General features: G+C 47.5%; 56 protein-coding genes (1 of these 56 running past the window's edge). 29 read left to right on the top strand and 27 right to left on the bottom strand.

From position 1 onward, the window contains the following. Together coaD and rsmD are read right to left on the bottom strand one after the other, a co-directional pair. Positions 1–143, bottom strand: partial view of a pantetheine-phosphate adenylyltransferase gene (coaD, locus tag AAKU64_RS12215; RefSeq protein ID WP_322121007.1) — the start only. Its footprint begins 403 nt before the window's first position; only the first 143 of its 546 coding nucleotides appear in the window; its start codon is at positions 141–143; its stop codon lies off the left edge, out of view. Between the two features lie 44 nt (positions 144–187). Beyond that, complete coding sequence (rsmD, locus tag AAKU64_RS12210; RefSeq protein ID WP_354328990.1) at positions 188–856, bottom strand: 16S rRNA (guanine(966)-N(2))-methyltransferase RsmD; 669 nt, start codon at positions 854–856, stop codon at positions 188–190. Positions 857–1341: 485 nt separating this feature from the next. Here rsmD and ftsY point away from each other — a divergent pair, with 485 nt between their 5' ends. The 4 genes from ftsY to rpoH all read left to right on the top strand — a co-directional run bounded on the left by ftsY (position 1342) and on the right by rpoH (position 5225). Beyond that, positions 1342–2394: a signal recognition particle-docking protein FtsY gene (ftsY, locus tag AAKU64_RS12205; RefSeq protein ID WP_354328988.1), complete on the top strand. Its 1053-nt coding sequence runs from the start codon at positions 1342–1344 to the stop codon at positions 2392–2394. A gap of 58 nt (positions 2395–2452) precedes the next feature. Beyond that, positions 2453–3130, top strand: a complete 678-nt coding sequence (locus tag AAKU64_RS12200; RefSeq protein ID WP_354362188.1) for a cell division ATP-binding protein FtsE — start codon at positions 2453–2455, stop codon at positions 3128–3130. Between the two features lie 53 nt (positions 3131–3183). Beyond that, complete coding sequence (locus AAKU64_RS12195; RefSeq protein ID WP_322121003.1) at positions 3184–4098, top strand: cell division protein FtsX; 915 nt, start codon at positions 3184–3186, stop codon at positions 4096–4098. Between the two features lie 230 nt (positions 4099–4328). After that, positions 4329–5225, top strand: a complete 897-nt coding sequence (gene rpoH, locus AAKU64_RS12190; RefSeq protein ID WP_322121002.1) for an RNA polymerase sigma factor RpoH — start codon at positions 4329–4331, stop codon at positions 5223–5225. 103 nt (positions 5226–5328) lie between these two features. Here rpoH and AAKU64_RS12185 read toward each other — a convergent pair whose 3' ends face one another. From AAKU64_RS12185 to AAKU64_RS12165, 5 genes are read right to left on the bottom strand one after another with little or no spacing between them, the layout of a single operon-like run. Beyond that, positions 5329–5910 (bottom strand): SCO family protein, encoded by a 582-nt coding sequence (locus AAKU64_RS12185; RefSeq protein ID WP_503012566.1) that lies wholly within the window; start codon positions 5908–5910, stop codon positions 5329–5331. Continuing rightward, entirely contained in the window at positions 5907–6791 is an 885-nt protein-coding gene (gene cyoE, locus AAKU64_RS12180) for a heme o synthase (protein WP_322121000.1), read from the bottom strand. The genes AAKU64_RS12185 and cyoE overlap by 4 nt, the downstream gene beginning before the upstream one ends. Positions 6792–6848: 57 nt before the next feature. Then, positions 6849–7940, bottom strand: a complete 1092-nt coding sequence (locus AAKU64_RS12175; protein WP_354328983.1) for a COX15/CtaA family protein — start codon at positions 7938–7940, stop codon at positions 6849–6851. 8 nt (positions 7941–7948) lie between these two features. Further along, positions 7949–8539, bottom strand: a complete 591-nt coding sequence (locus AAKU64_RS12170) for an SCO family protein (RefSeq protein WP_503012565.1) — start codon at positions 8537–8539, stop codon at positions 7949–7951. Further along, entirely contained in the window at positions 8523–9236 is a 714-nt protein-coding gene (locus tag AAKU64_RS12165) for an SURF1 family protein (protein ID WP_354328981.1), read from the bottom strand. Before AAKU64_RS12165 ends, AAKU64_RS12170 begins: the two co-directional genes overlap by 17 nt. Before the next feature lie 62 nt (positions 9237–9298). Here AAKU64_RS12165 and AAKU64_RS12160 point away from each other — a divergent pair, with 62 nt between their 5' ends. After that, entirely contained in the window at positions 9299–9499 is a 201-nt protein-coding gene (locus AAKU64_RS12160; protein WP_322120997.1) for a twin transmembrane helix small protein, read from the top strand. Between the two features lie 85 nt (positions 9500–9584). Here the strand turns inward: AAKU64_RS12160 and AAKU64_RS12155 are convergent, their stop codons facing one another. The 7 genes from AAKU64_RS12155 to AAKU64_RS12125 all read right to left on the bottom strand — a co-directional run bounded on the left by AAKU64_RS12155 (position 9585) and on the right by AAKU64_RS12125 (position 15461). After that, positions 9585–10445, bottom strand: a complete 861-nt coding sequence (locus tag AAKU64_RS12155) for a cytochrome c oxidase subunit 3 (RefSeq protein ID WP_322120996.1) — start codon at positions 10443–10445, stop codon at positions 9585–9587. Positions 10446–10485: 40 nt separating this feature from the next. Then, a complete protein-coding gene (locus AAKU64_RS12150) occupies positions 10486–10701 on the bottom strand; it encodes a DUF2970 domain-containing protein (RefSeq protein ID WP_354328979.1) in 216 nt (71 codons plus the stop codon). A 2-nt stretch (positions 10702–10703) separates the two neighbouring features. Next, complete coding sequence (locus AAKU64_RS12145) at positions 10704–11294, bottom strand: cytochrome c oxidase assembly protein (protein WP_354328977.1); 591 nt, start codon at positions 11292–11294, stop codon at positions 10704–10706. Between the two features lie 9 nt (positions 11295–11303). Beyond that, positions 11304–11411 carry a cytochrome oxidase small assembly protein gene (locus AAKU64_RS12140; protein WP_322121675.1) on the bottom strand — a complete coding sequence of 36 codons (108 nt, stop codon included), beginning with the start codon at positions 11409–11411 and terminating at the stop codon, positions 11304–11306. 37 nt (positions 11412–11448) lie between these two features. Continuing rightward, positions 11449–13047, bottom strand: a complete 1599-nt coding sequence (gene ctaD, locus AAKU64_RS12135) for a cytochrome c oxidase subunit I (RefSeq protein WP_354328975.1) — start codon at positions 13045–13047, stop codon at positions 11449–11451. A gap of 26 nt (positions 13048–13073) precedes the next feature. Continuing rightward, positions 13074–14249: a cytochrome c oxidase subunit II gene (gene coxB, locus AAKU64_RS12130; RefSeq protein WP_354328973.1), complete on the bottom strand. Its 1176-nt coding sequence runs from the start codon at positions 14247–14249 to the stop codon at positions 13074–13076. Between the two features lie 303 nt (positions 14250–14552). After that, complete coding sequence (locus tag AAKU64_RS12125) at positions 14553–15461, bottom strand: methyltransferase domain-containing protein (RefSeq protein ID WP_354328971.1); 909 nt, start codon at positions 15459–15461, stop codon at positions 14553–14555. A 73-nt stretch (positions 15462–15534) separates the two neighbouring features. Here AAKU64_RS12125 and AAKU64_RS12120 point away from each other — a divergent pair, with 73 nt between their 5' ends. From AAKU64_RS12120 to AAKU64_RS12105, 4 genes are all read left to right on the top strand, one after another. Beyond that, entirely contained in the window at positions 15535–16386 is an 852-nt protein-coding gene (locus AAKU64_RS12120; RefSeq protein ID WP_354362187.1) for a ComFC family protein, read from the top strand. A gap of 61 nt (positions 16387–16447) precedes the next feature. Further along, positions 16448–16918, top strand: a complete 471-nt coding sequence (gene trmL, locus AAKU64_RS12115; RefSeq protein WP_322120989.1) for a tRNA (uridine(34)/cytosine(34)/5-carboxymethylaminomethyluridine(34)-2'-O)-methyltransferase TrmL — start codon at positions 16448–16450, stop codon at positions 16916–16918. Positions 16919–17458: 540 nt separating this feature from the next. Beyond that, a complete protein-coding gene (locus AAKU64_RS12110) occupies positions 17459–18265 on the top strand; it encodes a PAS domain-containing protein (protein WP_354362186.1) in 807 nt (268 codons plus the stop codon). 18 nt (positions 18266–18283) lie between these two features. After that, entirely contained in the window at positions 18284–20275 is a 1992-nt protein-coding gene (locus AAKU64_RS12105) for a bifunctional diguanylate cyclase/phosphodiesterase (RefSeq protein ID WP_354362197.1), read from the top strand. A gap of 139 nt (positions 20276–20414) precedes the next feature. On the opposite strand, the gene rfaE2 is transcribed toward AAKU64_RS12105, so the two are convergent. Together rfaE2 and AAKU64_RS12095 are read right to left on the bottom strand one after the other, a co-directional pair. Next, positions 20415–20894, bottom strand: a complete 480-nt coding sequence (rfaE2, locus tag AAKU64_RS12100) for a D-glycero-beta-D-manno-heptose 1-phosphate adenylyltransferase (protein WP_322120987.1) — start codon at positions 20892–20894, stop codon at positions 20415–20417. A 295-nt stretch (positions 20895–21189) separates the two neighbouring features. Continuing rightward, the gene (locus AAKU64_RS12095; protein ID WP_322120986.1) at positions 21190–22071 is read right to left on the bottom strand and encodes a ferritin family protein; all 882 of its coding nucleotides are present in this window, start codon (positions 22069–22071) and stop codon (positions 21190–21192) included. Positions 22072–22335: 264 nt separating this feature from the next. On the opposite strand from AAKU64_RS12095, the gene AAKU64_RS12090 reads away from it, so the two are divergent. The 8 genes from AAKU64_RS12090 (at position 22336) to AAKU64_RS12055 (ending at position 29108) form a co-directional block, all read left to right on the top strand. Continuing rightward, positions 22336–22920: a glutathione peroxidase gene (locus AAKU64_RS12090; RefSeq protein WP_322120985.1), complete on the top strand. Its 585-nt coding sequence runs from the start codon at positions 22336–22338 to the stop codon at positions 22918–22920. 300 nt (positions 22921–23220) lie between these two features. Beyond that, entirely contained in the window at positions 23221–24531 is a 1311-nt protein-coding gene (locus AAKU64_RS12085) for an NAD(P)/FAD-dependent oxidoreductase (protein ID WP_354329115.1), read from the top strand. A 3-nt stretch (positions 24532–24534) separates the two neighbouring features. Then, on the top strand, positions 24535–25347 hold the full coding sequence (locus AAKU64_RS12080) for a DUF1365 domain-containing protein (protein WP_354328964.1): 813 nt from the start codon (positions 24535–24537) through the stop codon (positions 25345–25347). Next, a complete protein-coding gene (locus tag AAKU64_RS12075; protein ID WP_354328962.1) occupies positions 25344–26582 on the top strand; it encodes a class I SAM-dependent methyltransferase in 1239 nt (412 codons plus the stop codon). Before AAKU64_RS12080 ends, AAKU64_RS12075 begins: the two co-directional genes overlap by 4 nt. Then, entirely contained in the window at positions 26579–27163 is a 585-nt protein-coding gene (locus AAKU64_RS12070) for a chalcone isomerase family protein (protein ID WP_354328960.1), read from the top strand. The genes AAKU64_RS12075 and AAKU64_RS12070 overlap by 4 nt, the downstream gene beginning before the upstream one ends. Positions 27164–27262: 99 nt before the next feature. After that, on the top strand, positions 27263–27841 hold the full coding sequence (locus AAKU64_RS12065) for a DUF3833 domain-containing protein (RefSeq protein WP_503012564.1): 579 nt from the start codon (positions 27263–27265) through the stop codon (positions 27839–27841). Then, positions 27838–28605, top strand: coding sequence for an SDR family NAD(P)-dependent oxidoreductase (locus tag AAKU64_RS12060; RefSeq protein WP_322120979.1), 768 nt, complete (start codon positions 27838–27840; stop codon positions 28603–28605). The genes AAKU64_RS12065 and AAKU64_RS12060 overlap by 4 nt, the downstream gene beginning before the upstream one ends. Further along, positions 28602–29108 carry a nuclear transport factor 2 family protein gene (locus AAKU64_RS12055; RefSeq protein ID WP_354328958.1) on the top strand — a complete coding sequence of 169 codons (507 nt, stop codon included), beginning with the start codon at positions 28602–28604 and terminating at the stop codon, positions 29106–29108. The genes AAKU64_RS12060 and AAKU64_RS12055 overlap by 4 nt, the downstream gene beginning before the upstream one ends. 201 nt (positions 29109–29309) lie before the next feature. Here AAKU64_RS12055 and AAKU64_RS12050 read toward each other — a convergent pair whose 3' ends face one another. After that, entirely contained in the window at positions 29310–30230 is a 921-nt protein-coding gene (locus AAKU64_RS12050; protein ID WP_354328956.1) for a PhaM family polyhydroxyalkanoate granule multifunctional regulatory protein, read from the bottom strand. 137 nt (positions 30231–30367) lie between these two features. Further along, entirely contained in the window at positions 30368–31612 is a 1245-nt protein-coding gene (locus tag AAKU64_RS12045) for a branched-chain amino acid ABC transporter substrate-binding protein (RefSeq protein ID WP_354329112.1), read from the bottom strand. Between the two features lie 409 nt (positions 31613–32021). Between AAKU64_RS12045 and AAKU64_RS12040 the strand changes: the two genes are divergently transcribed. Both AAKU64_RS12040 and AAKU64_RS12035 read left to right on the top strand, forming a co-directional pair. Further along, positions 32022–33254 carry a DUF3108 domain-containing protein gene (locus AAKU64_RS12040; protein ID WP_354328954.1) on the top strand — a complete coding sequence of 411 codons (1233 nt, stop codon included), beginning with the start codon at positions 32022–32024 and terminating at the stop codon, positions 33252–33254. 21 nt (positions 33255–33275) lie between these two features. Next, positions 33276–34079 carry a DUF3108 domain-containing protein gene (locus AAKU64_RS12035; protein ID WP_354328952.1) on the top strand — a complete coding sequence of 268 codons (804 nt, stop codon included), beginning with the start codon at positions 33276–33278 and terminating at the stop codon, positions 34077–34079. A 24-nt stretch (positions 34080–34103) separates the two neighbouring features. Here AAKU64_RS12035 and AAKU64_RS12030 read toward each other — a convergent pair whose 3' ends face one another. The 3 genes from AAKU64_RS12030 to AAKU64_RS12020 all read right to left on the bottom strand — a co-directional run bounded on the left by AAKU64_RS12030 (position 34104) and on the right by AAKU64_RS12020 (position 37672). Next, the gene (locus AAKU64_RS12030; RefSeq protein ID WP_354328950.1) at positions 34104–34985 is read right to left on the bottom strand and encodes a substrate-binding periplasmic protein; all 882 of its coding nucleotides are present in this window, start codon (positions 34983–34985) and stop codon (positions 34104–34106) included. A gap of 246 nt (positions 34986–35231) precedes the next feature. Then, on the bottom strand, positions 35232–36800 hold the full coding sequence (locus AAKU64_RS12025) for a hypothetical protein (protein ID WP_354362185.1): 1569 nt from the start codon (positions 36798–36800) through the stop codon (positions 35232–35234). After that, entirely contained in the window at positions 36797–37672 is an 876-nt protein-coding gene (locus tag AAKU64_RS12020) for an ABC transporter ATP-binding protein (protein ID WP_354328946.1), read from the bottom strand. The genes AAKU64_RS12025 and AAKU64_RS12020 overlap by 4 nt, the downstream gene beginning before the upstream one ends. A gap of 430 nt (positions 37673–38102) precedes the next feature. On the opposite strand from AAKU64_RS12020, the gene AAKU64_RS12015 reads away from it, so the two are divergent. The 6 genes from AAKU64_RS12015 to AAKU64_RS11990 all read left to right on the top strand — a co-directional run bounded on the left by AAKU64_RS12015 (position 38103) and on the right by AAKU64_RS11990 (position 46312). Next, the gene (locus AAKU64_RS12015) at positions 38103–38342 is read left to right on the top strand and encodes an acyl carrier protein (protein WP_354328945.1); all 240 of its coding nucleotides are present in this window, start codon (positions 38103–38105) and stop codon (positions 38340–38342) included. A gap of 104 nt (positions 38343–38446) precedes the next feature. After that, positions 38447–39634, top strand: coding sequence for an acyl-CoA dehydrogenase family protein (locus AAKU64_RS12010; RefSeq protein ID WP_354328943.1), 1188 nt, complete (start codon positions 38447–38449; stop codon positions 39632–39634). Positions 39635–39688: 54 nt separating this feature from the next. Then, a complete protein-coding gene (locus AAKU64_RS12005) occupies positions 39689–40600 on the top strand; it encodes an amino acid--[acyl-carrier-protein] ligase (protein ID WP_322120968.1) in 912 nt (303 codons plus the stop codon). Further along, entirely contained in the window at positions 40597–41658 is a 1062-nt protein-coding gene (locus AAKU64_RS12000; RefSeq protein WP_354328941.1) for a DUF1839 family protein, read from the top strand. The genes AAKU64_RS12005 and AAKU64_RS12000 overlap by 4 nt, the downstream gene beginning before the upstream one ends. Further along, complete coding sequence (locus tag AAKU64_RS11995) at positions 41658–44333, top strand: glycoside hydrolase family 2 protein (protein ID WP_354328939.1); 2676 nt, start codon at positions 41658–41660, stop codon at positions 44331–44333. Before AAKU64_RS12000 ends, AAKU64_RS11995 begins: the two co-directional genes overlap by 1 nt. Then, positions 44330–46312, top strand: a complete 1983-nt coding sequence (locus tag AAKU64_RS11990; protein WP_354362184.1) for an alpha/beta fold hydrolase — start codon at positions 44330–44332, stop codon at positions 46310–46312. The genes AAKU64_RS11995 and AAKU64_RS11990 overlap by 4 nt, the downstream gene beginning before the upstream one ends. A 23-nt stretch (positions 46313–46335) precedes the next feature. On the opposite strand, the gene AAKU64_RS11985 is transcribed toward AAKU64_RS11990, so the two are convergent. Beyond that, entirely contained in the window at positions 46336–47676 is a 1341-nt protein-coding gene (locus tag AAKU64_RS11985; RefSeq protein ID WP_354328935.1) for a lipopolysaccharide biosynthesis protein, read from the bottom strand. 281 nt (positions 47677–47957) lie between these two features. On the opposite strand from AAKU64_RS11985, the gene queC reads away from it, so the two are divergent. From queC to AAKU64_RS11965, 4 genes are all read left to right on the top strand, one after another. Continuing rightward, positions 47958–48668 (top strand): 7-cyano-7-deazaguanine synthase QueC, encoded by a 711-nt coding sequence (queC, locus tag AAKU64_RS11980; protein ID WP_354328933.1) that lies wholly within the window; start codon positions 47958–47960, stop codon positions 48666–48668. Between the two features lie 443 nt (positions 48669–49111). Next, the gene (locus AAKU64_RS11975; RefSeq protein WP_354328931.1) at positions 49112–49855 is read left to right on the top strand and encodes a metallophosphoesterase family protein; all 744 of its coding nucleotides are present in this window, start codon (positions 49112–49114) and stop codon (positions 49853–49855) included. Positions 49856–49910: 55 nt separating this feature from the next. Next, the gene (locus tag AAKU64_RS11970; RefSeq protein WP_354362183.1) at positions 49911–51479 is read left to right on the top strand and encodes a protein kinase domain-containing protein; all 1569 of its coding nucleotides are present in this window, start codon (positions 49911–49913) and stop codon (positions 51477–51479) included. A 151-nt stretch (positions 51480–51630) separates the two neighbouring features. Next, a complete protein-coding gene (locus tag AAKU64_RS11965; protein WP_354328927.1) occupies positions 51631–52179 on the top strand; it encodes a DUF4399 domain-containing protein in 549 nt (182 codons plus the stop codon). Positions 52180–52272: 93 nt separating this feature from the next. On the opposite strand, the gene AAKU64_RS11960 is transcribed toward AAKU64_RS11965, so the two are convergent. The 5 genes from AAKU64_RS11960 to AAKU64_RS11940 all read right to left on the bottom strand — a co-directional run bounded on the left by AAKU64_RS11960 (position 52273) and on the right by AAKU64_RS11940 (position 57483). Beyond that, positions 52273–52491 carry a hypothetical protein gene (locus AAKU64_RS11960; RefSeq protein ID WP_354328926.1) on the bottom strand — a complete coding sequence of 73 codons (219 nt, stop codon included), beginning with the start codon at positions 52489–52491 and terminating at the stop codon, positions 52273–52275. 23 nt (positions 52492–52514) lie between these two features. Next, complete coding sequence (locus AAKU64_RS11955; protein ID WP_354362182.1) at positions 52515–52904, bottom strand: DUF423 domain-containing protein; 390 nt, start codon at positions 52902–52904, stop codon at positions 52515–52517. Between the two features lie 153 nt (positions 52905–53057). Beyond that, entirely contained in the window at positions 53058–54209 is a 1152-nt protein-coding gene (locus AAKU64_RS11950) for a tetratricopeptide repeat protein (protein WP_354362181.1), read from the bottom strand. A gap of 180 nt (positions 54210–54389) precedes the next feature. Then, positions 54390–55871, bottom strand: a complete 1482-nt coding sequence (locus AAKU64_RS11945; RefSeq protein WP_354362180.1) for a peptide MFS transporter — start codon at positions 55869–55871, stop codon at positions 54390–54392. A gap of 487 nt (positions 55872–56358) precedes the next feature. Beyond that, on the bottom strand, positions 56359–57483 hold the full coding sequence (locus tag AAKU64_RS11940) for an ABC transporter substrate-binding protein (protein ID WP_354362179.1): 1125 nt from the start codon (positions 57481–57483) through the stop codon (positions 56359–56361). Between the last annotated feature and the right edge of the window lie 188 nt (positions 57484–57671).

Here is a 57671-nt window from a genome sequence, read left to right as displayed (position 1 = left end):
TCCAGCGAGAAAAAAGGCTTTTTGTTTTTGCTGTCAGCAACGCCAACAACCAGCGTCTCAAACAAACCGGAGGCGCGACGCACCAGATCTTCGTGACCTCGCGTGAGCGGATCAAAGGTTCCTGGATATACGGCTGTGACCATCTTTACTCCCTGATTTTGTGTCTATGCACCAATTTGAGAAGGCATTATGCCTGAATTTCGGGCATGTCATGTGTCAAGATGTTGCGTTGCAGTATGTGGAAATACACACTCCCTGCCTGATCTGCACGAATCAGTTTCCAATCAATCAACCATTCTGGATACGCCGGATCGGCAGGATCTTCTGGCAAGGCCGCTTCTGCTTCGACATATAACAAGCCACCAGCCGCCAACAACTTGGCGCACAGCGGCACGATCTTGGTTAAAAATCCTTGCGCAAAAGGCGGGTCGAGAAAAATCAAATCAAATTGTTGCTGGCGCGCTACCAGCGACTGCACCACCGTCAAGGCATCGCCACGAACTAAGGCAATTTGCTGCGCGCCCAGTTTTTGCTGGACTTGCTCTAGCTGCTTAAAAGCGGGCGTGTGGTATTCCACCATTGTGACTGCAGCTGCACCGCGACTGGCGGCTTCAAAACCCAGCGCGCCGCTGCCAGCAAACAAATCAAGACAGCGCACGGTTGGCCATCTGCCGTCCAGCAAATGTCCCAGCCAATTGAAAATAGTTTCTCTGACACGATCAGGAGTCGGGCGCAAACCCTCGGCATCAATCACGGGCAACAAAGTCCGCTTCCACTGGCCGCCAATAATACGTACCTGATGCGGAACGCGCTTGGGACCAGCGGGCGTGGTCGGTTTTTTAGGTTTAGCTTTCATGCACGAGAGTCAGGTTGCGCAGTTTTAAGCTGCTTGAAAAAGAAATCAATTTTATTCATGAATTACAAAACCTACTTAAAAATACAAACTATAACAATAGAAGAGAAATCAATATACTCCCCATTTTTTTATGGGAAACAGCTCTATTGTCCAGCGATTGCTTGGACAACTCAAATATACTAGCTACGAGTATCTATCCTACTAATGAAATGCAACCCACATTACGCACCGAGAAGAGCGTTACTACACCAAAAAACTAAGCTTATTTAGCGCTAAGGCTTAACAGCATAAGATAAGGTAAGGTAAGGTAAGGTAAGGTAAGGTAAGGTAAGGTAAGGTAAGCAAAACTCCCTCAAGATCGCCCAAGACCAGCCAATCGACAACAAATTAGCTCTGCGCACCACAAGGCTCGTCAATCTGGCAATAGGGCTCTGTTAGAATGGCTGCATTCTAACCTGTTCGTCTTCTGTCCTATTAAAACCTCGATGTTTAGCTTTTTCAAGAAAAAACCCAAAGAAGAACCTGCTTCGCTGCCAACCACAGTAGCGCTACCCAGCGCAGAAGCAGCCTCATCAACCGCGTCATTAACTGTGCCAGAATCTTTGGCCAGCAGCGATCAAGCCACAGAAGCTGTCAGTGAAAAACGCTCCTGGATCAGTCGTTTAAAAGCAGGACTGTCTAAAACATCGTCCAACCTGACCACGCTATTTGTCGGCGCAAAAATCGACGATGACTTATATGAAGAGTTAGAAACCGCACTACTGACCTCCGACGCCGGCGTAGAAGCAACGCAATTTTTGTTGGATGGTTTGAAGAAAAAGGTCAAGGAAGAAAAATTAACCGAGGCCGAGCAAGTCAGACTCGCCCTCAAGACCTTGCTTTTAGATTTGCTGACACCGCTGCAAAAACCTTTGGAGCTGGGTCGTCATCAACCCTTGGTGATGATGATTAGCGGCGTCAACGGCGCGGGTAAAACGACTACGATCGGCAAACTAGCAAAACATCTGCAGAAAAATCAACAGTCCGTATTACTCGCAGCGGGTGACACTTTCCGTGCAGCGGCACGTGAGCAACTGACGATTTGGGGCGAACGCAACAACGTCACTGTGATTTCGCAAGAATCTGGCGACCCGGCGGCCGTCGCCTTCGATGCAGTCGCATCCGCCCGTGCCAAAGGGATAGACGTTGTGATGGTGGATACAGCAGGTCGTTTACCGACCCAGTTGCACTTGATGGAGGAGCTGAAAAAAATCAAGCGCGTCATCGGCAAAGGCATGGATGGCGCACCGCAAGAAGTCTTATTGATCATTGATGGCAATACCGGACAAAATGCCTTAACTCAGGTAAAAGCATTTGATGATGCACTCACACTGACAGGCTTAGTGATTACCAAGCTCGATGGTACTGCCAAAGGTGGCGTATTAGCAGCGATTGCCAAAACCCGTCCGGTACCGGTTTATTTCATCGGCGTGGGCGAGCAGATTGAAGACTTGCAACCGTTTAATGCTCAGGAATTTGTGGATGCTCTGCTCAATTAATTTCACCAATTTGCATTGATTTGCATTGATTTATTTAGCCAGATCAAGGATGTTGCCGATGATAGAGTTTCAGCAAGTTTCTAAAGAATATTCACGCGACGCCGTCGCTTTGCGCAATATTTCGCTCACCATCAAACCCGGTGAATTGATTTTTTTAGCTGGCCCCTCAGGCGCGGGCAAATCAACGCTGTTGAAGATGATCGCAGGCATTGAACGCCCTAGCAGCGGCACCGTCAGCGTGAACGGACAAGACATCGGCAAGCTAAAGTCAGGCAGCATTCCTTATCTACGCCGCAAACTGGGTCTGATTTTGCAGGACAAAGGCTTGCTGTTAGACCGTAGCGTGCTGGCAAATGTCATGTTGCCGCTGATTGTCGTCAGCGCTTCTGCCAGCGAGGCAGAAACCCGTGCCCGCACTGCCCTGGAAAAAGTAGGCTTAGCAGATAAAGCGGATGCTATGCCCCTGGCCTTGTCAGGCGGCGAGCAACAACGGGTTGCCACTGCCCGCGCAATTGTCAATCGCCCGCAAATCATTCTGGCAGATGAACCTACCGCTTTTCTGGACAGAGACAATGCAAACAAAGTCATCAGTGCGCTCAAAGCCTTCCAGAGTGCCGGCGTGACTTGTATTATCTCTAGTCATGATGAACAGTTTTTAGATCAGGCCAGCCGAGTGATTTATTTAAATCATGGGCAATTGTGTGACTCCTGGCAATCATCCTCTATGGCGGCATAAACTGATCCAATCTCAAGAAACACCTCAAGTCTGAAGCAACAGGAAAAAATTATATGACCGTCTGGTTTCGTCAGCATTTGTTTGGCTTAAAAAGTGCGTTGGCTCATCTACGCGCCAGCCCTGGCAATTTCTTATTTAACGTTCTAGTGGTCGCGATTGCTTTGGCTTTGCCGATTGCCGGATTAACGCTGATCGAAAATATTCGCCCGATTTCAACTCAGCTCTCGATTGAGCCAGAGATCAGTGTATTTTTGACACCAGACACACCACGCGCCGACGCGATAGCATTAGCTCTGCCAATCAAAAAACTACTGAAAGATGCCAATGTCAGTGCCAAACTCACTTTTGTGACCAAGGACAAAGCATTAGCGGCAATGGAAGAAACCTCCAGCCTGGCAGAGGTTTTATCGACTTTGGGCGGCAATCCTCTGCCAGACGCCTATGTGTTATCACTATCCAACTCAGATGCTAACCGGGTAGAGTTTCTGACAGTACAGTTAAAAAGTCTGCCAGGAGTTGATGTGGTTCAAGTTGATTCAGCTTGGGTAAAACGGCTGGCAGCTTTAGTGCAAGTTTTGCAATTATCCTTACTATTTTTGGCGGTTACATTGAGCGTGGTGGTGATCGTGGTGATTTTTAACGCTACGCGTCTGCAAGTGATCTCCCATCAGGCTGAAATTGCAATAGCCCGTCTGCTTGGCGCGACCAATAGCTTTATTCACCGGCCCTATTACTACACAGGCGCGCTACTGGGATTGCTCGCTGGCTGCGCCGCATTGGCATTGATTGCAGTGTCTCTGCGTCCGCTGAATCAGGCAATTGCAGAATTCGCCAAACTCTACGCATCGGAATTCCACTTGGTGCCGCTAGGATTGTTGGCTAGCCTCGCCTTGTTAGCAACTAGTGTGGTGCTCGGGCTGTTTGGTGCTTTTCTATCGGTACGCCGACAACTCGCACGCGCTAGCTAAACCTTAATTCAACAAGACTTAAGCAAAACCGCTGCAACTTTTCTAAGTTTCCCTGCTCTAAATCAATATAGCTATTTCGTATAAGCAATCAAAAATCAATAGCGATCAATTAGCTTAAGCATATAAATTTGGAGTATTAGCACTCAATTCAAGAGAGTGCTAATATAAGGGCTTGAAATGTCTGATTTAGCCCAAAAGTTACGCTAAATAGACGGCAATAAGGAGGAAGAATGAATCAATCATCGACATCTGTGATGCCAACTTCGGATAGCACAGCGCTTGCACTCGGTTTTACTGGCACGCTGGGCAATATCGACGCCTATATCTCGGCAGTCAACCGTCTGCCTATGCTGACGCATGAGCAAGAAATTGATCTTGCCAAACGTCTCACACAAAATAATGATCTGAGTGCCGCACAGCAACTGGTTATGTCGCACTTGCGTCTGGTAGTGTCTATCGCGCGCGGCTATTTAGGTTATGGTTTGCCGCATGCAGACTTGATCCAGGAAGGCAATATCGGCTTGATGAAAGCCGTTAAGCGCTTCGATCCAGATCAAGGTGTGCGCCTGGTGTCTTATGCGATGCATTGGATCAAGGCAGAAATGCATGAATACATCCTGAAAAACTGGCGCTTAGTCAAAGTAGCAACGACTAAAGCACAGCGCAAACTGTTTTTTAATCTGCGCAGCCATAAAGAGGGTTTGGATTCGATGTCGCCAAAACAGGTAGACGCTCTGGCAAAAATTCTGGACGTGAAGCGTGAAGAAGTCATCGAGATGGAAATGCGCTTGTCAGGCCGCGACATTGCTTTGGATGCACCAACCGATGACGAAGATGATAAATTTGCACCTATCGCGTACCTGAAAACGGAATCTGAAGAGCCGACTCGTGTACTAGAGTCACGTCAGCGGGATCGTTTGCAAAGCGAAGGCTTGGAAACAGCATTATCCAAACTAGATGCACGTTCACGTCACATCGTTGAATCTCGTTGGTTAAAAAACGATGACGGCTCAGGCGCAACTTTGCATGAATTAGCTAGCGAATACGGCGTATCAGCAGAACGTATTCGCCAGATTGAAAGTGCAGCATTGAAGAAAATGAAAGGCGCTTTAGCGAGCTTTGCTTAATTAGCTAACGGCACAGAAGGAACAGTAAAAAGGCGCTCAGTTCTGAACTGAGCGCCTTTTTTATTAACAGGACTTACGCAGCTGAGACAGTTTTGCGTAAGTCCTATTGAAGTAATATTTTCAAATCATGGACAATAGCATCGGTGCTTTGCCCATTGCGTACAAATAAACGAATCCGTCCTTCGGGGTCAAACACATACGTACCAGCAGTGTGATCCATGGTGTAAGAACTTGGCGTCGAACCCGGTGCTTTTTGATAAAACACTTTAAATTCTTTTGCTACTTTGGCAGTCGCAGCAGCATCGCCATACAAACCTAAAAACCGGGAATCAAAGTTAGGAACATAAGCAGCAAGCAAGGCTTGCGTGTCGCGTTCAGGGTCGATGGTAACAAACAAGACCTGCACCTTATCGGACGAACTTCCAAGCTGCTTCATGACCGTAGCCATCTCTGCCATCGTGGTAGGGCAAACATCGGGGCACTGGGTATAACCAAAAAATATTGCTACTGCTTTACCTTTAAAGTCAGCCAAAGTGCGGGCTTTGCCATTGTGATCTGTTAGCGCAAAATCTTTGGCGTAGTCTAATCCCGTCAAATCAGTGTTAATAAATTGAGGTGCAGGTTTATCGCAAGCAGACAAACACAACACCAATATAATTCCGATTAAACGCAGCATAGTAGTCATAATTTTATATAGTGATCGACCAATAAAGCCGCAAATAGCAACGATAAATATACGATCGAAAATGTAAAAGTTTTACGTGCTAACGCATCGTCATAGTGACGATAAATACGCCATGCGTACCATAAGAAAATGGCACCCAAAATCACTGCGCTGGCAAGATAGATAAGACCACTCATATGCACAGCGTAAGGCAACATCGTGGTAGCGAATAAAGCAATCGTATAAAGCCAGATATGGAAACGAGTAAATTCTAAACCATGCGTAATCGGCAACATCGGTAAACCTGATTTGGCGTAATCATCGCGACGGTACATCGCCAAAGCCCAGAAATGTGGTGGCGTCCAGACAAAGATAATCAATACCAGCAGCCATGCCTGCATAGGAACATCGTTAGCAATCGCAGCCCAGCCCAGCGCTGGCGGCATCGCACCGGATAATCCGCCAATCACGATATTTTGTGGCGTGGCTGGTTTCAGAATAATCGTATAAATCACGGCATAACCGACGAAGGTAATGAAGGTGAGCCACATCGTCAGCGGATTCACGAGTGCGTACAAAACCCACATACCGAGGCCGCCGATCACGCCAGAAAAAATCAAAATCTGCATCGGGCCGATTTCACCCTGTGCCGATGCGCGGCGAGCGGTACGCGCCATGCGAGAATCTATCTCACGTTCAACCAGACAATTAATGGCGAATGCAGCACCAGCCAACAACCAGATCCCGATCGTGGCCGCGACCACCAAGCGCCAGTCAGGCAAATCAGGCGTCGCCAGAAACATACCGATCACCGCACAAAACACGGCCAATTGCGTCACACGCGGCTTGGTCAAGGCCCAGTACTGGGCGTATCGGTTAGAGGGAATACTAAGTGACGTCATATTGAACTAAAGAGAGAGGACATACACGATGTCAGGCCGATTTCAGGCATATATTACTTAGACGTTTTTCAAATGCCTGGCGCGGTAGTTTAACATGGTCAGCAATAGCAACAGCAGCGCAGCGCCACCGTTATGCAAAACCGCAATAAAAAGCGGCCAGGAAAAATAGACTGTAGATACACCACTCAAAAATTGTATGGCGATCACCAGCAATATCTTTTTCCCCAAGGACGACAAGCCCTTAGTTTTACTGGCTTTATATCCAACCCAAGCAACGACCGCAATCACCAGCAGAGCAAAATTCCTATGCACCCAATGTACAGCAACCAGTGCCTGAAACGGTAAATAATCACCTGCCATGGTTTGGCCTAATTTGCGCCACAGAGAGAATCCGTGGTTAAAATCCATGTCAGGTATTAGCTGTCCATTACACAAAGGGTAATCTTGACAGGCTAGTGCAGCGTAGTTAGTACTAACCCACCCTCCCAAAGCAATTTGCATCACAACGAAAATCAATGCAACAGTTGCTAGCAATATGATTGGGCTCATACTTGCATTAATCACACTGGCATTGCTATCACTCGATACAGCTTGCAAGGCATGGCTTTGTTGTGCATTCAAGTATGCCAGCATAGCGAGCAAGCCCATTGCCAACAACAAATGTGTGGTCACGATAATGGGCTGCAATTTAAGTGTCACCGTCCAGGCGCCAAACGCACCTTGCACGCAAACCATCAAGAATAAAACCGTAGGCAAGAAGACCGAGTTTTTTGTACTTTTACGATGCCACCAGGCGATAATCATCTGAGCCAGAATCAATACACCCACACTCATCGCAAGGTAGCGATGGATCATCTCGATCCAGGCTTTAGTGACCGTTACAGGACCATGCGGCATTGCCGTTTGGGCAGCCTGAATTGCACTATGCGACTGAAATGGATTAGCCTCGCCATAACAACCCGGCCAATCAGGACAACCCAAGCCAGAATCAGTGAGTCTGGTAAACGCCCCAAACATAATCAGATCAAAAGTCAAAAATAAAGTAACAGCGATTAACTTGCGATATTTATTTTGATCGGCTGACACCCAAACCAGACTTAATGGCAAAACCGCTATGAGTAAGCCAGTGATGAGTAATTGTATCCACATAATCTGATCTAACCGATGGCAGAAGCGCGCAATAATTTACTGATGTCTTTTTTTATCTTATTGGGATCAGCATCTTTAGGAAAGCGCATCATCAGATTACCCAGAGGATCAATCATATAAATGTGATCGCTAATTTGTGTATTCGTATCGACAGGCAGCCATTTTTTTAACTTGTCTGCAGATACTTTCAGCATGTGCATTCCATCATATTCGCGGATCAACACCGTATCAATCGGTTGATCATCCGTAATCAACCAAACTCTTTCCATCCTATCCATTTCTTTGCCTTGCGCCAGGCGTAGCTGACGCATGTCGTACATCTTTTTTTGGCATGCAGTAGCACAAGAGCCACTATCAATTTGCAGCATTAACCACTTACCTTTGTAAGCACTCAATTCCTTGAATTCACCGCCCAGCAAGACGCTATCCAACTTTGGAATAGGATAAAGACGAGGATCGAGAATTGCGCCGTAATTAGTCCGACCTTCTGGTTTAATCACAAAATAAAACAAATACGACAGTAGCATTGGTGCAGCACAAACAGCTAAGACCAAAAAAAGTTTCCAGCGACCTGCATGTTGATTATTTATTTTTTCCACGACGATATCCTGTTACTACAAAAAAAATTACTGCCATTAAGGACAGTGCGTACCATTGAAATTCATATGCTCTATGCTTATCCGAACCAGACGATGGTAAAGGCCAATCACGTTGCAAACCGTCATCTGATAATGAAGTTTGTTCTACGACGAACTCTTGTACTTTCCATCCAGTTTTTTTAGCTAAATCTCCAGGGTTCAGGTTTTGAATAATAGCACCCGGCTTCAAATCGCCCATCTGTCCTAGCTGCATGACATGTCCAAAATTTTCCAGCAAAACTCCCTCAATGGTGATCGGCTGGTTTGGGGTGATTAATGGCCTCATACGGGTACGTTCATTTACATCACGAGGTTGCCATCCTCTCCCTACAAGAACATATTTGTCTGTGCCCTGTATTTTAAATGGCATCACTACATAGAATCCTGCGACACCGTGTAGAGGACGATTATCCAAATAAACTGGCCACTCCGCTTCAAACTGACCCGTTAAGCTGACACGTCTATAGCTTGATTCTGGAAGCCTCGCTTCAGATGCACCAAGCACCAAGGGAGGCATCTGCCCACGTTGTTCTAGGACCTGTGCTATCGATTCTTTTTCCAACGCTCTTCTGCTTTGCCATTGCCCCAAGCTCACTCCAAGTATGACCAGAGCGATTGTGATAACCAAGGGAATAAAGCGAAATCTAAACTTGTTCATCTTTCAAATAGCGCATTAAAATTAGGCATTACAATGAGGGTTTATTTAATTGGCAGGACAACATGAAAATTCTCGTCGCAATTGCTTTTTTCCTGATTATCTTTAGCATGGGTTCGGCATTGGTTTTTCTGATGAAAGATAAAGGAAAAAGTAACCGTACGGTAAAAGCATTAGCATTTAGGGTAGGATTTTCGATTAGCTTGTTTTTGTTGATATTACTCGCTAATCATTTTGGATTGATACAACCTACAGGCATTCGCTAGCGATATAGATTGAGACTCACTAACAGATGAGACGTTCAACAAAAAGCCGCACATTGTGCGGCTTTTTGTTAATGTTAAATAAGGACTATAACCAGTACACTACAACATACAAGCCGAGCCACACTACGTCGACAAAATGCCAGTACCATGCAGCACCCTCAAAAGCGAAATGCTGCTCAGGCGTGAAATGACCTTTCAACACGCGGTACAAAACTACCGATAACATAATCGCACCCATCGTTACATGGAAGCCATGAAATCCGGTTAGTAAGAAGAAAGTCGAGCCGTAGATACCTGAAGTGAGTTTCAAATTCAGATCATGGTAAGCCTCGATATATTCGTAAGCTTGGCAACCCATAAAAACTGCACCCAACAAAATCGTAGCAAACAACCAGATTGCAGTTTGCGTTCTGTGTCCTGCACGCAAAGCATGGTGCGAGAGAGTCAGTGTTACACCAGACGTGAGAAGAAGTGCTGTATTAATAGTTGGAATAGGAAACGGCGTCATTGTTTTAAACGCTTCAATAGTTCCTGCCGGACCTGTGTTACCCCAGTGTGCTGCAAAATCTGGCCATAAGACTTTATGATCTAGATCTGCTAACCAAGGCATAGAGATGCTACGGGCATAGAACAGTGCACCAAAGAATGCGCCGAAAAACATCACCTCGGAAAAAATAAACCAGCTCATGCTCCAACGGAAGGAAACATCGATACGAGCGCTGTATTTCCCGCCTTCCGACTCAGCAATTGCATCACCAAACCAATTGTACAAAACAACCAACGTAAGAAAAATACCTGCAAAATTTAAATATGCCCCCCATGTCACACCATTAACCCATGCCGAAGCGCCTAACATGGTCAACAATAAAGACGTGCCGCCAAGAACTGGCCATTTGGACGGACCCGGCACAAAGTAATATGGTGCGTTAGCGTGTTGAGAACTCATTTCCATCTCCCGATACAATTTTTAGACTTAATTTGTTACTTTATTTTGCTACGACACTTTTAACTATTAACACCAGTATCGTTATGAAGATAATCGCTCCAAGTATGCCAGCGAGTATTACGTGAACAGGATTTAATTGGGCTGCATCCTGCTCATAATCAGACTTTTTGCGTATTCCTAAAAACGACCAGCATACTGCTCTCATGGTTGCAAGAAATGAAGCTTTACGCTTACTTGCCAGTTTTAATTCATCCATACTCAACCATTACTTGCAGTCGCGACGGCAGCCGTTTTTGGTTTGCCGCCCACCTCAAAAAATGTGTACGACAAAGTTATTGTCTTCACTTCTTTAGGCAATTCCGGATCGATATAAAACACTACAGGCATTTGTCTTGCTTCGTTTGCCTCTAATGTTTGCTGCTTAAAACAAAAGCATTCCATTTTTTTAAAGTAGGCAGCCGCTTGTTGTGGCGCATAACTAGGAATTGCTTGTGCGTCCATCTTGTATGACTGCTTATTTACTACTTCATACAGAACTTGCGTCATTTCACCCGGATGCACTTTCATGCTAGACACGGTAGGACGAAAACGCCACGGCCCCTGGGTATTTGCATCAAACTCAACAATCACTTCACGAGAACGATCTATCTGCGAATTAGAAATTTCCTTTATGGAAATATCTTTCGGAGTGAGGATATTTACGCCAGTCAATTCACAAATTTGCTTGTAAATGGGTACTAATGCATAACCAAAACCAAACATCAATGCCGCGATCACCAATAACTTACCCAGCATATTGGCGTTCAGTTGCTTGCGACCAAACTTGTCTGGCTTTATCTCATCCGACATTAGCTAGCCTTAGCGGAAAAACGATTGTTTAACGATAACACCAACAAAAAATACTAAGGCAACCGTGAACAGGATCAACCCTGTTCTCGTGTTATTGGCCTTCTTGTTATTACTCATTATTTTAAAGAGCGCGATGAACACGCTCTACTCCAATTTATTTTACGGTTGGTGGTTCTTCAAACGTATGGAAAGGAGCTGGACTTGGAACTGTCCATTCCAGACCTTCTGCGCCATCCCAAGGTTTTGCTAACGCTGGCTTACCACCTTTGATGGAAGGGATAACGACTGCAAACAAGAAATACACTTGCATCAAACCAAACCCAAATGCACCAATCGTAGCGACTTGGTTAAAGTCGGTAAATTGAGCGGGATAGTCTGCGTAACGGCGTGGCATACCTGCCAGACCTAAGAAATGCATAGGGAAGAAGGTGACGTTAAACCAAATCAGCGAACCCCAGAAATGGATCTTGCCACGTAATTCGTTATACATAAAACCGGTCCATTTTGGACTCCAGTAGTAGTAACCAGCAAATAAGGCAAACAGAGAACCCGCAACTAATACGTAGTGGAAATGAGCGACCACATAATAGGTGTCCTGTAACTGGATATCAATTGGCGTTACCGCCAGAATCAGACCCGTAAAACCACCCATCGTGAACACAAAAATAAATCCGATTGCGAACAACATTGGCGTCTCAAACGTCATCGAGCCTCTCCACATCGTCGCAATCCAGTTAAATACTTTGACACCGGTAGGAACAGAGATCAGCATCGTTGCATACATGAAGAACAGCTGCGCAGTCACTGGCATACCTGTTGTAAACATGTGATGCGCCCAAACGATGAAAGACAAAATCGCGATTGACGACGTTGCATAGACCATGGAAGCATAACCAAACAAAGGCTTACGGGCAAATGCGGGAACAATTTGCGAGACGATACCAAACGCAGGGAGAATCATGATGTATACCTCTGGATGTCCGAAGAACCAGAAAATATGTTGATACATCACAGGATCACCGCCACCAGCAGCATTAAAGAAAGAGGTACCAAAATGACGATCAGTCAATGTCATCGTAATCGCACCAGCCAAGACAGGCATTACAGCGATCAGCAAATAAGCTGTAATCAACCAGGTCCAGCAAAACATCGGCATCTTCATCAAAGTCATGCCAGGAGCGCGCATGTTGAGTATCGTCGTGATGATATTAATCGAACCCATGATGGATGAAGCGCCCATGATGTGGATGGCGAAAATCGCCATATCCATACCAGGTCCCATTTGCGTGGACAGCGGTGCATATAATGTCCAGCCGGCAGCAGTTGCACCACCTGGAACCCAGAACGAGCCTAGCAATAACAATGCAGCAGGAGGCATCAACCAGAATGAGAAATTGTTCATGCGGGCAAACGCCATATCAGACGCGCCGATTTGCAGCGGAATCATCCAGTTAGCGAAGCCAACGAAAGCCGGCATAATCGCACCGAACACCATGATCAGACCATGCATGGTCGTCAACTGGTTAAAAAATTCCGGCTGGACTAACTGCAGACCAGGCTGAAATAATTCGCTACGGATAATCAGTGCTAAGACACCGCCAGACAACAACATCGTGAATGCGAACCATAGATACAAATTACCGATATCTTTATGATTGGTCGCAAATAAGTAACGACGCCAGCCATGTGGATGGTCGTGAGCGTGGTCATCATGTGCGTGGTCGTGAGCGTGCGCGACTGTAGTAGAGCTCATCAGTTTCTCCTGTTCTTACTATGCTATTACTTACGAGCAGCGAGCACTTCTGCTGGCTGAACGATATTTTCGGCGGCTTTATTCGACCAGCTATTACGTGTGTAAGTAATTACAGCAGCAATTTCTGTATCTGACAAAACTGATTTCCATGCAGGCATTTTGTTATTTTTACCGTTGAGCAAAATATCAATTTGTCCGGCGCGCGGGCCATTCACGACTGCAGAACCATCCAAGGCAGGAAATGCGCCTGGTACGCCTTTACCATTAGCCTGGTGACAAGCTACGCAATTCGCGGCATAAATCTTTTCCCCACGCGCTTTAGACTCATCCACTGTCCAGACTTTACTTGGGTCGTCTGCTTTTGCAGCCATTTCTTTTTTCTTACCATCGACCCAGACTTTATAGTCTGCATCAGAGACGACTTTGACGACGATAGGCATAAATGCGTGTTCTTTACCGCACAGTTCCACGCACTGACCGCGGTAAGTACCGATCTTTTCTGCTTTAAACCACGTATCACGAACATAACCAGGAATCGCATCTTGTTTTACGCCAAATGCAGGGATAGTCCAAGAATGAATGACGTCATTCGCAGTAGTAATCAGGCGAACTTTTTTATTGACCGGCACGACCACTTCGTTATCAACTTCTAACAAGTAGTTGTCACCACGTGCTTCAGAGGGAGCGACGCCAGGAGAACCGACCTGGGATCTTGGTGTTGCCAGCGTGGACAAGAAAGAAATCCCTTCGCCGTCACCTTTGAGGTAGTCGTAACCCCACTTCCATTGCATGCCGGTTGCTTTGATCGTGATATCTGCGTTGGACGTATCTTTCATCGCTACTACTGTTCTGGTCGCTGGCAAGGCCATAGCGATCACAATAATAAATGGGACGATAGTCCAGAGAATTTCGACGGTGGTACTTTCATGGAAAGTCGCCGCTTTATGACCTGCTGATTTACGATGTTTAAAAATCGAATAAAACATCACACCAAAGACAGCCACAAAAATAACCAGGCAAATCACGAGCATCAAATTATGCAGTGAATAAATTTGTGATGCTATCTGCGTCACTGGTGTCTGCAAGTTCAACTGCATCACTGCAGGACCGCCCTGACTATCCACCACTGCCCATGATGGCATACCTGCCGCCAGGAGCGAGGCACCAAGCATTAACGACGGTAATCGCTTCGCGTATTTCATGATTTCCCCAAAAAACCCATTAGAATGCTTTTAACAGAAGTGCCTAATTTGCAACACGCGCTTACTGAATCCTTATTGAACTCTTACTACATCTTTAAGTTATATCTTAGTGTTCTAACTCAATAATGATCGTCAATGCATGATGGCAACTTCCACAACTGCGAGAGTATAAGGCGTAAAGCCGCGGTATATCAAGCGGAATGCGGTTCAAATCGCCAATATTAAGCGCAAATTGAGCCTAGATTACGACACTTAAAATTTGCTATTTTCGGCAAATTTATAAAATATTTTCGCTATACCAAATTACTTTTTAGGAAAATCCAAGCGAATGATGGATTCCCCCGATACTAATTTTTTGGGTATTGGCCGGAAAGCATGCCCATATACCACCTCAAATGTCAGCGGAATTCTGCCATCGGCACCGCGCATCTGTAGCAATGCGTCGCACAGACGACGAAAATCATGTTTGCCCAGCAAGCCCTGGCGCCGTGTAAGAAGAGGATTGCCGCCCAAGGCACGCACATCGGCAAAGAGCTTTTCGACGTCGCTGTAAGTCAAGGTGATTTTTTCCATATCCATCACCGGTGTAGAAAAACCAGCATTCACCAGCATATCGCCAAAGTCATGCATGTCTACAAATGGCAAGGTATGCGGCAATCCGTCAATTTTTGCAAAAACCTGACGCAATTCGATCAGAGTATCTGGCCCGAAACAAGAAAACATCAATAAACCTTCAGTTCGCAACACCCGTCGCCATTCAGCAAAGACCAAATCGGGTTGCGGATGCCAATGCAGAGCGAGATTCGACCAGACCAGATCGACAGTATTCGCCGCTACCGGCAAACGGGCAAAATCGGCGCAGAGCAAGTCCGACCGGGAACTTGAGCGCAAACCCGCTGGCAACCACTTCCCTAATACTCGACTAACCGCAGTCTGCGCCTTAGCTTGCTTCTCAGCCGCAGCCTTTAACATCGGCAGCGATGCGTCCACCCCCAATAAATGCGCTTGCGGAAACAAACTCTGCATATGAATCAGATCGATTGCCTCACCACAACCGGCATCCAGAAGACGTTCTGGCTGTATTTTTACCAGCTCTAATTTTTCCCGCATACGGCTAGCGATTTCGCGACGCAAAAAATCTGATCCCGCCAGTTTTTGGGGATCTGCAAACAAACGACGAACACGACTTAAATCAATAGGGGCGCTGAGCATGGCAATCAGTGTGAGGGGGTGCGATAATGCGCAGAGTTTACACGCTTGTCATTCAATTCGCCGCATGCCATCTATGCATTTCGCCAAAATAGCGACCGCCATCAGCACACAGCTCGCAAAAACTGTCCAGTTTTTGCCGTCCTCGTGCGCGTTATGCGGCCTGCATCTGTCAAACAAGTCTGCAAGAAAATCTGAATTGATCTGTACCGATTGTTATGAGGATTTTTTCACTGCAAGCGTATCGCGTTGCAGCCAGTGCGCGCTGCCACTGCTAACTCAGCTACCAACACAACTCACTACGCCGCTGCCGACATCATCAGATCAAATAGAGCAAAGCACGCAGACGGCTGCAATCGAAAAAACACCGCTAGGTGGAGTGCGCTGCGGCGAATGTATCGCAAACCCACCCAGCTTTGATCACACTGTCGTCGCCTGCAATTACGTAGCACCCGTAGATCAATTAGCCCTGGCGCTCAAATTTGCACACCAGCTCATGTTAGCGCCGCTATTGTCCGACTTGCTACGCGACGCGATTGTGCAAGATGCTAAAGGCGATTTACCTGATCTGCTGGCAGCGGTGCCGCTAGGCCAGCAAAGATTGATTGAGCGTGGCTTTAATCAGGCAGTTGAGATTGGCAAACCTTTATCTCGTCAGCTTGGCATTCCATTTTTACCCGACTTGCTGGAACGCACCCGCAACACTGCCCGACAAAGTAGCCTGCACCCTGATGAGAGACAAAAAAACGTCCGTAACGCCTTCATCCCGAACGAGCTATTGATTGAACAAATTTACGGTAAGCATATCGGCATCGTCGATGACGTCATGACCACCGGCACCACGTTGCATGAAATCGCCACTGTGTTAAAACGTTTTGGCGCACGTAGAATCAGCAATTATGTTTTTGCCCGAACCCTGCCCCACTAATACATTAACAAAACCAACATATTTATAGCGGCGCAAAAAGCGCTGCTGAAAGGAAATCACCTTGTTCCACGTCGTCTTGGTCGAACCCGAAATCCCGCCGAATACCGGCAATATTATCCGGCTGTGCGCCAATACCGGTGTGCAGCTACACTTGATTGAACCTCTCGGCTTTCCGCTAGATGACAGCAAGATGAAGCGGGCTGGTCTGGATTATCACGACTACGCCACGATGAAAGTACATAAAAACTACGCCGCGTTTTTAGAACAAGAGCAACCCGATCTGACGCGTATGTTTGCGATGACGACGCATGGTTCATCCACCTTTGCCTCCGTACAGTTTCAGCCAGGCGATTATTTTGTATTTGGCGCAGAGACACGCGGATTAGCGCCCGAGTTACGCGCGTCCTTCCCGTCCGAACAAAGAATACGGCTACCGATGCGCCCCGACAACCGTAGTCTCAATCTGTCCAACACAGTCGCCATCGTGGTGTATGAGGCGTGGCGTCAAAACGGCTTTGCAGGCGGCGCATGATCATCCAGAGAAATCTAAGAATACGAAAAAACCATATACTCCCCACCATTTTTCAATAAACTGCCTGATTGTCCAGACTTTATATGGACAATAAATAATACTATGCAGGAGTATATAGTTATTGCCGGTAGAGATCAGTCTGAGGAATAGGCGCTAAATTGCAAACAACGCGCTTTGCTTGATGCGATATATAACCTCATAGAAAGTGGTTTTCTTTTTTCAGCGGATATTAAAACGAGCAATGACGGAACGCATTAGTCAGTTTGGACCAGATGAAATAAGCTGCAACAAATTGGGTAGTTTTGAATAAACATCGCCCAAGCCGAAGCAAGATTCAAGCTGAGGCGGGCATCCCAACTATCTCTGCTAGTTTTGGCAAACTGCAACAACAGATCGTTTGAGTTGAAAAAGTATGTCTATTTACCAAGCGACGCGTTAATATTTATGCGGCAAGATCAGGCCGTGACCCTTCAGCGTACTGAAGCATGATGGCTAAACACCAATGAGCACGACCGGACAGCAACCAATAAGGCGCCACAATTGAAAAATGTCGGTACATGGACTTGGAATGAAGAAGCGGAAGAATTTGTCTGGTCACCGCAGATGTGCGCGATCATGGGTCGCGATCCCAGCAAAGCACGGCTCTCCAAGGCTGAGGCTAAAAGTTTCTATCCCAGCGATATCTGGCAGCAATTGCAAGAAGCCTTGCGCAACACCGTGCGCCACGGCACGCCGTTTGAAATCGAATACCAACTGACCAACGCCAAAGGCGAGGTTCAGTGGTTACAACAGCGCGGCATTCTGAATACAGACAAACAACTTAGCAACGCCGCTGCGATCAAACATGCAGGTACGGTACGCGGCATTGTGGAAGACATCAGCACTACCAAGCAAATCAATCAACGCTTTCAAAATTCCAATCATGATCTGATGAATCTGATTGACGCCCTGCCTGTCTGTATTTCGTATATCGACAAAGAGTATCGCTACCAGTTCGCCAACAAAACTTATGAGCGATGGTTTGGCTACGATAAAACCGATGTGATTGGTCTGAAAGTGTCTGTCGTAGTCGGTGAACAGGCATTTGAAAAATCACTCCCTCATCTTAGTCGCGCACTCAGTGGTGAATTTGTCTCGTTTGAAACGTATATGAAATACGTTACGGGCAATGACCGCTGGGTGACAATAGAACTCTACCCAGACATGGATATTGACGGCGTACGCGGTGTGTACGCTTTTGTACAGGATATTTCTCAGCAAAAGAAAAGCGAAGAACAGTACAAGCAAAATGAAGAGCTATGGAAAATGGCGCTGGAAGTTTCAGGCGACGGTGTCTGGGACTGGTAACCGCAAACCGGGGTAGAAATACTCTCGCCAAGACTGAAAGAAATCTACGGCTACGGCGGCACCGACATTAATGACTTATCGGAAGAGCTAGACAAGCGCACTCACCCCGAAGATCTGGCACAAATGTACGCCGACCGTCAGGCGCATTTTGATGGCCTCACGCCGATTTATTTGAACGAACATCGGGTGCAATGCAAGGACGGTACCTGGAAGTGGATATTGACCCGCGGCACCGTCATACAACGTAATGCCCAAGGTTTGCCAGTACGGGTGATCGGCACCCATACCGATATCTCAGAACGTAAAAATGCAGAAACCGCCTTGCAGGAAAGTGCCGAACGTCTGCGCATGGCGCTGTTGGCAAATCATCAGGGCTTGTATGATCTAAATGTACAAACCGGCGCCACTATCGTCAATGAAGAATATGCCAATATGCTTGGCTATACCGTTGCAGAAATGAATGAAACCAGCAACGCCTGGTTCGCTCGTCTGCATCCCGATGACGTAGATAAAGCAAGTACTATTTACCAGGATTATCTGGCCGGAAAAATCTCCGAATATCGCGTAGAAATTCGTCAAAAAACTCGCTCTGGCGAGTGGCGCTGGCTCCAATCCATAGGCACCATCGTAGAACGTGATCAAGAGGGAAAGCCACTGCGCATGGTCGGTACGCATCTGGACATTACCGAACGTAAAAATGCCGAGGCCATGATCTGGCAGCAAGCTAATATCGACACGCTCACCGGGCTACCCAACCGCCGCATGTTTTATGACCGGCTTGAGCAAGATATCAAGAAAAGTAAGCGTAATGGTCGCTCACTAGCCGTGCTATTTATTGATCTTGATCACTTCAAAGAAGTAAACGATACGCTAGGCCATTCTGTCGGCGATATCCTGCTGGTAGAAGCTGCCAAACGGCTGCTCACTTGCGTCAGAGAATCCGACACAGTCGCCCGATTAGGTGGCGATGAATTTACTGTTTCGCTTCCAGATCAACATAACCCGGAAGACGTAGAGCAGATCGCACAAAGCATTATCAAAAAAATGTCTAGCTCATTTCAACTGGCGAACGAAGAAGTATTCTTATCTGCCAGTATTGGCATTACCTTGTATCCAGATGACGCCGTCAGCCTGGACGACTTATTGAAGAACGCCGATCAGGCGATGTATGCTGCAAAGAATGCCGGTCGCAATCGTTTTAATTACTTCACACCCAGTCTGCAAGTTGCGGCATTGGCGCGATTACGGTTGGGCAGCGATTTACGCATCGCCATCGCAGAGCAACAACTCTCCGTGTATTTCCAACCGATTATTGACTTAAGCACCGGCATCATCCAAAAAGCGGAAGCCTTAATACGCTGGCAGCACCCGCAACGAGGCTTTATCAGCCCGCTGGAATTCATCGCCATTGCTGAGACCAGTGACTTGATTTTTGATATTGGCGAGACTGTTTTTAAAGCCTCGGTACGTTGGCTGCAACGCTGGAGAAACCTATATCCGGCGCAGAAGAATTTTCAAATCAGCATTAATCAATCACCGGTAGAATTCCAACGCGACGGTTCTCGTTATGCGAACTGGATCAATCATTTGCATGAGGCAGAGTTGCCCGGTCAGGCAATTACCATCGAAATTACTGGAGGCTTGCTATTGGACGCCAGCACCCTCGTCAGCGATAAATTATTACAGTTCCGCGATGCAGGGATGCAAGTTGCGTTGGATGATTTTGGGACCGGGTATTCTTCGCTATCGTATCTAAAAAAATTCGACATCGACTACCTCAAAATTGATCAGTCTTTTGTCCGTAATATGACCCCAGGATCAAGCGACAGCGCTCTGGCAGAAGCCATTATTGTCATGGCGCACAAGCTAGGATTAAAAGTGATTGCAGAAGGCGTAGAAACTGAAGAGCAACGTGACTTATTAAAGCAAGCCGGGTGTGATTTTGCGCAAGGCTATTTGTTTTCCAGACCAATACCGCCGGAGGATTTTGAGCGGCTACTGGCGGGCTGAAGTCAAAACCCAGATTGTCCATTAGACCGCTACCACTTCGCAGAAACGCAGATGGCATGCGCCATGCAGAGCAATAACGCCACCGCGATTTAAGTGCGAGCGCTGCAACACAACTCAAATCGTCTTGCGCAGGTTCTATTTATTTTTGTGAGCGCACTCGCGCTAATAATTGGCTGGTAGAACGATCATGTTCAAATTCAATTGCAGCAACCTGACCACCATAGGCTAATACTGCCTGGCCTTCGGGGATGGCACTCATATCGTAATCGCCGCCTTTAACGTAAATGTCGGGGTGCGCCAGTTGCACCGCCTGCAAGGCAGTGTCGTCATCAAAATCTACGACCAGGCTGACCGCCTCCAACGCGGCTAATACCGCCATTCTGTCCTGAGATTGATTGACCGGTCTGTCATCGCCCTTGCCTAAGCGTCTGACCGATGCATCTGTGTTGACCGCCACCACCAAAGAACCACCTAACATGCGTGCTTGCGCCAGATAAGTGACGTGACCACGATGCAAAATATCAAACACACCATTGGTCATCACGACCGGTTTTGGCAAGGCGGCGACACGTTGTTGCAGATCAGCGAAGCTGGTGATTTTGTTTTCGAAATAGTCCATTTATTTTGCTATCGATTCAATCCATCGGCCAATGTCATTACGCAGAATGCTGATAAAAACGGATACCGGATAAGACTCCTGGTGCCAGATCATTTTCACGATTCCTGTGAACATCTATCAACATACTCCCATCATGTATATTTTAATCGTCCAGATAATGAATGGACAATAAGGCATATTTCATAAAATGAATGGGGAGTATATTAAATACATATAAAAAATAGCTGCAAACGAATGCAGCTATTTTAGCTAAAACCAGATCAGATTAGCGAGCAGCCGAGGCTAGCCATTAATCTTAAACAGCGCCTGGCACCACGCCGGCCGCCAGCACCGCATTGTCACTCGCAGCCAATCTTTGTGACACTTCTTTACGATAGCGATTTAAATCTTGTACCGACTCAAAAGTACGCTCAAACAGTAGCGACATATTATGCAAAATACGTTCTATGACTTTCTTTTCCCACACGATATCAAAATTAATTTGCCCGTCTAACCAACGCTCCAGCCAATCAGGATCTGGCAAGCGACTTTGTATGGTGTCATTAGGAAACAACGATTGATTAACATGCAAATTGGTCGGATGCAAAGGCTTTTCCGTGCGGCGGGCAGATGCCATCAAGACGCCAATCTTGGCGAAAGCTGCACGTGCGGTATCGCCTGCTTCGCCCAAAGCCTTTTTCATATAACGCAAGTAGGCGCCGCCATGACGTGCTTCATCCTGGCTAATGATTTTGTAAATTTGTTTGATGACGGGTTCGGTGTGCCAGTCGGAGGCGCAGCGATACCAATGGTTCAGACGAATCTCGCCGCAAAAATGCAGCATCAGAGTTTCTAACGGTGGTGCAGGATCAAATTCAAAGCGAACTTTATCCAGCTCTTCCTCGGTTGGTACCAATTCCGGGTGGAAGCGACGCAGATACTCCATCAGGACCAAAGAATGCTTTTGCTCTTCAAAAAACCAGATAGACATAAAAGCGCAAAAATCGCTGTCACCCCGGTTATCACGCAAAAACATTTCGGTGGCAGGCAATGCAGACCATTCGGTAATCGCATTCATCTTGATGGTTTGCGCCTGTTCCAGCGTCAACTTAGAAGCATCGTACTGATCCCACTTGATGTCGGTATCCATGTTCCAGCGGACTTGCTCTAAGGATTTAAACAGTTCTGGGTAAAGCATAATGACCCTTACAAAGTTACAGCAAAAATAAAAATATTTACTCGATTTTACCAGACAGATATGACTGCTTCACGACAAATAAAAAGTGAAAACGGGACATTCCTCAGATGAGCGCATCAGGACTTATCCACAAAAACATACTCTGAGATGGTGCAAATTCAGGGTCTACTTTCTGTTCATGTTGGGGTATGACAGAATTTTTCAACTTAATATAAGATACGCAAACCGAGTCAAATTGGATGTCATCGTAATCAAGGAGCATGTATGTCTTATTCTCACAAAATCAGCGGCGCATTATTATTCAGCTTGGTTGCTGGCATTTCTAGCGTTGCAATACCGGATACTGCACTGGCAGACACTACGGCAAGTTGCCCTGCTGTCTTACACCATACGTTTAACCGCTTACAAGACGATGCGCCACAAGATCTTTGTCAGTACGCCGGCAAAGTGACTCTGGTTGTGAATACTGCCAGCTACTGCGGCTTTACCAGCCAATATCAAGGCTTGGAAGCGTTACACGCCAAATATAATCCTAAAGGCTTGGTTGTGCTCGGCTTTCCATCCAATGATTTTGGTCAGCAAGAACCAGGTAACAGCAAGGAAATCGCCGATTTTTGCTTTAATACCTACGGCGTGAAATTCCCGATGTTCTCTAAATCATCGGTCAAAGGAAAAGACGTCAATCCCTTGCATGCAGAATTAATCAAGGCAACCGGCACCACACCAAAATGGAATTTTTATAAATATCTGATCGATCGCAAAGGCAATGTCGTAGCGGCTTACTCCAGCGTGACTACGCCAGACGATAAAAAATTGGTCGCAGATATCGAAAAAGCGTTGGCGCAATAAGCTTAATTGCGGGTCGCAAAGTAAATAATCAGGGGCAAAACTATAAAGAACGGGTCATCGCAAAGATCGGTCAGTAATTGATGTATCGTTATAAATGGGGGTGCGCTAAGGCGTGCCCATTTTTATACGTGAAAATTAAACATAAAGATTCCGCAATCTGATCCGCGAATCAAAGATTATCCTTGTGCCAATAAATCGTTTGAATTGAATCCGTTTACTCAAGTCATGCGTAAAAGACAGTAGAAGCAAAGTAACTTTGCAATTATATTAATAGACTACTACCTTCCTTGTTTGAATATGATGAAAATTGCGGTCATCGGTTCCGGCATCTCCGGCCTCTCTTGCGCTTATCGCTTATCCCAGGCGCAACATCACGTTAGCTTGTTTGAAGCCAATGATTATTTTGGCGGACACACGCACACAGTAGATGTGACCCTAGACGGCTGCACTTATGGTGTCGACACGGGGTTTTTAGTGTTTAACCACAAAACCTATCCCAATCTGGTTCAGCTATTTAAAGAACTTGAGATAGAAACCGTCGCCACCGACATGTCATTCTCGGTAAAAATGCCCATCGGCAAGCGGATGATGGAATGGGCGGGCGCCAATCTTGATACCGTTTTCGCACAACGTCGCAATTTGTTGAGCCCCGGTTTTTTGCGCATGCTAAGAGACATCTTACGTTTTAACAAACAAACTACGGCGTTGGCCAATACGGCCAAAGAAGCGGCAACAGCATCAGCTAACAGTAATAATGATTTTCAGCTTTCGCTCGGCGCTTTTTTAGATAAGCATCACTACAGCGCAGAATTCCGTTCCTGGTATTTACTGCCGATGGCGGCCTGCATCTGGTCTTGCCCTACCGCTGCGATGATGGCCTTTCCTTTGTCGTCGTTTGTACAGTTTTGCCACAATCATGGCTTGTTGCAAGTCAATGACCGACCACGCTGGCAAACCGTCAAAGGCGGAGCTAAACACTATGTCGATCAAATGCTCAAAGAGCTACCAAATCGTTATCTGAACACGCCTGTTCTGGCGGTTCATCGCACACCCAAAAAGACGGTACAGATCCAGACCAAAGATGGTTTGCAAGAATTTGATCACGTCGTTTTAGCAACCCATAGCGACCAGAGCCTGCGCATGCTGGCAGACGCCTCCACCAATGAGCAGACCATTTTATCGGCAGTCACTTATGAGCCAAACAGAGCGGTATTGCATACCGACGCCCGCTTTTTACCCGAGCAGAAAAAAGCCTGGTCGGCCTGGAATTACCAAAGTGAAAGCGGTGCCGAACCCAAGGTCTGCGTACATTATCTGATCAATCAATTGCAACCTTTGCCATTCAGTACGCCCGTGATCGTGACCTTAAATCCGATCAGCGAGCCTGATCCGGCAAAAGTCTTGGCCAGCTTTGATTATGCCCATCCGGTGTTTGATCAAAAGGCCATACAAGCACAAACTCGCTTACACCAAATCCAAGGCCAGGCGCACACCTGGTTTGCCGGTGCCTGGACTGGGTATGGCTTTCATGAAGATGGCTTGAAATCAGGCTTAGCTGTAGCCGAACAATTGCTGTCGCAGCATCAGCAACAAACTAGCAAGGCTGCCTGAGCCATGGACGCCAAGCTAACCGCGACCATCCAACTCTGTATAGGAGAGGTTCGGCATCACCGTTTGCGCCCGGCGGCGAATCGTTTTAACTATGGCGTATTTTTTATCCGCGTACCTCTGCGCTCCTTGGGAAATGCAAGTGTCAGCGCAAGCCAAAACGGATGTCGCCTGTTCTCGCGCAATCGCTTTAATCTGATGTCGTTTTACGACAAAGATCATGGCGATGGGCAGCAAGCCTTGTTGCCGTGGATTGACAACTTACTCAAATCAGAAAATGTGACCGACGCCACGGGTGAAATCTGGCTACAAAGTTTTCCAAGAGTGTTAGGTTATGTATTTAACCCAGTCTCATTCTGGTTTTGCCATCGCGAAGATGGCGAATTACGTGCCATCGTGTGTGAGGTACGCAATACCTTTGGCGAAAAACATATTTACTTGCTAGACACTGGTGCGGCACAAAAATATGGCCAAGAATTAATCGCCAAAAAAATCTTCCATGTCTCCCCTTTTTGCGCGATAGAAGGCAAATACCGTTTTCGCTTTATGCAAGCGACGCGCCAGATCGGTGATGCAATTCGGTTACAGCATGTTGCGCGAATTGATTATGACGACGACACCGGGCCTTTGTTATTGACCAGTATCGCCGGTGGAGAAAACTCTCTCAGCAACCAACTCGTTGCCTGGGCTTTGCTGCGCTATCCCTTACTCACCTTTGGTATCGTCGCACGCATCCATTTACAAGCGCTTTATCTCTGGATAAAACGTGTTCCATTTTTTTCTAAACCTATTCCCCCTGCCAAAGAGGTAAGCCGATGAGCAGCCTGCATCCAACATTAAACCCAGACCAAGATCAAACTGCAGCGATCAATACAGCAGAGTTTCCAGCAGAGGCAAAATTTGTTCTTAGTCTGCTCAATAAGCTGCAATATGGCAGCCTGACTATCCAATTTCCTGATCAGCAAATAGCGACTTTTGGCGATGGTAATCATCCAAAAATTCAATTGCATATGAAAGATTGGCAGCTCTGCCGCTCCGTCTTAAAATCTGGCGATATCGGTTTTGCAGAAAGCTACATTGCGGGCAATTGGAGTACGCCACAACTGCCTGCTTTGATAGAAATGATTTCGCGCAATCGTCAGCAGTTAGAGTCCGTGATTTATGGTACATGGTGGGGCAACTTGCTGTATCGGGTAAAGCATTTTTTAAACCGTAACTCACGCTCTGGTAGCAAAAAAAATATTCATGCGCACTATGACATAGGCAATGACTTTTATCGCCTGTGGCTTGATCCTTCTATGACGTATTCCAGTGCCTTATTCTCCGGCGATAAAGTGGAAACTTTGCATGATGCGCAACTGGCAAAATACCGACGCATCTTGCAGCAGTTACAAGTACACCCACAAGATAATATTCTGGAAATTGGTTGCGGCTGGGGCGGCTTTGCGGAGGTTGCCGCAACCGAGGCATTTGCGCATGTCACCGGACTGACGCTTTCGACAGAACAACTCCATTTTGCGCAAGAGCGTTTGCAAAAAGCAGGCTTGCATGAAAAAAGTAAATTGCACATCCAGGATTATCGCGATGCTCATGGTAATTACGACGCGATCGCCTCGATCGAAATGTTTGAAGCCGTCGGTGAATCTTACTGGCCAAGCTATTTTGAATGTATCAGCCGCAATCTGAAAAAAGGTGGTCGTGCCTGCGTACAAAGTATCGTGATTGCCGATGATTTATTTGACCGTTATCGCAAAGGGACAGACTTTATTCAGCAATACATTTTCCCAGGCGGCATGCTACCTTCGATACAAATCTTTAAACAATACGCGCAGGAACATGGCCTGGAAGTGGTTGATACTTTTACCTTTGGTCTTGATTACGCCAGAACTTTGCAAGAATGGCGTAGTGCCTTTATGGCCAAGTTAACAGAAATCAGGGCGCAAGGTTTTGACGACGAATTTTTCCGCACATGGGAATTTTATCTGGCCTATTGCGAAGCAGGCTTCCGCGCTCATAGTATTGATGTCGCACAATTCACTTTGGTAAAAAAATGAGTCGCCCGCATCCATCGCGCTCACTGCGTGCTTTATTTTTGTTGCTATGTTCACTGCTACTCGCCAGCTCGGTGACTATGGAAGCAATGGCAGCAGATTCAGAGCACATCAAAAAAGAAATCCCGCAAGCACATGCCTTGGGTAGTGGCACATTCCGCTGGTTCGGGATTGCGGTTTATGATGCTCAGTTATGGGTAGGCAAAGATGGCTATACACCCGAGGCCAGCGGCAAATTAGGCAAGGAACCGCTAGCATTGGATTTGACATATGCACGCTCGCTGGTGGGCAGCAAAATTGCCGAAGCGAGTATTGAAGAGATTCAAAAGCTAAAATTAGGCACGGCAGATCAGCGTAAAATCTGGCTGGAGCAAATGCGAAAACTGTTTCCTGATGTAAAAGAAGGTAATCACATTACCGGCATTTTTATACCTGCCGAAGCAGCCCGGTTTTACTTAGATGGAAAATTATTGGGTGAAATTAAAGACGCTGATTTTGCGAATGCTTTTTTTTCTATTTGGTTAGATAAAAAAACAACTGCTCCGGATTTGCGCCAAAAATTGCTGGCTGGCAGTAACGGCTAACACAGCTGATGCATCTAATGCAGTAACCAAGGCATCTCCCAAAGCAACAAAACCGCCTCACTAAGCTTGGTCTATTTTTAATTTATCAAGGACATCCTGATGAACCTATTTTTCCGTTCCGTTATGCAAGCATTCAGTAAATTCAGCCGGCTAACCATGGGTGTCTCCGTCGCCTTGTTGCTGAGCTCTTGCGCCAGTAGTTTTGAACCCTCCATGTACGCAACAGAAAAACCAACATTAGAATTGACCCGTTACTTCAACGGTGTGGTTGATGCCTGGGGTATGTTCCAAGATCGCTCAGGCAAAATCGTGAAACGTTTTACCGTCGTCATGCATTGCAACTGGAATGGCGATACCGGCACACTGGATGAAGATTTTACTTACTCGGACGGTACCAAGCAAAAGCGCGTCTGGACTTTGAAAAAAACCTCTGAAACGACTTTTATCGGCACCGCAGCCGATGTCGTGGGTGAAGCCAAAGGCGTCATTTCGGGTAATACTTTGCATTGGAATTATGTGCTCGCCTTGCCCGTAGACGGGAAAATTATCAATGTTGATTTTGATGATCTGATGGTATTGATGGATGACAAAATTATGCTGAACCGTGCCTTGATGAGCAAGTATGGCATCTCGCTAGGTAGCGTCACTCTGTCCTTTACTAAACGTGATAGCAAATGAATCCACGCATAAGCGACTGGCGCGGAAAACACGTCTGGGTCATCGGTGCCTCCACTGGCATCGGCGCGGAGACCGCCAAGTTATTACTGCAAAAAGGCGCCAATGTGGCGCTGTCGGCGCGGCAAAAAACCACATTGGAGCAAGTAGCCGCAGGTCATAGCGCGGCGATGATTTTGCCTGTCGATATTACCGACCATGCGACTTTAGTTGAAGCACATGCAAACTTAATACAAACATGGGGCAAGATAGATTTGGTCTTGGTAGTAGCAGGCGGTTATAACGCTATGCGGGCGGATGAATTTGATTTACTTGCAGCGAATAAGCTGATCGATCTGAATCTGCGCGGAGTCTTAAATTGTCTGGATGTCGTTTTGCCGACCTTGCTACGACAAGGGCAAGGCGGGATTGGCATTGTGGGATCGGTTGCGGGTTTATCGGGTCTGCCCAAAGCGCTGATTTATGGACCGACCAAAGCGGCGATTATCAATTTATGTGAATCGCTGTATTTTGATCTACATCCTAAAAATATTGCGGTGTACCTGATCAGCCCCGGCTTTGTCAAAACCCCGCTGACTGCGGATAATGACTTTGAAATGCCTTCATTAATCACGGCAGAAGTTGCCGCGCAAGAGCTAGTAGCTGGCATAGAATTGGGGCAGTTTCATATCCATTTTCCAAAACGCTTTACGAACTGGCTCAGGTTTGCGCGTTTGCTGCCTTATCGCTGGTATTTTGCGTTGATCCATAAAACGACCGGACTATGAACGAGAACTCTTTTCCTGGCGTGGGCACTCATATTGTGACTAATCCAGCTACTAATGTAGTCAATGCGGTAGACGCCTACGAAGAGGCGTTGGAAAAACTCATCGTTTTTTTTGAGACGCTCACACCTGACAGCAGCCAGCAAATCAGCGCGATTTATGCTGAAAAAGCTTACTTCAAAGATCCGTTTAATGAGGTACAAGATGTGGCCGCCATTATCAAAATTTTTTCTCACATGTTCTCGCAAGTGAACCAGCCGCGGTTTAAAGTCCACACCCATATTTTGCAAGGAAATGAAGCCTTTATCAGTTGGGATTTTTTGTTCACGATGAAGCGGTTTTCCAGCGAATTGCAGCGCATTAAAGGCGCAACGCATTTACGTTTTCTAGAAGATGGTCGCGTCAGTTATCACCGGGATTACTGGGATGCAGCGGAAGAATTATATGAAAAGCTGCCGATACTGGGAAGCCTGATGCGGGCATTAAAACGCGCTGCCAGAAATTGATCTGGACAGCGCCAACACAATATACTCCCCCTCATTTTTACAAAATACGCCTTATAGTCCAATGATTCTCTGGACAATTAAATATACATAGAGGCAGTATATTTAAAAATTCTCTATGGCTAATGCGGCATATGCCCTTTGTCTGGCAATTGATACTACTTATATCAGCATGGGCTAAGCAGCCATCAAGCTTTATGAAGCTTACGTTGAAGTGCGTTTTTTTGCTGCCACCGTCGCCTTTTTTACCACAGTAGTTTTAATTGGCGACTGACTTGCTGCTTTATGGACAGCCGTATTGGTCGCAGTGCCGGGTTTAGTTTTGGCAGAGGTTTTAACGACTTTAATTTTCTTCGCTGCGGCTGTAGGTGTTGTTGCCGCTGCTGCCGCTGCTGCCTTCTCCGGTGCTTTTTTTACTGAGTTTTTAGGTGCGCTCTTGCTTGACGTTGAAGTGGCTTTTTTTGCTGCTTTTTCAGGCGTTGGCTCCTCCGGTTCGCTTGCCATTGCTTTGCTGACTGCTTGCTTAAATTGATCTTGCAGCAAGTTCCACCAGGCTGCCGGGTTGCTAAACCGGGTCGAACTATCCGCGCCTGCGGCATCTTCTGCTGTGGCGTGCTGTGCTGGGGTATTGGGTATCGGGTCTGGAAGCGGCGCACTTGCGGGCAAACGCGTGCTGACAACGGGTGGTGGAGTGGGTGTAAATATGGGCGCGGCTTCAGAACTACCTTTGTTATTGCCAGAATCAGCGGGAGGATTAGGCCAGTAATCACGCGTAGGCTTTGCTGCCTCCGGCGAGCTTGTAGAAGAGCTTGCGGGTGAGCTTGAAGACGCGCTTGCCGCGCTCATGGTGTTGGCGAAACTCTCGCTTAAAGAATTGAGTGCCGCAATCGTTGCACGCTGTACTTCTAGTGCTTGTATAGTGCCGCGCAACATGTTCATGTTGACTGTCAGCCAGGATTCTACGGTTTTCAGATCTTTGATTTTTTTATCTAAGTCATCAATGGACACGGTCGGCGTGACCATACCTGGAATATGCATGCCGCCCCATAGATTTTTGACGAAGGACAAGCTGTCATTCATCGACGCCATACCGGGAATCTCGCTGGTATTAAAAGGGGAAGTCATGGTGGTCTCCTGATGGTGTTGCTATCTGTAGTGCGATCTGTAATGCTATCTGCATTGCTATCGTTTTTTTGAACATGCGGCGGATATGAATCCATCCAATGGGTCAAATCTGCCGATGCAAATTCAGCAGATCAAATTCAGTTGAATCGACTCATCTTGCATGAGGTCGGCAGTGCCGTCAATCGTGATGGGAAATAGCGTTCAGTTTTAAAGCCATAACCACTGCCCTCATTATCAAACCACACTGCACCACGCATTGCACCAGCATTTAAAGTTCCGCGGCTAAAGTCGGTACGTTTTTGCATCACAGATACATACAGGGGCTGTATCAGTTGATGGTCGCTGGCACGCATGCTGGCATCATGAAAACCGTTTTTAAAGCTGGCACCTTCCAAGGCTTTGGCGACGGCAGCGGCTTCTACACTCCCGGCTTTTTCAATCGCGGCAACGAGCATCCTGATCATCACCTGCATACGCAAATGCACATAATCATCCCGCGGATCGGGGTAGCGCTGGCGGAAGCTTTGATAAAACGCATCACTCTCAGCGCCACCCACATTGGGATGCCACTCTGCCACCGCACGTACCCGACCAACTCCGGCATCAGCAATCGCGGCTGGTGCGCCTAAAGCATTGGCGTAAAAAGTATAAAACTTGATGTCCATACCCGCCTCTTTCACCGCCTTGATTAACAAAGTCAGGTCGTTACCCCAATTGCCAGTGATCACCGTATCGGCACCACTGGCTTTGATCTTGGCAGCGTAAGGTGCAAAATCTTTGATCTTACCAATCGGATGCAAGTCTTCTCCTACTATTGCCATGTCTGGACGTTTTGCCGCCAGCATGCTGCGCGCAGCGCTTGCTACTTGTCTGCCGAAACTATAATCCTGCCCCACCAAATACACCTTTTTGGCATGCACATCGTCCCGGATCACGTCGGTCAGCACGTTCATTCGCATGTCTGCATTGGCATCAAAACGAAAATGCCAAAAACTACATTTCTCATTCGTCAAACTTGGTTCTACTGCGGAATAATTCAAAAACAAAACCCGGTGCTGCGGCACACGCTGGTTATGCTTATTGATCGCATCCACCAAAGCCAGTGCTACGGCGGAGCTATTACCTTGCACAATAAATGGGATGTCCTGATCGGTCACATGCTTTAGCAAGGTCAGACTATCTTCTACGCCTTGCTTATTATCAAAGGTAGATAAACTCAACGGATGCCTGCCATCCGGCAAACGTACGCCTCCATGTGCGTTCACCTGCTCTATCGCTAATTGCAAGTTACGCACGACGGCCTCACCTGCATTGCTGAAAGCACCACTCAAGCCGTCTATCATGGCAATCCGTATCGGCGTGGTCTGCACTTTGTCCGTCATCACTGAGGATAATTTAGAAGGTGGACTAGAAGCTGAATTAACAGCACGGTCAGGAGCTGAAAAGGCGGGTTGCGCTATGATGGCGGGTAACAACAGAACGACCAATAAGGCAATCCAGCGAGAAACTTTTTTTGCTCTAAACAACATCAACAACCTCATTTTTGGTGCGTACTTAAAATCATCTCTGCTACCCATATTGCTATCAGCAATAGTGCTTTGCTTACATTTTACATGGCGACAGTCATCGTAAGTCGACGCCAGAACGTTTACCATAGAGCTTGATGTGAGCAAATGAACTAAGATCGTTTTGCTACCTCTATCTTAGGTATGTACCTGAGTTAATACGTTATTGAGTTAATTCGCAAATTCAGTCCAACCAAATTCAACAGGCAATAGTGCTAAACGTAACATGACGTCTAATCTGCTGACAAGACTGCGCCCCGACCGTAAAATTTTTGCTTTTGTGCTTGCTGCAATCTTGCTGCATGTCATGGCATTGCATTGGATTAATTCGCTTCCGGATAAGACCTCCGGTGTAGATCTTAAAGATACAGAGATCAAACCTAGTTTGTTATACGTCAACCAAATTATTCAGAAAACTCCGACAAAACAGGACGAAGTAATAGCACCAAGCAAAATAGTGAAGCTTGATAAAAAATCGATAGCAGTAGCAACACCTGCACCAAGCCCAAAATCAGCTCCCGCAAAACAGCCCATAGCACCGCCACTACCAGGCCAGGTTGCCGATGGTAGTCAGGAAACCGCGATCTACGAAGCGGCAGCAGGTTATCTGGCAGTCACACCGGTACCAAGGCAGCCCGCGGCTTCTAGCAATTCAGCCACCTCTGCACCTAATCCTGCCAGCACATCGTCTGACATCGCGGCACCGCTGACCCCAGCGCAGCAAACTACAGCAGAACAGACTGCCGCTCCCACAGCAAGCCAAAGCGAGAACGCTAATTTATCAGCACAATTTAAAGTAAGCCCGCCACCATCAGCGCTACTAGAATTGCAATTGATCAGATCAGAAGCGAATGGCAATCCCTTTTATGGCGTAGGTGAAATCAACTGGCATGTCAGCGATCGTGCTTATAGTATGTCGGTGGATGCGGGTGTAAATTTGTTGGTCACAACACTGAATTTATTGAAAATAAAAAGTGAGGGAAAAATCACCGAAGCGGGGATCGCACCTGTGACCAGCAGCGAATCCAGACGTAACCGCTCAGAAACTGCGATCCATTTTAATTATGAAGAAAAGCTAGTCAGCTTTTCCTCCTCAAATAAGTCTTTGCCCCTGGCCGACGGCGCACAAGATAAAGCCTCGGTGCTAATGCAACTGGCAGGCATAGGTTATGCCGATCCTAGCCAATTCCGTACCGGACGAGAAATCGTCATCCAAGTCGCAGAAGAACGCGATGCGACTAACTTCCAATTCGTGATCCTTGGACAAGAAGAATTAAAAAATAAACTCGGTACATTTAACACCTGGCATGTGGTACGTCCGCCTCGTCCCGGAGCCTACAATTCGCAACTCGACGTCTGGTTTGCGCCAGACAAAAACTGGTATCCCGTGCAGGTACGAAATACAGAAAGTAGTGGAGCCATCACTACTCAAATAGTGACCAAAATTACGCCGCAATAAAATGAAGAAAGACCAACCGCTATGCCAAAACTATTCTTGATGCCCGAACAAACTACTACTAAAAAATCGCGTCGCTTACTGATCCTCACTACTCTGTTCAGTAGCGTTATTGGCAGCACTGCGATTACATCCAATGCTGCAACCGCTGCAGAAGCAGACGCCAAGCAAAGTATTAACCTGCCGCCTTCCGCGACCTTGGTGTACACCATTAAAGCCAAGCAAAGCGGGATTACTCTCGGCGGTGACGCCAGCGTTGCATGGAAAACCTCAGAGCAAAAATACAGTATCGTGACAGAAACCCGCGCCATGTTGTTTGGCAAAATCCTGGATTCCAGTAGTGTAGGCAGCGTTGACGAATACGGTTTAGAACCAGAAAAATTTAATGAAAAACGGTTCCGCAAACCAGAGAGTATTACCAGCTTTGACCGCAAAGGCGATAAAAAAGTCATCAGCTTTAGTGAGTCAACTGAGACCTATCCGATCAAAGGTGGCGAACAGGATCGCACCAGTGCAAGCTGGCAATTAGTCGCGATGGCACGCGCCGCAGGCAATAAATTTAAACCCGGCAGCGAGTGGAAAATGTTTGTGGCAGGCAGACGCGATGCAGAAACATGGACGTTTAAAGTCATGCAAAATGAATCTTTATCCACAGCATTAGGGCAGCTAGACACGGTACATATTATTAAAGCGCCGCCACCGGATTCTAAAGATCAGCAGGTAGAGTTATGGCTGGCACCGAGTTTGGAATGGTATCCGGTACGTGTGCGGTTTAGCGATGCAGATGGTGATTTTGTAGAACAGATGATAGGGCAGATTAAGAAATAAAAAGGGCTCTGCTGACATGCCCGATTATTTAAAAAAAACAGGATGTTGACGCCATTCCTGGTTGGCTTGCTCTATTGCTTGCTCAACAAATTTTTCTTTAATCAGTTTATCTAATTGCTTGTTAAACGCATTCAAATAACTAAGGCAAGGACTTTGTGTGACAAAGCCAGCAAAATTAGGCACATCACTTAAGTAAGGATAAAGAGCGATGATTTTATGATCGTTGGGATAAGACATCAGTAGCGCTCTGCCGGGATAGAAACCCGTAAGTACGTAATCAAAACGGTCTGCTGCCAGCATTTTAAAACTGGTTTCAAGATCATTGGCTTCCTGAATTTTTAGCTTATTTTTTATAAAGCTATCAAACGGTTCACCGAAGCGGTTTCCTCTTGCAACGCCACCACGCAGTGCCACCAGATCGTCCCAGGTCGTAAAATTAATCTGTTTGTCAGTACGGACAAAAGCGGCAACGGGATTGAGCATCACCGGGTTGCTAAAAGTGAGGTAGGTGCGGCGCTCCGGGATGTCTTTAAGTGTAACGACCAGATCGATCGTGCCACTTTGCGCCGCGGCCAAGACCCGGTTAAACGGTCCAAGATAACGAATCTCGTAAGGCACACCAAGATCAGTAAAAATCCGTTTAGCGACTGCAACACTAGCGCCGTGCATGGTGGTGCCGTCATACCAATGCAAGGGTGGATAAGCAGGGTCCGCAGAAATGATGATCTTCTCGCAGACTCCAAGCGCCATACATTCAGCGCTGACGACCATACCAAGAGCGATCACAACAATCACGGCCATCCAATGCGAGAAGCGACGGCGTAAGTGATCGCAGGTCATACCAAGTTGTCTCTCCGCTTCTATTTGCATGTCAACTGAATCCGATCCTTGGGACAGATGTCTCATTATTTTTATAATGGTTTTGTTGTAATGTTTATACCATCATAGGACACTCTCCGGGTAACCGCAACTAGACTGACACCATTATATTGGGATGATTACTCGCATGTTGGTCAGAACATCAGATCGTACTTAAATATTACTCCCCCAGTGTATATTTTAGTTGTCCATACATTCCTTGGACAATCAGCCATTTTTTAAAAATAATAAGGGGAGTATATTAAAATCCCTACAAAAATGGCTGAACGCTGGTCATGCCGCGCGCCAGCGGGTGTAGCCATAAGCAAACACACTCACAATCAAACCAAATAGAGATTGCATAACAACCGATGATATCGTTGCGACCCCGTTAGCACCAACTACGTCCAGAAACGGGACATCTTTAATCTGCGTGGCAAGGTATAAGTCAAATAAAAATAGAGCAATAAAAGTTCTGGAAGTTCTGGTCATCCGCCCCAACAGATTGGCAGTGGCAGCAATCGCAAAAATTCCACTGACTAAGCTCACCGCGCGCAACATATCGTGACCAGCCCAACGCACAATTACCGGAGCAGTTAATAGCAAGCCGAGTAAGCAGCTGGCAACAATTTGCCGCCAGTAGCGCATCGACGCACCGCCCATGACTACGGCTGTCATGCTCTCAGTATCCGACTGGTAATCACGCACACTCAGGTCACTGATTTGCACGCCCCAAAATGCAACTACAATCAGAACAAAGCCACCTAGTAGTGCGCTGCCCACGGTGCAGCCCGCCAATATTGCGAATATAAGTCCAGCGCTCATGATGGGACTAGACGCCAGGCTCAAAGCCAGCTCCGCTACGACCTGACCGGTAAAGCCAGGTAGGCTGGCAGCCAAAGCAAATAGCGGTCGTGTGAGTTTGGTCAGTGGACGTAACAAGCGGTTGGCAAACCCAATCAAAGACCAAGACTGGCGGCGGACAGAAAGCTTGATTTTGTCCGGAGAAAACCGATGGAACAAGGCGATCGCCAGCAGCACAGGCAATGCCGCGATCACTCCACCAGCAATGCGCGTCAGCACTACCGTTGTTGACCAGAACTCCCCTTCTAACACCACAGGAGGCAAGGTCTTATCAAAATCAGAAATACCAATAGAAAAATGCGAGGTATGAAACATCGCCAGAAACCCTAGATTGGATGTCGCCACTCCAGAAAAATCAAATATCATTGCCGGCGTCCATGATGTGACGGAGCCATGATCAGCAATTACAATCGGTACTGTGCTTTGCAGCATCCACACAAAAAAATACGCGACGTCACCGGCCTTGCCAGATAAAGGGGCAAACGCTTCGCAAAATAAAGCCATGCTGCAGGCGAATATGACGGAAGGGAAAAATACGATTACATAGGTTTTCAGATACACCAGCAACTGTATCGGCCCTTCGCCACGCAACAAATGCAAGACCAGAATAGTCGCCAGCAATGCCAATATCAGCACACACAAATAAGCGACCGCACCCAGCCATCGCCCTATTAAAAATACGCTGTTACTAATGGGCATCGTTGCGAGTACGCTGCCGCAGCCGCTACGAAAATCGTCGTTCATACGACCACGTACCAGGTAAAAACCACCCAGACCAAAAAATAAATTCGCCAGTAACGAGCTACCCAGCGCCAGGCATAAACTATTGTAAACCACCCTCGCATCGCCTACGGATATCAATACCGAACCGCTAATCGGATCTGCAATCATCATCCAGGTAATCGCGACCACCGCCAAGATCGCGACGATGCTACTGATACGGCGGGTACGCAAGCGCACTTCACTTTGTATCATCGTCCACAAAACATAGGCGGTCATGCTGCCAGCTCCTGAATCGCATACTGCTGTGCCATCAAGGCTTCTTCCAGACTAGGCTCCGCAACCAGTGCGCCATTACAAGGTGAATGCGGATGCGCAATCCGCAAGTGGATCTGGGATTCATGTCTTTGTACCTGAAGTACCTGAACACGCTTGCTCAGCAACTCATATTCCTGAGTGTTTACGGTGACTGACCAGATGTGGCCGCGCCCATGTTTTACAAAACTATCCGGGGTGTCGTAAGCGATCAATTTACCCTTGCGCATGATCGCCAGATGGCTTGCCATGTTCTCAATATCGGAGACAATATGGGTCGATAAAATCACTAATTTTTTAAAGCCGATTTCTGACAATAGCTGGCGAAACCGTAATCGCTCTTCCGGGTCCAGACCTGCTGTCGGCTCATCGACAATCAAGATATCAGGATCATTCAGCAAAGCTTGTGCAATCCCCAGGCGACGGCGCATACCACCTGAAAACGTCGAGGCATAGCGATCCGCATGCTCATGCAAATTGACCATCTCCAGCAATTGTCTGATCCTGCTACCAGACGGATCGCGGACACCCTTTAAGGCCGCAAAATACTGTAAAAATTCTAGCGCACTCAGGTTAGGATAAACGCCAAAGTCTTGCGGCAAAAAGCCTAAGCGCTGGCGTATCGCATTCGGCTTTTTGGCAATATCAATCCCGTCAAATAAAATTTGACCACTGGTCGGCTTGGTCAATGTCGCTATCATCTGCATCAGCGAAGTCTTGCCAGCGCCGTTATGGCCGATCAGCCCCAGCACGCCGCTACTCAACTGCATAGAAACATCATCAACCGCCGTCACGGTCTTGTTATAGGTTTTTACGACATTGTGGAGTTCTAGCATGGCGTTTACTCGTCTTTTCAATATTAGGATGAAAATCAGAATAAATGGGATGCATCAAATGCTCCAGAGCTATAAGACAAAGTGCGAAGATCGGGGAATAAAACGATAAATTGAGGGCATCAGCAGATTGGTCGATGATGGTCAGAAGAATTGGGCAGCGATTTGCCGGGTCGTTGTACCCTCGTGACAAGCGCTGGCAATTGACGATGTTTAACTATGGAGAACATAGCAATCTGATATGCTCTTAATCAAGTTAGCGATAAATTTACCATTATGATTTGTGAGTAATTTTGAGTCGCTATGTCATCAAGCGACTTTTAATAGAATTAATTTCCATGCAGAAATTAATTCTGGGGGCGCTTCTTGATGTGACCCTGACTCCAGCTACAATCAAAGACGCATCCAGCATTTTAATTTTCAAAAAAAAATCATGAGCATAGAAAAAATTCGTCAAGTTTTAAAAGACCATGCGCGGCTGACTGTTGATATTGCCACGCTAGCAGATGATGCAGATTTGTATGAGGCAGGTATGACATCGCATGCCAGCGTCAATGTCATGCTGGCACTGGAAGATGCATTTGATCTGGAGTTCCCTGACCGCATGCTTAAGCGTAGCGTGTTTGAAAGTATGGCCGCAATGGACGCTGCAATACAGGAACTCACCGCCTGAAGGTTTTAGTATTGAAGTAGATAAGATGTAGGAATTTTTTTAGAAACTCCACCCTCTTATTTACTCACTTATTTAACGTAATACTTTTAGTCCACTACTCACTTATGCCTGCATCCACCTCTGCATCCACACTGATTGCACAAGCTAAGTCCATCGCTAAAGAAATTGCAGCCACTCATGCAGATGCAGTTGATAAGGATAGTCGTTTCCCGCAAGAGGCAATCACTGCGCTAAAAGAGGCGCAATTATTAAGCGCTTATATTCCTGCCTCTCTGGGTGGTGCGGGCGCTAGCCTAAGTACTCTGGTGGAGATTTGTGAAGCGTTAGGCCAGCATTGCTCTGCTACCGCGATGGTATTTGCGATGCACCAGATACAGGTGATTACTCTGGTCCGGCATGCATCTGATCATCCTTGGTATCAGCAGTATTTACGCGACCTGGTGACACACCAATATCTGATTGCCTCAGTCACGTCTGAGGTTGGCGTTGGTGGAGAAATGCGACGCAGTAGCTGTCACGTCCAACAAGATGACAAAAAAAATAGTATGCAATTTAAGTTAGTTAAAAATGCGACTACGATTTCTTACGGCGCTCAGGCAGATGACTTATTGGTGACAGCAAGACGCTCAGAAGACGCCGCGAATAACGATCAGTCCTTAATTTTGGTCCGCAAAGCCGACTACAGCTTAGAACAAAAAGGCGAGTGGGACACCATGGGTATGCGCGGCACTTGCAGCCCACCATTTTTGCTCAGCGCGAGTGGTGGTGCAGAGCAAATTATAGCGACACCGTTTGCGGACATGTCTAGCGTAACGGTAGTACCGGTATCGCACTTATTATGGAGTGGCATCTGGCAAGGTATTGCAGCAGCGGCAGTCAATAAAGCACGGGCGTTTGTGCGAGGTCAGGCAAGAGCTAATCCAGGTACTACGCCACCAACTGCATTGCGTCTTGCCGAGTTAGTCTGCACCTTGCAAACTATGCGCACTTCCGTGCAAGCCTGCCTGATTGAATACGAACAACTCGCTGCCGCACCCGATGCAGCGCAAGGGATTTTATCCTCCATGCCGTATGCGCTAAAAATCAATAATCTCAAAGTAGAAACATCGCAAATCCTGCCACAGATTGTGGGGAAAGCTTTATTAATCTGCGGAATTTTAGGCTACAAAAACGATAGTAAATTCAGTATGAGTCGTCATCTGCGTGATGCTCATTCAGCCGCATTAATGGTTGGCAATGATCGCATCTTAGCGACCAATGCTAATTTATTGCTGATATTAAAAGATGACTAAAATTCGGCCAAAAGAAAAATTAACAATCCCTAAAAAAAACTAAAAGGACAAACGATGTCAATTGATTTTTCTCCCGAGTTATTGACCGATGATCTGGTCGCTGCAGGTCATATTATTCCGGTCGGTGTACAAGGTATTTTTGGCCGTGGCCCGATGTTTGAAGATGTATTGCGCCAATTTGATGACTTAGTAAGCCGCCTGGCGATGCCTGACGGTGCAACTAAAATGTCCTTCCCTCCTTGCCTTGATCGCAAGGTATTGGAACAAAGCGAATTTCTGGATTCTTTCCCGCAACTGGCTGGCACTATTTTTAGTTTTACCGGCAACGAAGCCCAGCATAAAGAACTCAGCGAATGTGTGCATGAAGGTCGCCCGTGGACGCATCTACAAACCATGACGGCGGTGTGTTTGACCCCTGCCGCCTGTTATCCGGTTTACCCCAGCTTTAGCGGTACGCTGCCTGAGAATGGTCGCTTAGTCGACATGCAAAATTGGGTATTTCGTAACGAGCCATCGCCAGAACCAACCCGTATGCAATCCTTCCGTGTGCGGGAATTTGTCCGTGCAGGTAGCCCGGATATGGTCATCGCCTGGCGCAATATATGGCTGCAACGCGGCATTGATATTTTACTGTCGCTCGGCTTACCTGCGCGCTCTGAAGTCGCCTCCGATCCTTTCTTCGGGCGCGGTGGTCGCATGCTGGCAGCCAATCAGCGGGAACAACAATTGAAGTTTGAAGTCGTGATCCCGGTGATCTCGCAAGAGAAGCCTACCGCGGTTTGCTCCTTCAATTACCATCAAGATCATTTCGGAAAATTATTTCATATCCAAACAGCCGATGGCACTACGGCACATACCGCCTGCCTTGGTTTTGGTCTGGAACGGATTGTCATGGCTTTGTTTAAAACTCACGGCATGGATACCGCACACTGGCCACAAACTGTGCGCGACATACTCTGGCCATGAAGCCACCTCTACATCCTTCATCCGTCACGTGTTTTCAAGCGCTTGGCGATATGGATCATCAAACTTATCAGCAGCATAGCTTGCATGGATCTGACCGCGCCTGGGTAGAAACCAATTGCTATATCGATGTATGGATCGAGGTTTTACATAGCTTAAAACTGAATCCCGTCGCCTGTATGTCCATGGTATTTGCGCTGGATTTTGATGGCGATCAATGGACCTTCTACAAACCGCCGCACGAAGATTTATTTGCGCTGTATGGCATTGATGTACAAGAGCTCAATGTCTGGCGCTCTTTGTTAGAAAACGCTTGTACACAATTACAACGCGGTCGTCTGGTACTGACAGAAGCCGATTCTTTTTATTTACCCGACACTTCAGGTACCGATTACCGCAGTAATCACGTTAAGACCACGATTGCGATTCAAGAAATTGATTTAGAACAGCAACGTTTAGGCTATTTCCATAACAGCAGTTATCACCAGTTGAGCGGTGAGGATTTTGTTAAAACCTTCCGGGTTAGCGCACCATATGATGCGACGTTTATGCCACTGTTTGCCGAGTTTGTACGACTCGATCATTTACACCATGCAGACGATCGGACGCTGGCAATAATTTCTATCTCTTTGCTGGCAAAGCATCTGGCGCGCCGCCCAAAACATAATCCCATCAGCCTGTTTATGCCTGTATTTATCGCTGATGTAGAGCGTTTAAAAATCGAGGGTCTGACGGCATATCATGCCTATGCCTTTGCCACTCTGCGGCAATTGGGTGCGGGGTTTAGTATCGGGGCCAGTTATTTGCACTGGTTGCAGCAGTCTTTGGTCATGGCAGATGAAGCAGCAGAACAATTAAACACTGCGGCAACGCATTTTGAAGCCATCTCAAATGCAACTAAAACTTTGCTACTAAAAACCGCCCGCGCCGTCATGGGTAAAAAGCCGGTTGATCTGACGCCTGGCTTGATAGAAATGGCGCAGCACTGGCAATCCGGGATAGATCAACTGACGGTATTTGTGGGCGAGCAATCCAAGGCGAACGGTAAGGTGGACGGCTGATGGCCAAAATCACTCATCCCGGTCAAACCATCCTGGACGCTGAGTGGCAATATGCCGAGGTCGAGGCAGGCCAGTTTGCAGATGCGTCTATATTACCGTCTGAGTTAAATGCGCTGATCTGGAAAGCCGCCCAAGTACCCGGCACAGTGGCATCGGCACAACGTGAGGCAAAAGAATTTGCCTACGGTGCAACCAATTATGATGATTACGATTACTGGTTCCGTTGTGAATGCAGTTTGTCGCAAGCTGCCAGTCTGCGGTTTGATGGGCTGGCAAGTCTGGTCGATGTGTACTGGAATGATGCACTGCTGTTCAGCGCGGACAATATGTTCAGGCAATATCGTGTGGACATGCAGGCACACCAGAGCGGCGGCACAAACGGCGTAATCAGTCTGCGTTTTAAATCAGTCAACGCAACTTTAAAAATCCGACGTCCACGCGCACGCTGGCGCACTAAGCTAGTAGAACAACAGCAATTACGATGGTTGCGCACCAGCTTGCTTGGTCGTATTCCCGGATGGTCGCCGCCGGTTGCGCCAGTCGGACCGTATCGGCCTGTGGTTATCGAAGCTGCGAGCGTAGTCCAGATCATCCATGCCGATATCCGTAGCAGCGTGCGAGATGGCGACGGTATCGTCAATGCGACAATCGAAATTAATACGTCCGTGTCGGTTGATAGCGCTACTTTAGCCATTAGTTTATGCGTAGGCGATCAACGTCTTGCGCTCACACTGGCAAAAAAAGAAAATGAAATGCATCAGCTACTGGCGCAAGGAGAGATGCAGATTGCACAAGCGCAGCTTTGGTGGCCACACACCCACGGCAATCCGGCCTGCACTCCTGCCTTATACTCGGCACATATTGAAGTCACTATTGGGACACAACAATACCTGTTTGACTTAGGCAAACTCGGCTTCAGGACAATTGAGGTGCGACAAAATGATGGCGACTTCCATCTGTATGTGAACGGTGTCTCGGTATTTTGTCGCGGTGCCTGCTGGACACCGGTAGATCTGATCTCACTCGCTGGCGATGCATCTGATCTATTGCCAACGCTGACATTAGCCCGCGATGCTGGTATGAATATGCTGCGGGTCGGCGGCACGATGTTGTATGAAAGCGATGACTTTTACCGGCTGTGTGATGAACTTGGACTACTGGTGTGGCAGGATTTTATGTTCGCCAATATGGATTACCCAGTGGATGATCCTGCTTTTGCTAAGAACATCCGCCAAGAAGCGACACAATTTTTAGGCCGCACACAACTCTCCCCCTGCATCGCGGTGTTATGCGGCAGTTCAGAGATAGAGCAACAGGCAGCAATGCTTGGTGTAGCGCCAAATCTATGGCGTAATCATTTTTTTGCAGACAGTTTGCCGCAGTTGTGTAAGTCCATGCGGCCAGATGCCACCTATATTGCCTCCAGCCCTAGCGGCGGCGTCATGCCATTCCAGCTGGATGCGGGTGTTGCGCATTACTTTGGCGTTGGTGCCTATTTACGGCCGCTGGAGGATGCGCGTCGCGCTGGTCTGCGCTTTACCTCTGAATGTCTGGGCTTCTCAAATATGCCGGATGACAGCACGATAGAGGCGCTGTTAAAAAATGGCGAAGCACCCGGTACACATCCAGTCTGGAAGCAACGGGTACCGCGTGATAGTGGTACAGGCTGGGATTTTGAGGATGTGCGCGATCACTATATGGCGCAATTATTTCAGCTCGATCCGGCGCGCTTACGCTATGCCGACCCGACGCGTTATCTGGCGCTGGCACGTGTGACAACTGGCGAAGTGATGGCACAAACGCTGGCCGAATGGCGGCGTGCAGGATCAAGTTGCCACGGTGCTTTGATCTGGTTTTTACGTGATCTTTGGCTAGGTGCCGGCTGGGGGTTGATTGATGCCATCGGCAAACCCAAAGCCGCTTATTACTACGCAAAAAGAGCAATGGCACCGTTAAGCCTATTAATGACGGATGAGGGTTTAAACGGTCTTGCGCTGCATCTCGTGAATGATAGCGCAGTCGCTTACCAAGGCACACTATCACTCGATTTATACCGGCATGGCGAGACGCGTATCGCGCTAGGACAACTCCAGATTGATCTGGCACCGCATAGCGTGATGCAGGTACGTGCGGATAGTATGCTGGAACATTTTTTTGATACCACCTATGCATATCGCTTTGGACCGCCCGGACATAATGTGGCGGTAGCGCGGTTTCAAACTGCACCGTCGTCAGCGCATTGCGAGGCCTTCTATTTCCCGTTGGGCATCGGTCAGTTAAGTAATCCGGTCGAGCGCGATCTGGGCTTACACGCGCATTTTGTGCAGACGGATGATGACCATGTGATGCTACATGTCTCAACCCGAAAACTTGCGCTGTCGCTGGCAATTGAGGTCGTTGGATATCAGCCAGAAGATAATTTCTTCCACCTGGCACCTGGCACAGAGCGTCATATTCGTCTGACACGTCTGACGCACCTAAGCAAAAATGATATTACCCAGAAAAATCTGGCAAGTGCCGACAAAATCCAAGGGACAGTTACGGCGCTCAATGCCATTAGTCCGTGCAAGATTATGAATGCTAGTCTCGTTACTAGTGCGAATGCGAATGCGAGTACGAGTGCGAACGCCAACGACCGTGATGCTGGAAGCCGTCTGGAAAGCAGCATCACATGACGACATCAGACAAGCAGTTGCTAGCCGATGCGCCATCGTCAGAATCGACGCTCACATCAACACACGCATCGATGCATATGTCGGCATTCAGACCCGCATTCACGTCGGCAGACATCCCGACAACATCGCCAATGAATATAGAGCAGCATGCTGCAAAGGCATTCTGGTTTGGCGATGCAGATACGCCTTTGTTAGCTTGGTATCACCCGCCTAAAACGGCGATGCGCAATTCTGGCGTGGTACTTTGCCCACCCTTTGGGCATGAGTATATGGTCTCGTATCTGTCGTATAAGCACTTGGCGATGCAATTGGCAGAAGCTGGCTTTCCGGTTTGTTTTTTTGATTATGATGGCTGCGGTGATTCTGCCCAGAGTGATACGGCGCGGGTGGCTGCCTGGCAGCACAATATACGTCAGGCGGCAGAACAACTACGCCGCTTGTCCGGAGTGAAGCAGATCAGTTTGTTTGGTATGCGCATGGGTGCTTTACTCGCAGCAGGCCTGGCAACTGAGTTAGCCTCACCTGCGCTGCTAATGCTGGCACCGGTAATATCTGGTCGAGCCTATGTGCGTGAACTAATGGTCTTGCGCGGCATGAGTGGGGTTGGCGCTGCGCATAAAAGTAATGAAGCAAAACCATCAGAACATAGCGTCAGTGATGATCAGCTGACGGGCTATACATTTTGCGCCAGTACGCGTGCAGCTTTAAGCGAATTAAACATCCTCAATCTGGCATCGCCACCGGCTGCCGTTATGATCGCCGCGCGTGATGATATCTCTGGTCAAGAGGCCAAACTGGCGACGACCTGGCGGCGTGATGAATATCAGATGCATCTGATTACCACTCCAGGTTATGCCGCAATGATGACCGAAGATGCGCATGAGTCCAGCGTGCCGCATGCGATCTGGGCAGAAATGTGCCAATGGTTGATACAGCAAATCCCGTTGCAGCAAGTCTCATTACAAGATCAGCAGGACGATACAACATCCACCTCAGCAAACATGCTGACCACGCGCTGTCGTATCCGGCATGGCGAACAAGTATTGCAGGAAGAAATCGTACAGTTTGATGGCATGGTTGGCATCGTTACCCAGCCTAGCCCGACCGCCACCAGCACCGATATCGGAATCAACATAGACAAAGCCAAAAACGACACTGCGCGACCAGCCATTATCCTCACCAATGTCGGTGCCAATCATCGCGTCGGCAATCATCGCTTATATGTAACGATGGCGCGCACACTGGCTGCGCAAGGCTTTACTGTTTTGCGTTATGACAAGCGCGGTATCGGCTACAGCCAACCAACACCGGAAGAGCAGGAAAATGATGTACACGGATTGCAAGGCGTAGAGGATATCGGCTCTGCCATGCAGTTTATGCAGCAAGCTTACAGACAACCCAGCTTTGTGCTGGCAGGCTTATGTTCTGGGGCGTATCTGTCGTATCTGGCAGCGGTACACGACCCGCGTGTGACTGGTCTGGTATTGATGAATCAGCTGACGTTTCACTGGCGCACCGGTAACGTAATACAGACGAAAAAAGCAGCGACCTTTAAATCAACCCAGTTTTATTTTAAAGCTGCCACGCATGGCAATACATGGCGTCGCATGCTCAGAGGCAAAATTGCCTCTCGTAAGATTTTTAGAAATCTTGCTAAAAAATTGATACAAAAACTGCTCGATCATATACGACATCGTTTAGCGCATTTTATGAAAACTCATCACCTGCTGGGACCGGTCGCCAGAAACTTTAAGACCATGCAGGCGCGTGGGGTGGAATTAGTATTTGTGTTTGATGCCAACGACAGCAGCATCGATTTGATGACCAAACATCTGGGTAGCAATGCCCATCTTTTGCAGCACAGAGACAGTCTTAAAATTGAAGTGATTAATGGCGTTGACCATACCTTCACACCAATGTGGTCGCAAACATATCTGGCGACCATGCTGGCGCAGCATCTGGCTAAGCGCTTCCCATAGGGGAAATCTCGATTAAATTAACATCACGCGTTCTTCTGCAAACCCGGCAGAATATATTTCCACACTACGAAGAGTTCAAACACTTCTACCGCGATCAATGCGGTAATCGCGCCCGACGTGCCGAGGTGCGGTATGGTCCATGAGGTGATGCCCAATACCAGTACCAAAGTCACGCTCCCCAGATAAAACAGGGAACGAAAAGCACCGCCGCTGCTCAGCCAGGAGGTGCCGACCCAACGTGCGGCGTTGATCGCAAAGTAGGCACCCCACAGCATCACCAAGGGATCAAGCCCGCTGTATTTGGCACCGATCACATGCGCCTCCAGCCAAGGCAACATCAGCAGCATTACGCCCACATAGGCCAGCACCACTAGCTCAATCCCGGCGATAGAAAACAAGGTTAGCTTGCGTAGGCCAGTCCAGTTTTGCTCCGCCATCAGGCGGCTAGCTTCTGGCCGCGCAATCCGCGACCATGCTGCCACTGCCAGCGGTATGGGCATCAATAAAGTACGTGAGGCATTCAAGTCCGCAATCGCCGCCACGCCTAGCCATGCGCCGGACAAATATACATAGCTGTAGTTAGACAGCCAGCCGACCAGCACGCCTAAAATCGCCCAGCGGCCATGTCCACTAATGGTGTCCTGATGATCGACAATTACCTGCTGCAAATCTTCCTGGACTTGGGTAATTTTTGCGCCGCTCAGTGTGTCACTTGCAGTCTCACTTAAGGTCTGATTTTGATGGTCGCTGTGATTACTAGTACTGGCTTTTAAACGTCCGATGCCGAGTAAAGAACAGACAATTGATGAGCTCGCCAGACAAGCAAAAATCCATTCCAAACCAAGATGATCTGTCAAATACAGCGCTAGCAAACTCAGTGCGACCAAAGTCACATAGACAATATCCTGACGCAGTACGGCAAAAATGTCCGATTGAATAAAACCAACAGTACGACCGTATTCACGCACGCCATTACCAATCACGTACGCGGCAAAAGCAATCGCCAGTAAATAGCCAGGCTGACTGTTGTGCGTGGCTGCTGGGATAAAGGCGACAATCACAAACGCCAGTCCGCCCATCAATAGCGTGCTCCAGATCTGACGTTTCCAGTAGTGACGTAACAAGGCTTTTCTGGTGTTCTCTTGCACTGCACTGGCAACCGTCGTCAAGGGTCCTGCGATCCAGGAATCCACCACCAGGCCGGCCAACAAACCACCAGCGTACAATTGGCCGTATAAACCGTAATCCTCTTTGGTCGCCAGACGTATCAATAGCATGCCAATCGCAAAATTCAGCGCACTGAGCATGCCCTGATCAATCACGGACAAGATAGAAGAAGAGAGAAATTTTTTGGTGAAGCTCATGCAGTCTTTTTAGAAAAAATCAGGGTAGGTGTTGATGTAAATAGACAGCTATTTTGAACAAAAGTATCTCATTCTCTTACAATATTTCATTGACTGCCAGCAATCTCACCTGATCTTGATAAAATGCTGTGCGGGCTTTGGCAGGCTTTACGCCGCAACTCCGTTGATTTTAAAAATAAGGGGAGTATTTAGCCTGATCACTGGATTGTCCATATATTCTATGGACAATTAAGTACCAAACAAGCCTACTCCCATCCAGTATACAAACATAATAAATCTATATGAACTCTTCAAACGACAGCGCACTGGTTCTGTTCAGCGGCGGCCAAGATTCCACCACCTGCCTGGCATGGGCTTTGTCACGCTATCAGCGGGTAGAAACCATCGGCTTTGATTACGGCCAGCGCCACGCGATCGAGTTAGGGCAACGCCCGATTTTGCTAGAAAAGATGCGCAGCTTGTCGGCCGACTGGGACAGCAAGCTGGGCGAAGATCATATGATCGACCTGTCGCTGATCTCGCAGCTATCCCACACCGCAATGACGGAAGATATAGAAATCGTCATGCAAGAGAACGGCCTGCCCAACACCTTTGTCCCAGGTCGCAATCTGATGTTTATGATGGTCGCCGCAACACTGGCGTACCGGCGCGGTGCCAACGTGCTGGTCGGCGGGATGTGCGAGACTGACTTCTCCGGCTACCCCGATTGCCGCGACGACAGTATGAAAGCCTTGCAAGTCGCACTCAACCTTGGCATGGCAACCCGGCTCAAATTAGAAACTCCGCTGATGTGGATCAACAAAGCCCAGACCTGGCAATTAGCAGAACAATTGGGCGGCACCGATCTGGTCAACCTGATCCGCGCTGACACCCACACCTGCTACCTCGGCGAACGCGGACAATTGCATGCATGGGGTCACGGCTGCGGCACTTGCCCGGCCTGCGCGCTACGCGCCAACGGCTATCAAGAATATGCCGCAGCGACGGTATAAAACTAAGGAAATCAATATACTCCCCATAATTTCTTATAAAAATGGCCTGTGAGGCAGTAAATCTATGGACAACTAAATATACTACCCATGAGTAATAGTATTTAGCGACCATATTCAGATTGAATATTGATGTTCATCTCATCGATGCTCACCACATAATGCTCAAAAGAGACGGGACGTCATTCCGGCGTGGTATTGGCCGAGATGACATCCAAAAGCAAGCGAAGTAAAGAAGTCTTGGCGTTATCTCAATCTCGGCAACAAACTGCTTTGTTGGTTTTTTGCGTGCCCCGATGAATGTAAGGCCAGCGTTAGCATAATGAACTAAAATCAGTTTTGCTTACTTATTCAAAAAATAAGCAAACTGATTGTCGATTGTCTTTGCAGCTTCACGAACAATTCATCATCCACCAAAGTCATTACTCCAAACCAAGATCCATATCATGCTGCTCGCCGTTCTCACCGATGTACATGCCAATCGCGAAGCACTGGAAGCTGTCCTGGCTCATGCGCAGCAGCAAAAAGTCCAGCAATATGCGTTTTTGGGCGATCTGATTGGCTATGGCGCTGATCCCGCCTGGGTGATGAGCACGGTGATGGAGTATGCTCAGCGCGGTGCGCATGTACTCATGGGCAACCATGACGTAGGCCTGCTGCAAGACGACAGACAAGGCATGAACCCCACCGCACGACAAGTCGTAGAGTGGACCCGCTCGCAACTGAACGAAACGCAGATCGGCTTTATTCGTGATTTACCTTACCGCATAGAGCTGCCCGACATTTTGCTAGTCCACGCCAACGCCTGGGCGCCCGAACATTGGGAATATGTCGATGGTGTGATGGAGGCCATGCGCAGCATGTACGCGACCAAAGCGCACATCACGTTTTGTGGCCACGTCCATTTACCGCGGCTGTACCACATGACTCTGGCAGGCAAAACCGGCGAATTTTTACCTGCGCCAGAACACAGTATTCCACTCAACAAACAACGCCGCTGGCTGGTGATACCCGGTGCAGTCGGGCAACCGCGAGACGGCAATCCGGCTGCGTGTTACGCCACTTTTGATACAGAAACACTAGAGCTGACCTACTACCGCATCCCGTACGATCACGACGCGACAGCGCTCAAAGTCATCGCCGCCGGTTTGCCTGCAGTTCTGGCACAGCGACTGGTGAGCGGCAACTAAATTCAGCAAAGATCACAAGTCCAGCCAATCAAGCCAAACAGAAACGGGTAAAAAATTGCCAGCTCCGCCAGCACCTTCAACACCGTCACCACCGAAGAGCGACAACGGTCCAGTTGAACACGCCAAGCTGGCTTCAAGTTCGCCCTCACATCACCGCGTTCTGCACACGGGCATGCAAGTCAATGGCTACCTACTGGAAGAAAAATTACACACCGGCGGCATGGCAGCCTTATGGCGTATCAGCGATCTGCAACAACGCCACCCGCCGGAACCAAGCGGACCAGGCGATATTGACGAGCAAGATAAAACCCAGCCTGCACTGATCATGAAAGTACCGCTGCTTTTTTCCAGCGAAGACCCCACTGCCATCGTCGCGTTTGAGGTCGAACAAATGATCATGCCCAAACTCAAGGGTAAGCATGTACCGCGATATTTCGGCTCCGGTGATTTTGATGCCCAACCGTATATCGTCATGGAACACATTGCTGGCGAATCACTGCGCAGCCGCTTTGATCAGGCCCCGCTGCCCGTGGCCGAGGTGGTCGATATCGGCATCAAGATCGCGCATGCGCTGCAAGATTTACATCGTCAGGGCGTGATCCATCTCGATATCAAACCCAGCAATATTATGTTCCGCGCAGCTGGGTCCGCCGTGCTGATTGATTTTGGTCTATCACGACATGACAAACTGCCCGACCTGCTAGATGAAGAATTTCGACTGCCACTCGGCACCGGTCCCTACATCTCGCCAGAGCAAGTGCTGGGTGTGCGTAACGAACCCCGCAGCGATTTATTCGCCTTAGGTGTTTTGCTGTATCACCTAGCGACTGGTCAACGTCCGTATGGATATCCGACCACAGTCAATGGTTTGAAAAAACGTTTATACCGCGACCCGATTCCACCACGCAGCCACAATCCCAACATCCCCGACTGGCTACAAGAAATTATTTTGCGCTGCCTGGAAGTCAATCCGGCTGCCCGGTTTGACACCGCCGCCCAGCTCGCTTTATCACTGCAATATCCAGAACAATTAACGCTCACCGACAGAGCAGAAAAAACCGAGCAAGACGGCTATTTATCGGTACTCAAACGACGCTTCCAGGCCGCAGGATCAGAACCCGCGCTACCGCATAGCGTGACCGAGCAATTATCGCAAGCGCCCATCATTATGGTGGCACTCGACTTGAGCAATCCAAGCAATCCCGGCAATCCAACCAATGCCTCAACACAACTAGCCGACAGTCTGCGCAATATCACCGAACGCTCACTGCAAACCAAACAAGGTGCACGACTCGCCTGCGTGACGGTGCGCAAAACCAACCGCATCGGCATGGACGACAGCCTGATCCAGCAAGGCCAAAACATCCATGTCAAACAATTAGTCGACCTCAAACACTGGGCAAGGCCACTCAACATCACCCCAGACAAAATCACCTTCCACGTACTGGAAGCACACGATCCAGCCAGTGCCATCCTCGACTACGCCAACAACAACGACGTCGATCACATCATCATAGGATCAAGAGGAAGTTCCGCCATCAAACGCTATCTCGGCAGCGTGTCCACACAAGTAGTCGCCGAATCGCATTGCACGGTAACTGTGGTGAAGGTGAATGAGAAATAGAGCAACCGAATGGTTGACTAAAGCCTCGCCGGAACAATTTGAGACCCTAATCGGTGCCGTGTGGCGGATAAAACGCAGCTCGGCTTAATCAGATAAACTGATGTTGATGCAAAGTAATTTGCGTGTTCAGTGCAATATTTCAGGAGGTCTGATGACTAAGCAATTTTCCAAATCAAAACTACAATTTCTTTTCTTTATCTCATTATTAACAGCTGGATCACAAACAGTAGTTTTGGCGGCGACCAACAAAACTGGAGCCACAAATCAGTCTCCAGTCGATACCGAGGCGGCAATTAGCACAATCAACGCATCTGACAGAACTCGCCCGTTTCCGATAGGAGATAAACAAGCGTACTTTACGAATATTAAAGACGGCGATAAAGTCAAATCACCGTTTCGCGTAGCCTTCTCGGTGTACGGCATGGGAGTCGCACCTGTAATTGCAGGCAAGGTTGAGGGAACAGGACATCATCATATTTTGATCGACCTACCTTTCCCAGCCGATATTAAAGCACCCATACCGTTTGATAAACCTGACGAAATAGAACATCAACATTACAAACATTTTGGCAAAGGCGAGACTGAAACAGTATTGAATTTACCCCCAGGAAAACATACTCTCCAGTTACTTTTCGCCGATCATCAACACGTTCCTTATTACATCAAAAGTAAAGTTATTAATATTGAGGTAGTCAAGTAATCGCACTCAGACTTGTTGTACAGAACGGTATTGCAATCGCTGCCTAAGAGCCATGAACTATGTTTACAAAATAAGGCAGACTATCAATCAAGGTCACTTCTCAACCTGACTAGCGCTTACCTCATCAATCACCTGACGTTGTGCGTCGGCTGTTTTTTGTAAGGTCTGCTCTACCTGTTTAGCTTTCTGTAATTGCTCGCGCTGTGGCTCGGCAATCTTGAATAGTGGTGGTTCTGAGGAGATCGCTGGCTCTGGTTTTTTGCTGCATGCACTAACTAAAGTAAGTACTGATAAAACGATGATGGTGCGCATGATGTGCTTTCTTTTATGTGTAATCAAACTGATTTGGTATCGCGATACGCCGCCCATGCGAGCATTGCCCAGGCGAGTAAAAATGCTAGTCCGCCAAGTGGCGTGATCGCACCGAACCAGCGTATGCCACTGGCTGCCAGTAAATATAAACTTCCACTAAAAATCACAATACCGATCAGCATCGCAGTGGCAGAGCGCGCTAGCCAGATGGACTGCAAACGCGGCATCAGCAAGGCGATGCCAAATAAGCCAAGCGCATGGCTGGTCTGGTAAGTTACTGCGGTTTGCCAGACTGCCAGCATGTCGGTACTGAGTATTGTTTTTAGCCCGTGCGCGCTAAATGCGCCTGCGGCGACGGCGATGAACATATTGACCGCGGCGATCATGATAAGAGTGGACTGATTTAACTTCATTTGACCTTCATTCTGTTTTATTGCGACGGTAAAAATGGTGCTGTCGTTAGCTTTATCCTTAGCTTGACGATTTACTTTATCGCCGGATTTATCGCTGTTTTATCACTCGTGCCAACACCAGTATTGTTGGCAATATTCAATAAAAAATTAATGTCAAAAACGCTGATTAACAGCGTTGATATGATCTAACTTGGCTGAGTACAAAGCATAATCACTACGCGTAGTACTGTTTTCTTTAGCGATGGCTAGTTGTTCGGTTGCGAGTTTATTTTCGCCTAGTTTTAGGTAAGCTATCGCAAGCCAGAAATGGGACTCATGATAGTCCGGTGCATGTTTAATTTCTTCAATAAAAAAATCTCTGGCAGCTCTAAAATCGCCTTTTTTGATTGCGCTAATGCCGCGCTCAAAATAATAAAAAGGCGGATAATTTTGTAGTTTTTCTAGCGTCTGGCTCAGCATATTTGCTTGCGCATCCTTACCCACCAGTTTCCATACTTGTATTAAGTTGGACATGACGACCAGGTTCTGCGGATCTAGCTGAATCGCGTGGGTTAATACCTGCTCTGCTTCGGTTAAATGTTTTGTCTGTCGATAAATGACAGCCAAAGTATTATAGCCAGGTAAAAATTTTGGGTCTTGTATTACAGCCTCGCGCGCCCACCAATAGGCATCATCCAGCTTGCCTAGAGTAAGCGCTTCAGCGGCGCGATTATTCATGTACATAGCGACGATGGCGTTTTCATCAATCGATACTACACGCTGGCCTAAAATTTCTTCTGGCGGCAAAAAATCTATGGTCATCAAGCGGTTGGAGTCATAACTATGATCGATGTCAAATCGCCTTTTCCCAAGCACTAAATTGACATGTCCGCTAGAAAAGTACAGACCGCCATTACGACTCCAGATCTCTTCGGTATCGACCCGCTGATACTGAATTTCTAGGTTTAATTCTTTGGCGAAAGCAGCGGTCATGATGACGAGGGACAAGCAGTTGCCAGACCGGGCAGAAAAAGCTTCTGACGCATTACGCGTCATCACGGCATCATATTCAAGCCTGAGGCCATCTTTTTTATACAAGGCATCAAATAAGGTTTGCTTATATCCCTTGCCATGAAGTTGTCCAACGATGGCCGTACTAAGATAATCTCTCATTGGCTGATTAACGGCAAACACGTCCTGAGCGTTAACATGCGTGGAAGGCGGTGCAAATAGCGCATCGTTGAAAAGAGACGGTGGTGGTGGCTTGGCCGGAGTTGCACAAGCCGCCAGCAAAACGATGGGTAATAACATCAGCCATTTGCGCATTTTGATCTCCTTTGGCATCACAACCAAGCAGACGCAAGCTAACAGAGAAGCGACGATCATTCACCATCATTTGCGTGACGAAGGCAATTTTTTGCCTTCGTCACTATCAGTATCCTCGGCAGTTTATCGACTGTCAAACGCAATTATTGCTGCGGTTTCTGATCACAAATCCAACAGCAATTAAATTGGTGATGGCTCAACTGCTTGAACGCCGTTGGTAATTAATTTACGCAATACCGGTATCAACAAAACCAGCACCACACCGACTCCAACCGCACCCCAACCAAGATTAGAAAAAATTTGATAGTAAGTTGGATTGGTGGAGGCTGCCATGCCGCTTGCCGCTTCGGGGATCAGTCCAGAGAAATAACTGGAGAAAATGGATGCCGTGCCAGTGACCAGCATCCAGGTGCCCATCATTACACCTTGATATTGCGTTGGTGCCAGACGACCGATCATGGCATAACCAATCGGTGAGATCAGCAGTTCGCCCGCGCTTTGCAGCAAGTAACTGATGAAGATCCATTTGAAAGCGACCAGGCCATTGGCAGCTGCCAATGTGATGCCTAAGGGTAGAACTAAAAATCCTAATCCGATCAACACTAAGGCCGCTGCAAACTGCCTAGGAATGTCGATATTCCAACCCTTTTTACGCAACGAACTAAACAGCATTGCCATCAAAGGCCCACCAACCATGATGGTAAAACTATTGATATTTTGTATCCACTGCGGCGCAACTTCAAAGCCCCAGACCATGCGATCTACATTATTGTCTGCAAATAATTGCAGGCCCGTCGGTGCCATTTGGTACAAGGTCCAAAAGACTAAAGAACCGACAGCGAGGATTAAATACGCGCACATATTTCTGCGTTCTCTCGGGTCTTTATGAATAATAGTGAGGCAAATTAAAACTAAGGCAATCACGGCGCTAATGGCCAGTACAACGTAGCCACTGACCTCGGCATGATGCAACATAAAATAGATCAGCGGTACCAGACCGAATAAGACCAGTAAACCAACGGATAAACGCCATTTAAATTCATTTGGTCCTGCTTGTAGCAGAGGCGTATTCAAGTCCGATAGCTTCTTCCAGTTAAATGCAGCAAGCACGATCGCCATAAAGTTACCAAAGGTGGCGAAGATAAACAAACTGGCGTAATCCTGTTGTAATTGATAAGCACCTGCCGCTGCAAAGCCGATAGTAAAACCCAAATTCATCCCGGCGTAATTCCAGAGGAACGCGCTTTCGCGACGGTCGTCTTCTGGCTTAAATCGCTGCGTGAGCATGAGATTTAAACAAGTGACGTTTAAGCCACTGCCAGTCAGGAAGAAAGCTAAACCCCAGTACAGTTGCTGTACTGTGCCGCCAGAAATCAAGCCGCAACCAATCACCTGCAACACCATGCCGCCAACAAACAAATTGCGATTGCTGATAAAACGACCACCCAGATAACCGCCGAATAAATGCAAGCCGTAATTGAATGCGCCAAACACACCCATAATCGCGGTGGCGTCCTTAACACTAAAGTTCAGTTTTTTAGTCGCGTATAACACCAAGGTGGAATACAACACGGCAAAACCCAAGGTGGCAAATATCTGAATGAAAAACAACGCTTCGGCCCCTTCTGGAATAGCGGCTATTTTTTGTTTTTGTGTTAACAAGGTGGTCTCCTATCGGGTTACTTATTTGTTGTAGCTAAGCAGACTCGTGGCCTGCTTAGTCGTTAATCGCTCACTCTTTTTTATTGCCAATACAGCAAAAAATATTGTGGTGAACGTGCTTTATCAAATAGAGAATTGACCACATTGATAATGCGGAACAAAACTGGCTGGGAGGCATTGTAAATCCAATTGCAGCAAAGTTGGAAAATGGCAAGAAAGCTTGAATCCTGCACTGATCAGTGAGGGGTGGAAAAAGTGGCCTGGATGGTTGCTGATTTAAAACTAATTTTAAAGCTGGTTTTATAGCTAATTTTATAGATGACTAAGCATAAACCAAGTCTGAGCTCGCTTCAAAAGCGCTGATGAAGGATGGGATAAAGCAAAGCAGAAGTACTGGAGCACGCGTCATTCTAGCGAGGGCGGGAATCCAGTGGCATGAGCCTGTGAAGTCACTATGAATTCATTAGGTAACGATCTATATGAGCTCTCAAAATAACAGGCCACCACCTTTACGGAACAAGGCGATATCTACATAGCCAGACATATGACGACTAGGGTCGTCCGGCGTGACGCTGATGCCACCCAGGTCGAGTGTATGTTTTTGTGTGATTAATGCTTGCAAACCATCTCGACCAGATTTAGACATAGTGATCGCTTTTGCCAAAGTCTTTGCGACAATAAATCCCTCTAGCGTCAACGAAGATAAATCCTCATCCCGAAACTTTTTCATCATCGCGCTATGGTCAATCTGGACGATGGTTTTTTTACCCAGAGGATTGGGGACGACTTGCGAAAATACTGTCCACTCCAAGGCACTGCGCCCGGCGACTTCGGCCAAGGTTTCTAAATTAATTAAAGACATTCCTGCGACAAATATCTTATCTGCGCGCTTACGGAACTGTTTCAAAAACAGGCCTGCCCCAACGGTATCCGACACAACGATCACGATGCCCGGATTTTTGGTAGCCAGCGCGCTAGCTTCTTTTTCGTTTTCCACAGGTGAATTAGAAATGCGTGCGACGCCGCTTAAGCTCATTTTGCGCTTACTGACTTCGGCTACTACGTATTGGTACATTTCCTGATTGAACTCAGACTCCTGATACGCGATACCAACGCTTTTGATACCTAACTTATCAAAATAAGAAAAGATATATTGCATCTCTTGTTCTGGACTAGGACGCCAGAAGACGACGCGGGAATTGTAGTCTTTGACGGAGCTAACCAGCGGCGCAAATAGCGTCAGTGTGCTTTGTTTAAACGCTGGCGAAGCAACGACTGCATTGGTGACCGACAGACCAATTCCACCCAATAAATAGTCTACTTTGTCTTTAATGATCAGCTCAGCAACTGCTTTAGTGGACATAGCAGCGTCACCCTGATCGTCACGCACCAGATATTTAATCCGGCGTCCATTGAGACCGCCGGCAATATTCAGACTATCAAAATAGGTGGTAATACCCGCCACATAATCACGACCGATACTACCGCTGGGGCCAGACAAATCAATCGCTTGCCCAATCACAATCGCATTGTCTTGTGCAAAGGCAGAATTCAACAGAAATGCGAGGGAAACCAAAACGACGGTCAGTACAGACTTAAAGAGGGAAATCATTGGTGAGTGCCATGTCTTATTGCGATGTGGCAAGTTTGACAGTGGATTATGACGATGGAATGACTCAGACCAGAACTTGCTACATATCCAAGCGGGGCGGATTCAAGTACGAAGAGCAACATTGAATAAAAAGTCAAAGGGTCAGATGCGATAGCATTCTGCCTTTTGACCAGCCAGTCGAAAGTTGC

Source organism: Undibacterium sp. GrIS 1.8 (assembly GCF_040544445.1).
In the GTDB taxonomy this organism is placed as follows: domain Bacteria; phylum Pseudomonadota; class Gammaproteobacteria; order Burkholderiales; family Burkholderiaceae_D; genus Undibacterium.
This window is presented reverse-complemented; position numbering and strand designations above follow the sequence as displayed.

Excerpts from the sequence above, each read along its gene's own strand:
- AAKU64_RS12140 (WP_322121675.1), bottom strand. The coding sequence starts at position 11,411 with ATGAGTAATAACAAGAAGGCCAATAACACGAGAACAGGGTTGATCCTG.
- AAKU64_RS12090 (WP_322120985.1), top strand. The coding sequence starts at position 22,336 with ATGTCTTATTCTCACAAAATCAGCGGCGCATTATTATTCAGCTTGGTT.
- AAKU64_RS12075 (WP_354328962.1), top strand. The coding sequence starts at position 25,344 with ATGAGCAGCCTGCATCCAACATTAAACCCAGACCAAGATCAAACTGCA.
- AAKU64_RS11975 (WP_354328931.1), top strand. The coding sequence starts at position 49,112 with ATGCTGCTCGCCGTTCTCACCGATGTACATGCCAATCGCGAAGCACTG.
- AAKU64_RS12145 (WP_354328977.1), bottom strand. The coding sequence starts at position 11,294 with ATGTCGGATGAGATAAAGCCAGACAAGTTTGGTCGCAAGCAACTGAAC.
- coxB (WP_354328973.1), bottom strand. The coding sequence starts at position 14,249 with ATGAAATACGCGAAGCGATTACCGTCGTTAATGCTTGGTGCCTCGCTC.
- AAKU64_RS12150 (WP_354328979.1), bottom strand. The coding sequence starts at position 10,701 with ATGGATGAATTAAAACTGGCAAGTAAGCGTAAAGCTTCATTTCTTGCA.
- AAKU64_RS12070 (WP_354328960.1), top strand. The coding sequence starts at position 26,579 with ATGAGTCGCCCGCATCCATCGCGCTCACTGCGTGCTTTATTTTTGTTG.
- AAKU64_RS11950 (WP_354362181.1), bottom strand. The coding sequence starts at position 54,209 with ATGCGCAAATGGCTGATGTTATTACCCATCGTTTTGCTGGCGGCTTGT.
- rpoH (WP_322121002.1), top strand. The coding sequence starts at position 4,329 with ATGAATCAATCATCGACATCTGTGATGCCAACTTCGGATAGCACAGCG.
- AAKU64_RS12060 (WP_322120979.1), top strand. The coding sequence starts at position 27,838 with ATGAATCCACGCATAAGCGACTGGCGCGGAAAACACGTCTGGGTCATC.
- AAKU64_RS12085 (WP_354329115.1), top strand. The coding sequence starts at position 23,221 with ATGAAAATTGCGGTCATCGGTTCCGGCATCTCCGGCCTCTCTTGCGCT.
- AAKU64_RS12035 (WP_354328952.1), top strand. The coding sequence starts at position 33,276 with ATGCCAAAACTATTCTTGATGCCCGAACAAACTACTACTAAAAAATCG.
- AAKU64_RS12175 (WP_354328983.1), bottom strand. The coding sequence starts at position 7,940 with ATGTGGATACAATTACTCATCACTGGCTTACTCATAGCGGTTTTGCCA.
- ctaD (WP_354328975.1), bottom strand. The coding sequence starts at position 13,047 with ATGAGCTCTACTACAGTCGCGCACGCTCACGACCACGCACATGATGAC.
- AAKU64_RS11940 (WP_354362179.1), bottom strand. The coding sequence starts at position 57,483 with ATGATTTCCCTCTTTAAGTCTGTACTGACCGTCGTTTTGGTTTCCCTC.
- AAKU64_RS12055 (WP_354328958.1), top strand. The coding sequence starts at position 28,602 with ATGAACGAGAACTCTTTTCCTGGCGTGGGCACTCATATTGTGACTAAT.
- AAKU64_RS12020 (WP_354328946.1), bottom strand. The coding sequence starts at position 37,672 with ATGCTAGAACTCCACAATGTCGTAAAAACCTATAACAAGACCGTGACG.
- AAKU64_RS12080 (WP_354328964.1), top strand. The coding sequence starts at position 24,535 with ATGGACGCCAAGCTAACCGCGACCATCCAACTCTGTATAGGAGAGGTT.
- AAKU64_RS12065 (WP_503012564.1), top strand. The coding sequence starts at position 27,263 with ATGAACCTATTTTTCCGTTCCGTTATGCAAGCATTCAGTAAATTCAGC.
- rfaE2 (WP_322120987.1), bottom strand. The coding sequence starts at position 20,894 with ATGGACTATTTCGAAAACAAAATCACCAGCTTCGCTGATCTGCAACAA.
- rsmD (WP_354328990.1), bottom strand. The coding sequence starts at position 856 with ATGAAAGCTAAACCTAAAAAACCGACCACGCCCGCTGGTCCCAAGCGC.
- AAKU64_RS12165 (WP_354328981.1), bottom strand. The coding sequence starts at position 9,236 with ATGAACAAGTTTAGATTTCGCTTTATTCCCTTGGTTATCACAATCGCT.
- AAKU64_RS12015 (WP_354328945.1), top strand. The coding sequence starts at position 38,103 with ATGAGCATAGAAAAAATTCGTCAAGTTTTAAAAGACCATGCGCGGCTG.
- ftsY (WP_354328988.1), top strand. The coding sequence starts at position 1,342 with ATGTTTAGCTTTTTCAAGAAAAAACCCAAAGAAGAACCTGCTTCGCTG.
- AAKU64_RS12010 (WP_354328943.1), top strand. The coding sequence starts at position 38,447 with ATGCCTGCATCCACCTCTGCATCCACACTGATTGCACAAGCTAAGTCC.
- cyoE (WP_322121000.1), bottom strand. The coding sequence starts at position 6,791 with ATGACGTCACTTAGTATTCCCTCTAACCGATACGCCCAGTACTGGGCC.
- AAKU64_RS12120 (WP_354362187.1), top strand. The coding sequence starts at position 15,535 with ATGCATTTCGCCAAAATAGCGACCGCCATCAGCACACAGCTCGCAAAA.
- AAKU64_RS12095 (WP_322120986.1), bottom strand. The coding sequence starts at position 22,071 with ATGCTTTACCCAGAACTGTTTAAATCCTTAGAGCAAGTCCGCTGGAAC.
- AAKU64_RS11995 (WP_354328939.1), top strand. The coding sequence starts at position 41,658 with ATGGCCAAAATCACTCATCCCGGTCAAACCATCCTGGACGCTGAGTGG.
- AAKU64_RS12050 (WP_354328956.1), bottom strand. The coding sequence starts at position 30,230 with ATGACTTCCCCTTTTAATACCAGCGAGATTCCCGGTATGGCGTCGATG.
- AAKU64_RS12025 (WP_354362185.1), bottom strand. The coding sequence starts at position 36,800 with ATGACCGCCTATGTTTTGTGGACGATGATACAAAGTGAAGTGCGCTTG.
- AAKU64_RS12030 (WP_354328950.1), bottom strand. The coding sequence starts at position 34,985 with ATGAGACATCTGTCCCAAGGATCGGATTCAGTTGACATGCAAATAGAA.
- AAKU64_RS12045 (WP_354329112.1), bottom strand. The coding sequence starts at position 31,612 with ATGACGGACAAAGTGCAGACCACGCCGATACGGATTGCCATGATAGAC.
- AAKU64_RS12195 (WP_322121003.1), top strand. The coding sequence starts at position 3,184 with ATGACCGTCTGGTTTCGTCAGCATTTGTTTGGCTTAAAAAGTGCGTTG.
- queC (WP_354328933.1), top strand. The coding sequence starts at position 47,958 with ATGAACTCTTCAAACGACAGCGCACTGGTTCTGTTCAGCGGCGGCCAA.
- AAKU64_RS12185 (WP_503012566.1), bottom strand. The coding sequence starts at position 5,910 with ATGACTACTATGCTGCGTTTAATCGGAATTATATTGGTGTTGTGTTTG.
- AAKU64_RS12155 (WP_322120996.1), bottom strand. The coding sequence starts at position 10,445 with ATGAGTTCTCAACACGCTAACGCACCATATTACTTTGTGCCGGGTCCG.
- AAKU64_RS12005 (WP_322120968.1), top strand. The coding sequence starts at position 39,689 with ATGTCAATTGATTTTTCTCCCGAGTTATTGACCGATGATCTGGTCGCT.
- AAKU64_RS12200 (WP_354362188.1), top strand. The coding sequence starts at position 2,453 with ATGATAGAGTTTCAGCAAGTTTCTAAAGAATATTCACGCGACGCCGTC.
- AAKU64_RS12000 (WP_354328941.1), top strand. The coding sequence starts at position 40,597 with ATGAAGCCACCTCTACATCCTTCATCCGTCACGTGTTTTCAAGCGCTT.
- AAKU64_RS11960 (WP_354328926.1), bottom strand. The coding sequence starts at position 52,491 with ATGCGCACCATCATCGTTTTATCAGTACTTACTTTAGTTAGTGCATGC.
- AAKU64_RS12160 (WP_322120997.1), top strand. The coding sequence starts at position 9,299 with ATGAAAATTCTCGTCGCAATTGCTTTTTTCCTGATTATCTTTAGCATG.
- AAKU64_RS11965 (WP_354328927.1), top strand. The coding sequence starts at position 51,631 with ATGACTAAGCAATTTTCCAAATCAAAACTACAATTTCTTTTCTTTATC.
- AAKU64_RS12040 (WP_354328954.1), top strand. The coding sequence starts at position 32,022 with ATGACGTCTAATCTGCTGACAAGACTGCGCCCCGACCGTAAAATTTTT.
- AAKU64_RS11990 (WP_354362184.1), top strand. The coding sequence starts at position 44,330 with ATGACGACATCAGACAAGCAGTTGCTAGCCGATGCGCCATCGTCAGAA.
- AAKU64_RS12125 (WP_354328971.1), bottom strand. The coding sequence starts at position 15,461 with ATGCTCAGCGCCCCTATTGATTTAAGTCGTGTTCGTCGTTTGTTTGCA.
- AAKU64_RS11985 (WP_354328935.1), bottom strand. The coding sequence starts at position 47,676 with ATGAGCTTCACCAAAAAATTTCTCTCTTCTTCTATCTTGTCCGTGATT.
- AAKU64_RS11955 (WP_354362182.1), bottom strand. The coding sequence starts at position 52,904 with ATGAAGTTAAATCAGTCCACTCTTATCATGATCGCCGCGGTCAATATG.